The sequence below is a fragment of the Streptomyces sp. NPDC002730 genome (assembly GCF_042888805.1).
Lineage (GTDB): Bacteria > Actinomycetota > Actinomycetes > Streptomycetales > Streptomycetaceae > Streptomyces.
Map to the genome: position 1 here is coordinate 1 of NZ_JBIAQG010000028.1, position 44119 is coordinate 44119.

Consider the following 44119-nt stretch of genomic DNA (forward strand, 5'->3'; position numbering starts at 1 on the left):
CCGCCGAGGAGCGCACCGCGCAGCCACGCCCGGCGGGACGTGGACGGAGCGCTCGGGGCGCTGAGTCGGGGCGTATCCGTCATCGGTGTCCTCCTACAACTGCCTGTGATGCACGGGAGAGCGGGATGACCCGCAGGTCGGCGAAGGCAGGCCAGCTGCCGGCCCGGACACCTCGACTCACCGCCAGGCCGATGCCACCGCGACTGGACGACCCGGGGAGCTGCCCCGGAGCCGGACCATGCCATCGACCACAACGACACTCCGCGGGCCCCATAGCTAGGAACGGAACCACTCTCTGCTGCCAGGCACCGACATGATGACGTGAGATCGCGCGTGTCCTCAAAGATCACCCGAGGTAGCGAATCGTGATCTTGAATGAGGGCAGTGGCTTTCCGTTCGGGTGCGTCGGGTCTGAGATACGCGGGCAATCGGGCAGGCCGGGACGTGAAGAACCATCAACGGTGTTAACCAACCGCCTCGTGCGAGGAGTTGCCGCTGATGGTTCCGGGGACGGCGTTGCCGACGGTTGAGCCCGCTCCCGCCGTCGAACGGTCCGTGCGGGAGCACCCGCAGCCGTCGTCGCGGACGACGGGGCGGAGGAGCGTTCCACGTCGCCGGCGCGGCGGGCGTTCCAGGAAACCAGCGGGTCTGGTCGACGTGATCCACGAGGCGGTTCAGGGCGCGCCGGCGGAGTGCCAGGGCGATGTGGAGGCGGCCACGGCCGCCTTGTTGAAGCGGGCGAGGCGCCGGAGACGCGGACGAGGACGGCCAGGAGTTCGCCGGCGTCGGCGGCGCGCTGAGCCGCTTCTGGGCACTGTCATAAAACCGCCCATATGCGGATATCGCAGAAGGTCTATCCCGACGGCGGGCACGGGCAGGGGCGGTGTGGACGGAGCCGCCCCGAGTTCCGTATCAGCAGATTCAGGGGTACCGAGATGTTCATCGCTCAAGCCATCCGCTGATCCAAGAGGGAAGTGAGAAGCCGTTGTCTTTCCGGAGGTGATCGCTGAGTCTCTGCTGTTCAGGCATGGTTCTGGTCGTCGTGAGGGATGGTCTCGGCGTTCTGTTTCTGCTTGATCGTCGAGGGGTGCGCGGTGGCGTCGATGCTGGGGTTGCTGGAGGCGCGGGAAGCGGCTGCCTGTGAGCGGGTGGAGAACCTGCGAGAGGAGGCGGCCCGTGCGGCCGCGGCGCTGGAGGCCGCCGAGATCGAGTTGGACCGGCGGGTGATCGCCCGTGAGGAACTCGTCGATGCCCTGGCCGTGTCTGCCGAGGAGACCACCGTCGTGACGGAGGCCGAAGGCGGACAAGTGCCCGCTGCTGCGCCGGTGGCCGCGTCGGTGGCGGGAGCGGTCGTGCCGTGGCGGGAGGGGTTGTCGGTGTCGGCGCTCTCGCCGGATTACCAGCGGATCTTGAACGTGCTTGAGGACCGGCCGGACCGTGAGCCGGTGCGGGCCAAGGATCTCGCCAGGGCACTGGGCATCGACACCGCGGTGGCGGCGAAGGTCGAGGGGGTGCGCTCGAAGGCCAAGCGCCTCGGTGAGCGCGGGTGGTTGCTCCAGGAGGCGTCGGGGGCGTTCAGTGCCGGCCGTCGGCTCATGGCCTCGCCAGTCGGCGGCTCATCCGTGTGATCATCGAGAACTGGATCATCGCCTCGCTGGTCGCGGTCAGCGTCTCGTGGTCCCGGCACAACCGGCGCGAATGCACCACCCAGCGCCTCGGGAGCACCACGAACCCCTCCATGTCGTCGGTGCGCTTGACGACTTCGAGGACGAAGGCGAGCTTGTGACGGCACCAGTCGACAAGGTCGCCGGTGTAGCCGCCGTCGGCCCAGACGAGGCAGATGTCCCGGTGCAGCCGGCGTAGCCGTTGCAGCAGGCTCGTGGCCGCCTCACGGTCACCGACGTTCGCGGCGGTCACCGCGACGAGAAGCAGCAGACCGAGACAGCCTGTGATGATGTGGCGCTTGCGGCCGTTGACCTGTTTGCCGCCGTCGTAGCCACGTGAGACGGCGGGCACCGAAGCGGCGGCCTTCACCGACTGAGCGTCGATGATGGCGGCCGTCGGCTCCGCTTTGCGCCCCTCGCGCTCGCGGACCCGGCCGCGCAGCCGGTCGTGGAACTCGGTGATCAGCCCCGTGTGCAGCCAGCGGCGGAAGAACGCGTAAACACGGTCCCAGGCGGGGAAATCCGCAGGCATCGACCGCCAGGAGATCCCGCCCGCCACCAGGTAGCGGATCGCGTCCAGCATCTGCCGGTGGCAATACGCCTCCGGCTGCCCGCCACGGCCCTCCAGCCAGGCCGGCGTGGGCAGCAACGGCCGCACCGCCGCCCACTCCGCGTCGTTCATGTCCGAGGGATACCGGCGCACCCGGTCCGGGCGATCAGCCGCGTTCCCGTACACGTGCGCGAGACAATCGCACGACACGTCAGACGAGTTGAAGTTCACGGGCGCGGGCGCGTACACATACGACAACAGGGCCTCCCGGTGATGCTCGGTTCGATTCGCATCCCCGAGCTACCGGGAGGCCCTGCCCTCATGCGCGTACAGCCGGAAGACCACCCGATCAGGAACCCCGTTCGACCCGCTCGTTCCATGATCGATACGACAACGGCTTCTGAGGAACGGAACGTGGACGCCGCAGAGCGTCGGAGGCTGCTTGGCGATGAAGTGATTGCAGAGATCCATCGGCAGGTAGCTCAAGCTCCACCTCCGACGCCGGAATTGATCGAGCAGCTGCGTCGGATTCTCGCCCGCCCAGGGCAGGCCCGCAGAGACGGCGCTCCTCCTTCGGTCCAGGAAGCGACGAACCGACGCGGGTCCACTCACATCGTTCCCTGAGTGGGTTGCGGAAAGCGGTCGTCGGCACCAGACAGGCTTGGCGAGGACCTGCTGCGGCCGGGCGTCGCCCAGCTGTACGTGTCACGCCTCGTAGTTGATCGAAGGCGCCCGCGTCCGCGCAGCCGTGGGGGGCGAGGGCACGCAGGGGGAGTCGAGGGGGCTCACTCGTTCGTGTGACGGGGGCGCTGGAGGTGAGCGGGAGGCGATCAGGGGGTGGTGCGGGGCGCTCGATTTCGCCCAACTCTGTTGTGACATCTGTCACTTCAGATGCAGGTCCTCTTGGAGGGCCCACGACCCGGTGTTCGTTTGCCCTGTTCGGGAGGGCTTTGCGGACGCAAGTTCGACGACCGGAATTACGTAGCGTTCCGACTCGTGATCATCGGGTGATTTTTCTCGCCGGGCGTTGAGTGATCCGGCTTCGTTCTCGACATCGTGGTGTTCAGAGCCAACTGGCTCCTGGTGCGGGCTAGGGTCCGTCTTCAAACGGATCTTGCCCAGAGTAGGAACGACGCCAGGCTGACCGCTGCTTCGTAGGAGGTGGCGGTCTTGTCGTACCTGGTCGCGAGGCCGCGGAAGTGTTTGAGGGTGTTGAAGCACCGCTCGACTGTGTTGCGTCGGCGATAGGTTGCGCGGTTGAAGCCGGGTGGCCGGCCGCCGCGGCTGCCTCTGTTGCGGCGGTGCCGTTTCTGGTCGGTCTTCTCCGGAATGGTGTGGCCGATGCCGCGTCGTCGCAGATACGTGCGGAATCCGCGGGAGCTGTATGCCTTGTCGGCGATGACGTGTTCAGGTCTGCAGCGTGGGCGGCCAGGGCCGGTGCGGGGCACTCGGATGCGTTCCAGCAAGGATTGCGCACACACGCCGTTCTCGGCGGCCACATGCGCGACCGGCCGTCCGGAACAGACACGTTCAACCAGCAGCCGCCTCCCAAAAACGGTCAGCCGGGCATTACGGTGGGACACGAAGACCTCGTGTGGAGCCTAGACACCTCCACCACACCGGAGGTCTTCGCCATGATCAAGACCCGCAAGTGTTAACAACGCTCGTGATCAATATCGGCGGTTTGCCCGAGCAAGCGGTCTGCCATCCCCGGGCACTCCTTCATGTCCATGGGGAGGGCAGCAAGCTCGGTCTGCCCCCCAACCTGACCGCGTGGGCCCTTGCCTGCGCATGGCGAGGCCTCGACTACCTTCCTTACCTCCTCCATGGACCTGTGATCATCACTGGCCGGGACGCATCCGGTGGGGGAGTGGCCGCACTCGATGCGTACCTGGCTGCAGACGTTCACGCGACTGCGCAGGTCGTGAGCGAGACGCTCGCGAAGTGGCAGTAGCGCCCTCCTGTCTCGAACGCGGCCGCCGTGCGGGGGCTAATCGCCTACGTACGCCACGAAGTGCCCGCGGAGCGCACCGGGGGTTCTGCGCACTGCGGATGACCATGTATGCGCAGTCGTTGAAGTAGAAGGTCAGCGCGCTGCGCACTGTGCGAATCCGTGATCGAGCCATTGTCAGTCCGGCCAACGGCCGGATGCGCAGATCTGGCAGGGCCAGCCGGAGCGGGCGGGTGCGGCCGTTCGGACAGCACCAGGTCGATGGTCTCTTCGGTGAGTGGCTGCCTGGAGATGTCGCAGGAGCGGATGTCCTGCTGGACGTGGGCAGCCCGCCGCGGAGCCGAAGGACAGAGGCATGCGCCGATCCGATCAATCCGAAGCCGAGTTGATCACGGAGGCCGCCGGCACCCCTACTCGGCTGTGTCGGATCCGATCACCAGGCTCCCACCCACCTACTCGCCCAGCACCATCAACCTGAAGACCCACGTCCACACCAGGCCCGTCGACCAGTGGCCCTTCATCGAGTTGGAACCCACCGACCATCCCCTCGCCATCGAACAGCACACCGGCATCACATGGGGCCGCGTTCGCGAAATCACCGAAGCCGTTCTGCACCCCGCCAGCGACGACGCCTGATCCGGACGGAGAAGGGAGGGACCGATGAGGGTGTCCGTTCCCTTCTCAGCGGATGTGGCGGCGTCCGAGTTGTGCGGTCACGGCATGGTCGACGGGTTTAATACAGCTCTAGCGATGCCCGTCGGGAACCCGAGCCGGGGAGGGCCGCCTGCTCGGACGGCCGACCCGCCCGGACGGCAGCGGGCGCCGGAGAAACTCGCGGCGGAGCGGGGTACTTGCGCCGACGAGACAACAGGTGTCTGACCATCCTGCCCGCGCCCCTCGCGCGGTTTAAGGAGCTGCGCTTACTGGGAGTGGTGCTGCCGCAGGACCGCCAACCTTCGGTACAGCTCGACCGCCTCCGCACCCCGGCCGAGTTGTTCCAGGCAGTGGGCCTCGTCGTTGCGGCTGGCGAGGGTGTCGGGGTGGTCGGCGCCCAGGACGCGTTCGCGGGTGGCGGCCACGCTGCGGTACTCGGTCAAGGCGTCCGCCCAGCGGCCCAGCCAGCCGAGTCCGACGGCGACCTCGCGGCGGCTCACCAGGGTGTCCGGGTGGTCAGGGCCCAGCACCTGCTCGCGGATCGCCCACACGTCACGGGACTCGGCGAGGGCTTCCTCCCAGCGGCCGAGGCGGCCGAGGTTGACGCCGAGGCCGTGGCGGGCGCGGAGGGTGTCGGGGTCGGTGGGGCCCTGGACACGGGTGCGGTCGTCGATCAGGTCGCGGTACAGCGCCAGGGCCTCCGCGCTGTGGCCCAGGCGGCCCAGGCCGATGCCCAGCTCGTAGCGGGCGGCGAGGGTGTCGGGATGGTCGGGGCCCAAGGTGCGTTCTCTGGCTTCAGCCACCTCACGGTAGGCCTCGAGTGCCTCCGGCCAGCGGCCGAGCTGACCGAGGGCGTAGGCGACTTCGTAGCGGCTGACCAGGGTGTCGGGGTGGTCGGGGCCGAGGACGCGGGCGCGGGCGACGGCCACCTCGCCGGCCGTGCGGTAGGACTCCTCCAGGCGCCCGAGCCTGCTGAGGTTAAAGGCGAGGTTGTGGCGGCAGCGAAGCGTGTCGGGATGGTCGGGCCCCTGTACGCGCAGCCGGGCCGCGAGCACCGACGTATAGGTCTCGTGCGCGTCGACATGCCGGTCCAACTGGCCGAACGTGTAAGCCACTTCCTGGAGGGTGGCGAGCGTGTCGGGGTGGTCGGCGCCCAGCACCCGTTCTCTTGCCTGGGCTACGTCGGTGTACTCGGTGAGGGCGTCGGCGGGGCGTCCGACGCGGCTGAGGGAGAAAGCGACCTCGTAGCGGCTGGTGAGCGTGTCGGGGTGCTCAGAACCGAGCAGCTGTGCTCGCTCAGCTGCGTTCAGCTGGTGCAGCCCATTGGCCTCGGTCCAGCGTCCGGCTCGGCCGAGAGCGAGGCCCTCGCTGTGGCGGGCCTCCAGCCGGGTTCGTGTCTGCGGACTCAGGGCGGGCGGCGCAAGTCGTTCTCCGGAGCTGCCTGCCGCATTGGCCTGTGGCACCGGGGCCGGATGCCCGCTATCCGTCGTCTGGATGGCGCTGCTCCGGTCCGTGACCGGCGTGCTCCTTGGCCCTGACCCGCCGGTCGCACGTGCCGCTGAGGAGCGGGGAGTCAGTTGCCCGGCTCTGATGCGCTCCGCCAACACGGCCGCACTCTGCGGTCGGTCTTCCGGCCGTTTGGCCAACAGGTCCAGGATGATCTCCGCAAGGAACGCGGGCAGCTCGGCGCGCCGGCTGCGCGGTGACTGCGGCGGGGTGTCGCGGTGGCCGACGAGGATGGCCCAGGTGTCGTCGAGGTCGAACGGCGGTGCGCCGGTGGCGATCTCGTACAGCACGCAGCCGAGCGAGTACAGGTCGCTGCGCTGGTCGACCTCGGTGCCGCCGATCTGCTCGGGCGACATGTAGTGCGGGGTGCCCACCGCGATGCCGGCGCCGCTCAGCCGGGAGGTGAAGCCGATGTCGTGGCCCAGGCGCGCAATGCCGAAGTCGCAGATCTTCACCGTGCCGTCGCTCAGCCGCATGATGCTCGTCGGTTTCAGGTCGCAGTGCACGATGCCCTGCCGGTGCGTGTATGCGAGCGCGACGGCGACCTGGTCGGCGATCTCGACGACATCGGGGACGGGCAGCGGGCGGTGATTGTTTTCCGTCAGGAGCTGGCTGAGATTACGGCCCTCCAGGAGCTCCATGACCAGGTACAGGACGTCGTCGGACTCGCCGAAGTCGTGGACGACGGTCACCCCGCGGTGCTGGAGGGCGGCGGCCACGCGGGCCTCGCGCCGGAACCGCTCCCGCAAGGCCCGGTGGTAGTACGGGTCCTGCGCCGAGGCGAGCGGCTTGAGGCACTTCACGGCGACATGCCGGCCGAGGGACTCGTCGCGCGCACGCCACACCTCGCCCAGGCCACCGCGCCCGATCAGGTCGAGCAGCCGGTACCGGCCTTGGACCAGACTGCCAACCTCGGCCAAGGGGGAGGCGGCATCCTCGCGGCGAGTGAAGTGGCTGGCCAGGGTCTGCGTGACCTCTCCTTGCTGCGCGCGCTCCGCCGCGGACGCAAGCCTAGGGTCATCCAGATTCCTGAGCGCGAACAGGTCCTCGCGGTTGAATCGCTCCGGGACCAGAATTGCGCGCTCCCTGAGTAGCGCGGAGGCGCGCCGGAACGAGCTACCGGAGGTTTGGTCGGCTGTCAGCGTTTGCCACTGATCAGGCCGGAGCGTGCCCAGTACAAGCAGCGGTGCGCGGGCGGAGTCGTGAAGAAGCTCTTCCAGTGTGGCCGCGAACTCCTCGGCTGCCTGATCCCCGGTGAGCAGATATCGGTGGAGGTCGTCGAGCCAGACAACGGTGTGCGGACCTAGGCTGTCGAAGCCGCGTGGAACTCCATCGGGCCGGGCAGGCACACTCGGGTGCCACAGCCGCCATGGGTGGGGCAGTTCGCGTACGGCCTCCCAGCAGGCGCGTGTCTTGCCCGTCACGGCACTGCCGATCAGCACGGCCAGCTGGCTCTGTCCTTGGCCGGCGCGGTGGACCACTGCGCGCAGAGCATGGTCGTGCTCGCGGATCACATAGGGCGTGAGCGCCGGCAGAGTGTGGCCTTCCTTGGTGCCTACCTCGACGGCTCGGTGCACTCCCAGAGCGATCGGATCGAGCTCCGTGATTGGTTGGCCGAGCGAGGCAGACGATCCGTCGGTGTGTCGGGCAGGCATGTCAGGATCGGCGTCCTCCTGCGCGAGGAGACCGCTTGTGTCGGCAGTCGGCCGGTCGGCGGGATTCGGTAGGAGAGGGGGCTCGCCTAGCGTGCCGGCCAACGCCCAGGTGACCTGATACTCCTCGGCCACACCGGACATCGCGTTCATCTGGTCGACGATGCTGCCGACCCTGGACGCGATGCCCGCCGGGACGGCTGTGATTGCTTGGTCCAACAGAGTGGGGAAGGAACTGTCCACGGGTGGTTGACTCCCCGTGACGGAGCACATGACTGCCAGCTGGGAGCCGTTGGCCAATACCCACCGCCTGCCGATGTCCGTCAGGTCGGTCGCTGTCAACCGTGCTCCGCGCTCTCCCCCGTGAGCCGTGTCCAGCATCAACAGCACCCGCCTGCGCCGACTGCCTTCGAGTAGCGCTCTGATCAGGTCCTCAACGGGCAGTCCGATGGTCACCAGACGAGCGGGGTCCGTGTCGGCGGTGAACAGTGCGTGCGCACCGGTCGCGCTGACGGCACTGTGCCCGGTGATGTAGACGGCCAACAGGGATTCTGGGGATGAGCTGATTTCTGTGCCCAAGGCCGCAAGCTGCGCGAGGAGCCGCCTGCCGGTGAGGTCGCGTGGGGACACCGACGCATGCTCGTAGCCGAGCCGAGTGGTGAACGTGTGGGCGAGACGCCGGTGCGCGTCTTCGGCGGCTGCTTGAGCCGGTGTGATGCCCTGCGGATGGGGCAGAGCGAGGGACAGGAGCAGGCGACGCGGCTCGAGTGGCCGCGGTGCAGCGCTGGCCTCCGAGGCCGGCTCCGGCCGAACTCTGGCCGGTGCGGGGCGGCTCCCGTCCGTGTGGCGCCCGGCGCCTCGGATGCCGGGCGGGGCAGGGGCGCCTGACGGGGAAGTCAGCCGGTCGGCGAGGTCCTTGTAGCGTCCGCCGAGTTTGGCGAGCACGGTTGCGGCGACATAGGCCATGGGTGGTGCGCCGGCACTGCCGAGGGCCGGCAACGGCGTTCCCTCGGGGTCCGCGAGCAGGGCGGGGAAGTCGAAGGGCTGTCCGAAGCGCTCGCTGACGAAGCGGCTGGTCTCCCTCAGGACCGTCAGCAGGTCGTCCCGCAGAAGGTAGCCGTTCAACTCGTCCCGGATGCCCGGCACGAAGTCGTACGGTGTGGCCTCGGGGTCTGCTGCTTCGTCGGTAGAGGCCGCTGCCGTGAGCAGCCCGCCGAGGAAGACCTCGGCGAGGTGGGAGGTGTCGGATGCGGGCAGCATGGTGCGCTGCACCATGCGCATCACTGGGAGGTTGAGCCACGCCGCCGAGAGGTAGCAGGCGAGTTGGAAGGCGATGGGCGAAGCCGCGTCGCGGAAGCGGCGCACGATGGCCGCCGCTGAGGTGTCCGGTGGATGTGTTTCGGGAGCTGTGCCGGAGACAGGTGGTGTGGCGAGCAGGGCAGCGGCGTGCCAGCCCGGTGCGCCGGCCACCAGCCGTGCCCAGCCGCCGAGCCATCGGGCGGACAGCTCCATGACAGGGACCGGGACCACGTCCCTACCGGCAGGAACACGGCTTGTCATGGCCTTGTTGGCGGCGCCCGGTCGCGGGGTGCGGATACGAGCGGGAACGGCGAGCAGAGCGCTGCCGGCCCACATGCGCTGGGGGAGCACGGTGACCACCGCCGTGGGGGTGGCGCATCCCCACCGCCTGAGTACCTCCCCCACGCGACCGTCGTGCCAGGCCGCACCGACGCCGTCGGTCACCACGACGACCGCTGTACGGCCCGCCGGGTCGATCACCGTGGCCGGGCTGATCCCTGCTCCGACAACCGTGCCGGAACTCCGTTCCGGGCCCAGCATCACAGGCGCTGCCGGGGGCACGGACGCATCGAAGGTGAGGGTCCGTACAGTGCGGAAGGCGCCGAGCTGTTCGAACAGGGCGCGCAGCTCTGTCACTGTACGCCGCCACACGACCATGGATGGGGAGGCGTCGACGGCCAGTACCAGGTCTAGCCAACGGTCCGGGGCCGGGCGCAGGACCGGCAGCCAGATACCTTCCTCGACCGCCTGGGCGACAGTGGCGTCTTCGTCGACCGTGAAGGCGGTCTTCGAAGGCACACGCCGCTTGAGCGGGCGCAGAGCACGGGCGAGGCGCAGCCGGTGGCGCAGGGCTGGCACGGCTGGGCTGCGCGCGTGCATTGCCGGCAGCCCGGGCGCGCCCTGGGCGCGGCCACTACTGGTCTCCCCGGAGGCATGCAACGGAGCTTGTGCCTCGTCCTCGGCCGCTTCGGCCGCTTCTTCCTCCGCAGCGTGGGGAGCTTCCGGCTCGGGTGATTCCGGGGGCGGGCCGTCGGTTGTGGCAGCGGTTGCCAGCGCATCGACATTGAGGTGACCGGCCAGCCACAGGGCATCCCTCAGTTCTCGGGGATCCGCCTCCACCCCGGCCTCGGCGAGGACCGCCAGCAGTCGGTCAATCATTCCGGACCGGAGAGGGGGCGCAAAACGGCCTGGGCCACCTCGTCCAGGGAAGCGACTTCCTCGGGGGAGCGGCCGTCGTGTCGGCTGCCCGCAGTGGCGAGGTACACGGCGTTGAGCAGCTGGTCGGTGGTGACCTCGGAGATCTCCCGCTTGGCCAGGAAGGAATTGACCAGGTGTCCGGCCGTGGCGGTCGCCTCCGGGCCGAGGTGGGCAGTGACGATCTCCTCGACCTGCGTACGACCCGGAGGATCCAGGTCGAGGCGCAGGCAGCGCCGCAGGAAAGCCGGTGGGAACTCCCGTTCCCCATTACTGGTCAGCAGCACGAACGGGAACGCACGGCAGCACACATGGCCGCGGCTGATGTTCGCATGACCGTCGGGGTCGGCGATCATCACCGGTACCGGGCCGGTCTCCTCCGGCAGCCGTTGCAGCTCGTCGATGCTGTACTCGCCCTCCTCGAAGACGTTGAGCAGATCGTTGGGCAGATCCATGTCGCTCTTGTCGATCTCATCGATGAGCAGCATGCGCGGAGTGTTGTAGGGCAGCAGGGCCGTGCCGAGCGGTCCCAACCGCAGGTGTCGGCCGATATCGGTGCCGGCGGGGTCCGCCGATGAGGAAGACGGCTCACCGCCGGGCGGGGCCGGCTCCCCGGCGGGCGCTGCTGGCCGGTCGCGGAGACGGCGCAGGTTCTCCTCGCGCAGGCGGCCGATCGCGTCGTACCGGTAAAGGCCTTCGAGCAGGGTCGAGCGGCTGGTGATGGGCCAGCGCAGTACGGGGCCGAGCCCGAGCTCCTCGGCGATCAGATAGGCCAGCGTGGATTTGCCGGTGCCGGGTTTGCCGGTCACCAGGAGAGGGCGGCGCAGGAAGAGCGCCGCGTTGACCATCTGCACCTCCTTGGCGCTGGGTGTGCGGACCGAGGAATCCGGAGAGTCAAGCGTGCCGAGACGGCGCGCGCTGGTGGGCACCAACCGCTGAGGAGACGACAAAGGCGGCCCGCCGTCGAAGGACCGCCAGTTCGGCGCCTCGGGAAGCAGACGGACGCGGTCATGGGGCCGACGGGTACCGGTGTAGATGGGCCACACGGTCACAGGGCCGCTCCTTCCAGAGCCGGTGGGTGCCATTGCAGTTCCGCGGGCAGACGATCCGGATCGTCCCACAGCAAAACCAGATCGCGGCCGGGGTGATCGGCATTCGCGCTGGGATGGTGTGCGGCGATCCGCTGGCCCAGGACGACATCTGGCAGGTCGCGCAGCTGACGGTTGCGCAGCACCCGCTCCAGAGCTTCACGGCGATTCGCGTCCCCCCGGCTCGGCCGGTGCCACAGGGCCACGGGCATGCCTGCCGCCAGCGCCTCTTGCAGACCAGGATCCTCGTGGGGACCGTGGCTGCGGCTATAGGCCAAGGCGGCACACACCCGTGTCTGCCAGGTCTCCGCGTTGGCCGGCGTGCCCGGCAGAATGCACTCCACCCAGTGGATGGCACTGTCGTCGTAAGTGTCGCCGCGTTTGGTCAGCTCCCGCCACCGCGCCTGCAGAACCTGGACACGGGCGGGGTCGGTGAGCCGTTCCAACGGCCGCATGACAACCGGGCAGGCGGTACCGATAGCCTGGCGGCGACCGGCTATCGGCACCGAAAGCAGTTCCAATTGGTCATCCAGCATGGGCATGTGGACGAGGAACTCGATGACGGGCGGGACGGCATCGAGCCCGGGATCGAATCCCTCGAGCAGGCGGCCCACTTCGCTGGCCAGCCGACCCGCGGCCCAGGGTTCGTCCGCGCACACGACCTGCCGACTGTCGCAGCCCTCGAAACTCCAGCCGGTCACCAGCAGGCCCTCACCGAGCAGGTCGGGCTGCAGCCGTAGCACCATGTAGGTGCGGGACAACTCCGCGTCCAGCGCCCGCAGCTCCTCCAGGTCCACCTCCCACCGGGGCGCGGTCTCGTTGATCCATTCCCAGAGCCGGTGCTGGGTCACCGTGTCGGAGCTCGCCGCGAATCTGACCAGGAAGCGGAACAGCGGCGCCGGTCGCACCAGATTGCGCAGCGCCACCACGGTCGAGGTGAGGTCGTCCGGCTGGTGCAGCAGAGCACTCGCGCTGACTACGTCGCGGGTCGCCTCACGATAGAGGTCGCGCAACCGAGCTGGTGCCGACGCACCGTCGATGATCTTCTTGAGCCGCTGGAACTCGCCATGAGTGAGCAGCAAGGCGCCGATAGCCCGCGCTGAGGTACGGGCCGCGGGGGATCCAGCAGCGAAAATCAGCTCGTCCTGAGTGCTGCGCGAGCGGTACCACAGACGGCTGGGCACTTGCTCGGTACGCCCCTGTTCCCGCAGGAACTCGAATCGTCCACTGACTTCGCTCTGCAGGCGGCCGGCATCCGGCGGCCAGGTGCCGTCGCCGAGATTGCCGAGCACCTCGAGTACCGTGCGAGAGAACAACCCCGTCTTCGCGGCGTCGTCATTGACAGCCCGCTCTCCTGGACTCGCGGCCAGCAAGGCGTACTGATCGCGCCGAGGATCGGTGCGTCCCTCCGCGAAATCTTGACGGGGCATCACCCCTACCCAGCCGAGGTCCTCCACCAGGTTGGAGCAGGCATCTACGAGAACCAGCTGCCGGGGATGCCGGGCGTAGGTGCTCGTCCGCAGGCACCTGAGCAGCTGGGTCAGATTGAGGTTGCACTTGTCCTGCGTGGTGGCATCGGCGTAGATCAGACGCTGCTCGTCGTGTTCGATGACGCCGTGTCCACCCCAATGGATGATGAGCAGATCGCTGGCCGTGGCGGGCAGAGTCCTGGCAAACACGTCTCGGACCGTTACCTGATCAGCGACCCCGCTCCGATAGCCATGCCTCTGGGTATGTTCGCGGACGTGGTCGGCGTTCGACGCAAGAGGCGATACGAGCAGGGTGATGTTCTCGGCCAGCACACCACAGCTGGTGAGCCAGCCCGCGAAACGGCAGGCGTCCGCAGCCGGTCCGTCCAGCCCCCACCGGCTACCGATGTCATAGCGTTCCACACCCACGACAACGGCTCTCGTGCCACTGGGCAGCAAGGTCACGGCAACACCTCGCCAAGCAACGTGTAGAAGCGTCGGTTGGCGAAGTAGGCACTGTGCGAACGGGGAAAGGGCGACTTGCTGTCGATACGGCGGTCCTCGATCCGCCGAGCAAATATCCTCTCGCCGACAAAGGCGAGCAAGTCACGCTGGTCATACACGTTCACCCACCGTGGCACGCTGCTGGGCAGCGTGGCGCCGAAGGGCAGGGTCGGCAGAGCATTGAGCTCGTAGAGCAGCGGAGCCTGCGAACCAACCGTGACCAGGAGTTCGACCGCCGGCAGCTGCTGGCCGGCGAGGGCCTCCAGTGCGGCAACTCCGCCCAAGCTGTGTGCCACGATCGCCACGGGGCCATCAAGGGCGCTGATGGATTCGGTGATGAAGTCACGCAGGGCCTGGCCGCGCGCCAGATACAGAAGGACATCACCCCCGGCCGGGGCGGCCATCCCAGTGATCGCCGCCCGCCGCCGCTCCACCGGCTTGGTTGCGCCCAGACTCAGCGCCAGACGCAGCCCCGAACGCAGCACCATGCCGCCCAGCCCGCGATCCGATCCGCCGAGCGTGGCAGCGATCGCGTCGACCAGGGCATCCCGGTGCACCCCGTCCAGGGCGACTACGCCGCACGCGGCCTCGTCCGCGGCCCGCAACGCCTCCGCAGTGACAGCCCGGGCCAGCGCGCCCCGTAACTCACCCCCCATGCCGTCCGCCATCCGCATCGCAGCGGACACCGACGGATCGGACACGACAGCCTCTACCGCGTCGCCCAGCACCTCGCCCACACCGGCTTCCTCGGCCAGGGCAACGACGCACGCATCCAGCGGCAGTCGCCGTACCGCCTGCTCCAACTGCTGACCCATCGGAACGACGTGAGGAGGCAGTTCCTCCGCGGTGCCCTGACCAGGCGACAACAGCCGCAACTCGAAAAGGGGGTCACGCTCGAGCAGACCCCACAGGGCGACTTCCTCATCCTCATCCGCGTCCCCGGACGCACCCGGACCCGCCCCCGGGTCGGTCAGTGCCCGCGCCGAATGCCCTGCGGGCACGGACACACCCTTCGCCCCGAGCGACGAACCCGCCGTCCCGCCCCAGTAGCACTCGGCCACCTTGTCATCGGGCCGGACAAGGGCCAATTGAGTCCTGAACCTCGCCAGTGCGTGATCGTACGCCGGCTGGCGCACCCCAGTACCGTGCACGAATAGGACTGTCGCCACCGCAATCGCCCCCGTTCAACTCGCCCCATGACCGGCGGGATCCCCTTCGAACCGCCTCGTCATGCAACGGAATGCCGTGGCAAGCACCGTAGCCCTGTCTGCCGTAGAAAACACTCGGATCCCGGCTTGTCGCATGACCCCGACCGAGGAACTGGTAGGGACGCCGGCCTCGTGTTGTCGGTCTCCGCCGTACGAGCTGCGCTCGGTGAAGGGGGCTTCGGGATCAGCTCAGGCTCCTGGTGGATGAGGACCCCGGGGTCGGAAGTCTTCTTGACCTCGACCCCGGCCAGGGCGCTGCTGCCCGCGAGGCACATCGGAGTTACTCGTCTACCAGGCAGTGCGTGCCTTCAAATGATCTCGCATGGTGGATCACGGTCGGGTAATAGGTCGCCATGAACTGTCGAATTTCGAGTGGGAGTTCGTCGGGCCGCTGCTGCCCGAGTCATTGCGGGGCCGGAACGGTTGAACGACCGCACCGTGCGCGCCGACCTGCCCCCTTCACCGGAGAGGCTCGGCCGGGTCGCGCGTCAAGGCGGTCGTTCTGCAACCCTGCTGGCGGTATGTCGGCGGATCACTCCACAGTGGAGGCTACGCAGCGATACCAAGTGCAGCCGAGACTCGGGGGATTGTGGGTAACTCCGCTGTTCGCGCGGCTGAGGGCGTATCGGCGGAAGCGGGTGTAGACCGTTTTCCATGGGCCATAGCGTTCGGGCAGGTCACGCCAGCTGATCCCGGTGCGAATCTTGTAGACCATGCCGTTGACGACCAGCCGGTCGTCAACCCGAGGCCGTCCGGTCACGGCCCGGGGTATGAGGGGAGCAAGTAACTCCCATTCCTGATCGGTGAGTTCATGTCGTTGCACCGGACCATGATCCACCACCCGGATGATCTTTGAAGACGGACCCTGGTCGAGGATCGCGTCACCGCGGGCGACCAGCTGCGCTCGCTCCGGGGAGTCGCCCCACGGTGGCGGGTCGTTGTCCTGGAACTCCTCGGGGACCTCATCCGAGCGCAGCAGCGTCCCCGGGGCCGGGTGGTCCCAGCGGGCAATGCCCGCTGAGGCTGCTCCAGTTGAGGCTCGCGTTGACGCAGAGCTTGCCTGCGATCAGCGTCCAGAGTGTGCGGACAAGACTGGCGCGCCCCCGTGCCTGGGCAACGACAACCAGTAGAGCGGGCTTCTGCCTCTTCGTGAGGGACCATGCCACCGGCGCGTACTCCAGCGCGGACAATACGGGGACGCTGGAGGCCATGCCCGGGGTTGGCGGCTGCGTAGTCGCCCGGGGCTTCTGCTGTCGGCACGCGCACCGGCTGCGGGGGCATTGGTGTCAGTGGGGTGGTGGAGTGCCGGGGGCGGGGTTGGTCTGGGCGTGGTGGTTGCGGTGGTTCCAATAGCGGGTCCACCGGTGAGGCGGTCGGCGGAGTTCTGGGGGATGAGGGCGTACAGGGCGGATTGGATGAGGACGACGAGGAGGCCGGCGAGGGCGAGGGTGAGGATGAGGGGCCAGGGGGCGCCGGCGAAGGCTGCGCTGAGAGACCCGACGCTGCCGGGGCCTGCTCCGGCGAGAGCGGGTGTGCGCGAGCCGGGTGCGGGCGCGGGTGAGGACTGGCCGTTGGGCTGCGCCGGGGGCTGGGCATGGACCATGGTGGACTCCTGCATTTTTTGGGCCGGTTGGTTCGGGCGTTGTCCATCACGGTCTGGGGTGTCGGATTGATGCGTAAGGGGAGTCGTATTGACTCCTGGGGGGAATGAAATGGCACGTGCTGGACGGCCCATCGGGCCTGGGGGAGAAGACCTGTCACCGCAGGTGAAACAGTGGGTGGACCTCCTGCGTACGACGGTGGTCACCCCACTGCTGAGCGGCTTACCGGCCCCGACGACGCTGGCGCAGATCTCTGAGGAGCTACAGCGCCGCCGCCCGCAGCCGGATCTTCAGGGCAAGGAAGGCAAGGGGCGGCAGTCGAGCCGCGGCCCGTCCCCTGTCCAGCGGATCGTCGCGGGAACCCTGTTGCCCACCCGCGACATCGTCCATGACCTTCTCGACATCGCCGAGCAGCGCCTGCCGCCAGTACAGGCGCCCTCCGCCCGGCAGCAGGAAAACTTATGGGCGGCGTACTACGCAGCCCTCAAGGTGAAGAACCCGGATCTGCGGGCCCTGTATGAGGCGTTCGATACCCGCGATACGGCGATGCGCGACTACACGGCCGTCCAGCGTCAGGTCGCCGTCATCGAACGGCGGCTGGAGCAGGCGCGGCTGCACAACGCGCAGGCAGCGAGCGTCCTTGCGGCGGCGCGCCGCCGGCTGGACCGCACACACCGGGTGGCGATCGCAGGCCAGGACGAAATGCGTCAATGGCGCCAGCAGACGCGAAACCTTGCACAGCAGGCGGCACGGATGGACGCCGAGATCAGCACGCTGCGCGAACAGGTCGCCGTACGGGGAGCGGACGCGCGCGAAGCCCGCGAGCAGGCGGAGCACCTCGAGGCAGCAAAGAAGGCACTGGAAGAGCAGAGCACCCTCCTGCAGGAGCGCCTGGAAGAGGCCAAAGCCGCGGCCCGGGAAACACAGCGGCGTGCCACGGAAGCGGAAGCGCAGGCCGAGACCGCGCACAGCCGCGCCCGCACCGCCGAGTCCACCGTGCAGGACGCCGAACGGCGTGCCGAGGAAGCCGAACACACGGCACGCGAAGCCGAGGCAGCCGGTGACACGGCATCCCGCGAAGCCGCCGACGCGCAGACGACGGCACAGGAAGCACAGCACGCCGCGGCTGAAGCCCGACGGCGGGCCGAGCAGACCGAACGAGAAGCACAGCGCGATCAGGAACTGGCCGCCAGCGCCATCGCGCACCTGGAAAGCGAACTAAGCGAAGCCCACCGCGAGCTGCGCCGGGTACGGCAGGAAGCCGTGCGCCTGGACGCCGAGCTGACCGAGCTGGTGCAAGAGAAGGCGCTCAACGCGGAACTCGACGACATCCTCGCGCAGGCCCTGCGCCAGCAGACCCGCGACGACGCACCCCAGGACGTGGCCACCACCCGCCCTATTGCCGCGCCCCCCGAATCAAATCGTCTCCCCAGCTCACAGCCCTATCCCCGCCCGCGCTCCAGCATCAGCGCGGGCGGCCTGCAGCCACCCGCCGGGCACGCTTCAACCACCCCAAGCGGCATGCCCGGTCCGTCCACCGCAAAGTCGGACGGACGAGCAAGCCCGAATCGGGCAGCGTCAGGGGCCCGGCCGCCGCTGAAGCGATGGCCCCGAGGCCTCACTGTCATGGCCGAGCGGCCTCGCCGGCGCCGCAGAATCCGGGTCACGATCGTGCTCACCGCCCTCGCCGCACTGGGACTGGGCGGTGCTGCGGCAGCGTGGTGGGCCCGTGATCCGGGCCGCACGGTGACCGACAACAAGAAGGCCTCGACCGCTCCGACACCTGCTGGCTCCCGCCCCCCGGCCTCTTCGCTGCCGAAGCAGCCGGACAGGGACGAGGTCGTAGACATCGGCGGTCAGCCCGTCAACACCGCCGCCATCATGAAGCTGAACCCCTGCGCCTCCAGCGGCGTCTCAGCTGATCTGACCACAACCCGCAACACGTACACCGACGCCAGTCCGGACCTGAGACTCCGCCTGACCGCACCCAAGAGCCACGCGCCCTGCCGCATCGACGTTAGCCGCACGGCCACCCTGCTGATCATCAAAAATGACGCCGACAAGACCGTCTGGAATTCAGGCGACTGCGCCACGGGCCACACCGGGGTGCGCTGGGCCAAGCTCACATCTGCGCTTCCTGCCACCGTCTACTTTCACTGGAACCTCCGCCCCAGCACCCCTTGTACCGCCTCGGACACCGTTCCGGCCGGGACTTACCTAGCCACCGCCAGCGTGCTCCGCAACAGCGACCAAGTCAGCTTCGTCCTGGCCGACCCGGAGCCAGATCCCAGCACCTCTGTTCGCGTCACGCCTTCCGGCGACCTGATCGGCGGCAACAGCCAGCAGCCCTCACCTCGAACCAGCACGCCCTCCATCCCCAACAGCAACGGCGGCACCGGCGAACGCGCCGGCGGAGCCAACGGTTCGAACGGCGGGGGCGACTCGAACGGCGGACTGTTCGGAGGGGCGGGCCAGTAGCTTCGGCGAGCTGACTGGCGGAGCAATCAGCTTCTGGCCGGGGGGGGCGGTTCTGCGTTGGTATGCCTGCTGGACCGAAGGGTGGCGAGGCCGAAGGCCAGTCCTCCGGCGATGAACCAGGGGTTCCAGAGGGCCAGCGTCCAGGCCCGCTGCCCCACGCTCACGGAGGTGTCCAGGTGCGTCGTGTTGGTCAGCAGCAGCACCTCGATACCGATGCCCCGGACCAGTAGGAGGGCACTGACGCCCCACCCCAGCCACCTTGCCGGCAGAGCGGGAACACCCCGGAGCCTGGACCGGGCAAGCAGCCATGCCAGCAAGGCGCCGAGGAGGCAGAGCGCACCCACACCCCACAAACCGGCTACGACGAACCACAGCGGGCGCTCGGTGGCCAGCGGACCGGCGGAGATGCTCAGCCCCACATCACCGCCGACGGCCCAGTAGAAATGCAACCCGGCGAACGCGGCCGCCCACAAGCATGCGATACGCCCCCACAGCGTGGACGGTTTTGCGCCCGTTCCCTCCGGTTCGCGTTTCACCGCCGGCCCTCAAGGGCATCGTGCCTGTCAGCGCACCGGCCGTCCGCTTCCTGTGGCAACACGATGAACGCCGTGCCCTTGGTCAGGTCGATGCTGGAGCGGGGCGGCGCACCGTCGCTCTCGTCGTCCCGCCGCAGCAGCTCCACCCGCCGCTGCTCCAGCTCCACCGTCTTGTTTCCGTTCACGACCGCCGTGAATTCATCGAAGGCCGTGTTCGACAACGACTGCCCCGTGCGCCTGCGTAGCCACGGGATCAAGCCCAGCCCCGTGAACCATCGCCACGCGCTCTCCACCAGGGCGAACAAGACCAGCAGACACACGAACGCCGGAAACGACATGAGCCAAATCGTCACAGATGGTCCCTCATCGTCCTCAACACGGTTGACTGCCGGGAAACAGCGGACGGGTCGGCGTCGTTCTCATCGGACGTGCGAACTGGGAGAAGGGCTCCAGACATCGGTCCGCGCGTGGACCGCTCGCACAGACACTCCGGCACCCATCCCGGCAGCGTCGTATGTCACCCGATAGAGGTGGCTCCCAATCGCGCCGGGCAATGCGCTCTGCCCAGAGCGGCACAGGCCACTCGGTGCCCTCGACCGCCGTCGTTGGACTCGTCTCGCTGATTGCCACGGGATCACTGTTCTGGATCCGCAGCGCGCGGGGATCAGCCCGGCGCACGATCCGCTTCCCCCATGCGGCGGAGGCGCCGCCATGGAGATCCACCGCATGGCGGGCACCGCCACCGACAGCACCGCCGTGACCTGCGCGGATGCCGTCCTCTGTCCACAGGCCCGCCGGGTTCTCATGCCATATGACCGATCACGAGCAGCAGCAACCCGCCCCGAAGCGCGGCAAGATCCTGGACGCACTCACCCGGGCCGAGCGCGCCACCGTCACCAGGCCCGCGCCGAAATCTGCGCGAGCCCAGATGAAATTCCTCCTCACGCGTGCGAAGGGCTCCACCAAGGCCCTGCGCGGAGCGCCTGGGCGTCTCCCGTCGCACGGTGGAGCGCTACCGGTCCGGCGACATCACCACGCCGCAGAAGCGCCTGAAGGCGGCCCTGGTGGAAGAGACCGAATCGGAGTGGCAACCGCAGGTCAGGGCACAGGCACGGGAGCGCGCGGCCACCTCTGGCGGCATGCAGGTGGAGTGCACGGCGTACTTCGGATTCACCGCGAACGGCAGCTCGGACGACGGCCGCCAGCGGTTCGTCAGCACGGCGATCTCACCCACCTACGCAGCTCAGATCCTCGCCGCGCAGGAGTGCGGTGCGACGGAGGAGGAGCTGCATCCGATCGTCGCGGCCGCCATAACCGAGTCCTATTTCACGGACTGGGGTGGTCGCGCGCCTGGCCTGCGAGCCGATTTCACCGACGTGTTGTCCCTGGATATCCAATTCTGAACACGCCGAATTCACGGCCTGTTATGAACCGTGTTGTGACTGAGCGCCTCAGTTGGCCTGTGAGCGCGTCACTTGGCCTGCTGAGCGTCGCATTGGCGCACGCGCTGGTGAGCCGTGACACGTTAGTTGGAACTTGGCCACGCATCTTGGAACCGGGAGACGTCCGGTCGGGTGTCGATCTGTGCTGGTCAGCGCTGGGTGGCCAAGCGCATCACTATGTGGCCCGACTGATTCGGATCCTCCTGCGGTCGCGTGACAATCACCCATGCCGGCCGCGACGACTGGAGGTCAGCCGATCCGGCGGAAAATGATCGTTCCCGGAAACCGCCTTCCCGGAAGCGTCACTGTGATGATATGACCTTCCGTGTCCGAGTCCAGGGAGGCCGCAGTGTCCCGAACGCCGCAGGAGATCTTCGAGAGTTACCTCTACGCCGGTGCCATGACCCGGCATGCCGATGCCCTTGCCGAGAACTTCACCGCGGACGGCGTCTTCGAGGCGCCGCTCATGCCCGTCGGCGCCACCTTCCCCAAGAGGTTGGTGGGGCGCGAGGAGATCCGTAGCGCGATGGCGGCGTACTACGAGCAACAGGTGAAGGACGACCGCTCGCCGAGCCTTGAGAAGTCCGGATACGTGCTGCACACCACCTCCGATCCCGACGTGTTCATCGCCGAGATCGACACGGTCTTCGACGGGGACGGAGATGACGTGGCTGTCTCGCTGGTACAGATTTTTCGCATCCGCGACGGGAAGATCGCTCGACTGCGTGACTACTTCGCGCCCGAGGTGATGAGCTGAGGACGTCCGAGCAGTTCCCGCCGCAAGGATGCGCTGACCTTTCGGCCGCTCCTTGGCCGGCGGCGACCCGTTCCCGGGCTGCGGCCATCAACGGGCTCAGGGCGGAGCAAGCTCTCCCAGGAGATCAGGTGTGACCACAACGGAGCGGTCGCACTCGGACCGGCAGGATGAGTCTTGCTGCGTTGACCACCGCTCTCTTCCATGTCCCCCCCAGGAGCGCAGTCGTCTCCGCTGCCGCATCGGCATCTTCGGAACTGGTTCCAACAAGAATGACGAGTGACCACTTGGTTCCAAGAATCTTGGCAAATCAGTTCCAACAACCGTGTCACGCACAACGAGAACAGCCAGGCCAACACGTCTCGCCGGTTCCAACTATCGCGTCACGGCTCATCTGGCTGCCTGGTTTGGCCCTGACGGTTGATGTCGCGGGCTTCGGCCGGGCGCCCCGGCGTCACACGGCCGGCCCACTTCCGCCGGGACGCTCCGATTCGAAGGCCGCAGCTCCGAGAGATACCGCGGTGGCCAGAGCAAAGCCCAAAACGGCCGGGTTGACGTAACCCGGAACGGACTCGGCGGCATAGGTCCCGCCGTCCTTCGTCTCACAGACGAACCGGAGGGGCAGGTAGTCCACGGTGTAGTCGACGACGCTCAAGGCTCGCTCCCACTGCCCGGGGGTCCGACAGGGCCGAAGCGGGGACGAGCCAGTGCCACCGTCTTCCGCGTCCAAGACCGATCCGGCGACGTGGAGTAGGCCCCACGTATAGAGGGCCGCCGCGACGGCCCCCAGGAGAGCGGCGCTGCTTCGGAGCCATCTCTGACGGTCGGCACGACGGAGTCCCACCCGGCCGAGGGTGCCGAGGCCGTAGCCGACGAGGGTGCAGAAAGAGATCAGCCCGGCCGGGATGACGAGCACGAGGAGGAGCGCCACCTGCCGAGTCCATCAGCAGGAAATCGCAACGGCCGTGGCGGAGCCCACAGTTCCGGCAACAGGGGTGTCACGAACAGCTGCGACGCGTACCAGCGGAATGCCCACCGCGGCGCTCAGCGGGGCCAACTCGCCTGCTCATAGGCCAACTGAAGCACTCAGTCACACGTGTGACGGCCCGCCGCCGAAACGCTCTGGGCGGCGGGCCGGCCTCTTTCCCAACGTTGCATGCGAAGCCCTGATGAGCGCTCCCGCGACCCGGCGACCGCGCCGCCCTCTCACCGGCGGGGCCGCGCCCGAGTCGATCGACTGGGCCGAGGTGGGCCGCGGCTCGGTCCGCCGCCGGGCCCGGGGCATGACGCACGCGGAGGCCGCGGCCACCCTCGAGGACGCCCGCTTCCAGGACCAGCAGGACGCCCGGCGCGAGGACCTGGCGAACGATGAGCGCGGGCCGGCCGAGCTCGCGGAGTGGAAGCGCATCGCCCAGCTGCTCGCCGGAACCGCCGACGTGTACGACCTGGACGGCGACGTCGTCGTCCAGGCGGAGCGCGTCGCCGAAGCCCTGGAAGCCGAGCAGCGCCGACTCCAGCATCTGGCCGAGCGCGCGCACGAGATCGAGCGCCTGGTCCAGGAGGAGAAGCTCGCCGGCACCGAGCCGCGCGAAGGTGACGAAGCTGCCCGGAACGAGTGGCGCGCCGCAGCGGATGGCAGACGTCGGCTGCCGTGGACGGGTGGCTCGCGCACGCCCTGGCTGCGTACCTCGGCCACTGCGCCGACCCGGCCGCCCGCGCCAAGGCGCCCGACCTGCTGCCGGACAAGGTGACCGTGCACGCCGCGCTGTTGTCGGCGCTCGCGCACCTCGCGCCGACCGTCGGCGCGACCAGCTGCCGTTCGCCGCCCGGCTCGCCCAGGCCGACCCGCACACAACCGCCTACCTCGCCGACTTCCTCGCCCAGGCCGCCGCCACTGGAGCAAGCCGGGCGTCGTGACCTGTGAGCCGCGCCCGACGGTGCAACGCGCGGTCGCAACACGAAAGCCCGCAACTGCAACAGGCCCTGCAACGCGCCTCCGCGTTTCGCGCCTAACCTGAGGGAACGCCACGGTGAGCCGTTCCGTGCCGCGCGTTGCACCTGAGCGCCATGCTGACGGAACGTAACTGTCACGCGCCGTGTCACGCCCCCCGGCCCACAGTGTCACGCTGGCTTCAATGCGTCCGGTTATGTCCGGATTTCGAGTCCGTGGGCCCCTCCAGGGGAGCTTCGCCGGGCGGAGCGTGACACTTATGATCTTTCATCGCACGCGCTTGCGAGTAACCGAACTGGCCCGGGGCATCGTCAGTGAAGTCGAGTCGTCCTACGGAATGTGACCCGCCCCATCGCTCGCCTGAGCCCGGTTCGTCCGTACCGGGGCCTGGAACACCCGCCCCGGCGCTACCGTGAAGACACCACGCCAGATGACCGCCCAGGAGCACCTGATGAGCGAACAGCCGGCCCCCGAGCGCCAGCCGCTCGATCCCACCGCCGCCGATGCGGTCCGCGCGTACGCGGCCAGCGAGCGGGCCAAGACGGACACCCTCGCGAGCGTCCTGGAGGACATCGCGGCCAACGGCTACCCGTCGCCCGACAGCGGCGTGCCGTGGGAGACCGCCCGCGACAACCACCTCGCCGGCCTCGCCGATGAGCAGGCCCGTGTCGCCTGACCATGGACCCCGCCGCTCACGGGTGATCACGGTGGAGCCCGCGCTGACTCGGCTCACCAAACTGACCGCGAGCGAGACGCACCGCCTGGACCGCGCGATCGTCGCGATCTCCGTCAACCCCGAGCTGGCACACAGATCCCGGGAACCCTGCTGCGCGACTACGTCGACGAGATCGACGGCGTGCGCGTGATCTTCTATGTCACCGCTCTGAAGACGATCACCGTGGTCGCGTACATCGAGGCGTGACGGCGACGACCGCGGTCGTCCCGATCCCCGCATCTCGATGGCGCTCCACCTAGAACCCAGCAGCGCCCCGGCCCCCCGTCCGGGGCGCTGCTGCGTGCGGAGGGACAGACCTGCTGGGGGGACGGTCTCGGCGGGTCCGGAATCCGGGCCGGCTGCCGCTGGATGACCGTAGGTGCCTGCAGGGCATCTTGTTCGTGCTGCATACCGGCATCCAGTGGGAGTGGCTGCCGCAGGAACTCGGCTTCGGTTCCGGGATGACGTGCTGGCGCCGGTTGCGGGACTGGCACGAGGCCGATGTGTGGGACCGGCTGCATCAGATACTGCTGACCGAGCTGCACCAGGCCGGGAAGCTGGACTGGTCGAGGGCGGTGATCGACGGTTCGCACCGGCAGGCACGTCGGGGCGGCCCAAAACCGGGCCGAGCCCGGTTGACCGCGCCAGACCGGGCTCGAAGCACCATGTGATCACCGACTCGCGCGGTACTCCGCTGGCCATCACGCTGACCGGTGGCAACCGGCACGATGTCACCCAGCTCATGCCCCTGCTCGACGCGATACCGCATATCAAGGGCCGGACCGGTAGGCCCCGTCACCGGCCGCGACAGCTGTTCGCCGACCGTGGCTACGACTTCGACAAGTACCGCCGCCTGCTGTGGAAGCGCGGGATCAAGCCGGTCGTCGCCCGAAGCGGAGTGCCGCACGGTTCCGGGCTCGGCACCGTCCGCTGGGTGGTAGAGCGCACGAACGCCTGGATCCATGGCTTCCGCCGCCTGCGGATCCGCTGGGACATCCGCGACGACATCCACGAAGCATTCCTCAAACTGGCCTGCTGCGTGATCACCTACCGACGCGTCCAAGCATTGTGTTAGCTCCTCCAAGTCTCATGTGACTGAGCGCGCGACTTGGCTCGCTCGGCCAACTGAAGCGCTACTTTCAGTCTTGAGCGCCTCTGGGGCATCGGTCGGGTTTCCACAGCGCCGACACCCGCCACACCTGCGTCATCGAGGCCGCCGCCGATGCGTTCAACGCCCGCATTCGTGCCAACACCCAGGCCGAACATCGACGCGGCGACCATCCACACCCTGCCAAGGCCGGCTGACCGCAGCCTACGTTCCTCGATGGCCAGCCGTCCTGGCAGACGCCTGGCCATCCCGCGTTTGCGGTGTCCTTGGAAGGGTCTCAAGAATCGAGCACGGCGGCGACGGCCTCGATCTCGACGAGTTGGTTCTTGTAACCGAGGACGGTGACGCCCATCAACGTGCTGGGGACGTCATGGTCAGCGAACGAGTCCCGGACTACCTGCCAGGCGGCCACCAGGTCCTCCCGCCGGGCCGATGCGACGAGAACCCGTGTGCTAATGACGTCCTGGAGTGACGCGCCTGAGGCAGTAAGAGCGGCCTGCATGTTCTCGATGGCTTTCGCTGCTTGGCCCGCGTAGTCCCCGATCGCTGCTGTGGAGCCGTCATCGTTCAGCGGACACGCCCCTGCGAGGAAGATCAGGCGTGACTCGGCGGGCGCCGTGGCCGCGTAGGCGTACTCGGCGACGTCGGACAGGGCGGTGGAGCGGATCAAAGTGATGGCACGAGCCACGGTTGTGAGGTCCTTTCCCCTCGGGTGTTCAGCGCGGACATCCTGCCAAAGGCCAGTTGGCCGCCGCCTTCCCTTTTCTCGCCGCCCCGCGAAAACGCCGTCATTTCTGCTCGACATTCACGAACCGCCTGATCACCAACTGACTCCGGAATCAGTCGACAAACGCTGTTCCTAGACATCAACGAAGCCAGCTCGCCGACAGGGGAGGTCAAGTCGTATGCCGCCAGAGGGTTTTCACGTAGTACGCCGCCGTGTCCGGCGCAATCCGGGGCCGAGTGCCAAGAAGCTCAGTGGCTGGACGATCGCTGCTCTGATCGCCGTCGTCTGGCTGTGGGGGCGGGTTTTCGGCTTCGGCGAGGCCGACCCGGCGCAGCCGTCCTCCCCCCAGCCGTCGGTGTCCGCCACGGCGGCACGCGGATGACGGGCCTTCGGCTGCGGTGGCGCAGACTTCGGGGAACGGGCGAGTACGCGGCGGCCGGCATTGTTGCCATCGCCGCGATGGTGCTGCTGTTCCAGATGATTCTCGCCGCCTGGGACGAAGTGGCCCGAGCCTGGCCGGTGTTCGCCGCGGTGGTCGTCGCGAGCCTCGTCTATGGCGGGTGGCGGATGCTGCGCGCGGCCCGTGACCGGAGGGCACATGCCGCGCTGTGTGCGGTTTTGTGGATCACCCTCGCCGAGATCGACGCCCCGGGCGGGGATCAGCTGGCGGGCGCCTGGTAGAGGCCCCTGCCGGCGCGCTGGGCCCGCGATGTGGCGACGAGGCGGTCGAGTGTGCTGCGGACGGTGTTGATGCCGTTGAGTGTGTCGTCGCGGCCCAGGGCTTCGGCGACATCACGGGCCCGGACCGCCTTGCCGCCAGATTTTGAGAGAACGGCCACGACCTGCTCGGTCAGGCCTCCGCTCTCTGTAGGGGCCACGGCGCGCGCGGTGCTCTTCGCAGCCGTCGTCTTTGCCGGCTTCGCTGTCTTCGGCGCTTTCGCAGGCTTCGTGGACGCGGCCTTCCTCGCTGGACGCCTGCTCTGCTTCTGCGCTGCGGACTTCTTCGCCGGCGTCTTGCGGGCGGCTGACGCGCGAGTGCCCGCGCGTCCTGGCGCGGCAACGGTGTCGTCGGATGTGTTGTTCTCCTGCGTCGTCACCGGTGGTGCAGGAGAATCGCTGACGGTCTCGGTATCGGCCGAGGAGGCAGGCGGGGGCACCGTTTCCGCGTCAGAGGTGGGCGTCAGCAGTTGGGCGGTGGTGGACAGGGCCTGCAGTGCGGCGAGTGCGGTCCGCACCGAGCCCAGCCGGTCGGTGACCGAAGCGAGTTCCTTCTCGAGCATCTGCTGGTGTTCTTCCAGGCGAGGAAGTTCCTCTTCCAGCAACGCTGTTGTGGCGGTGATGCTCTCCGGTGTATTGGCTGTTGTGGTCATGGAGATTCCCTTCGATCCCGGTCACCGCCGCTATCTCGTGTCAGTGACTCATGTGGTGCAGGGTACGGCCGGTAGTTGGGAAAGAACATCCAGCACCCGGAAGAGACCCTGAGCACACAGTGGTGTTGACGGGCCACCGTTGGGTGGATCTCCGCGCCCGTCCGGGGGGCTCCTTCTGCGCCACACACTGCGCCCTGCCACGGGCCGGTCCGGCAGTACCGCACGGGGCGCCGGCGCTGAACTCCCAGAATCCTGCCACTTTTGCATCATGGCGACAAGAATTGCATAGCGTTGGTAGGGTGTGAGTGTGGCGATGACGGTGAGGCAGACATTGCAGTTGACGGTGGCGGCGCTGATGCAGGCAACGGGGGATTCGCAGCACGATGTTGCGCAGTCTTTGGGGCTGACACAGACGCAGGTCTCGCGTCGCCAGGCCGGCCGCACCGCCTGGACGCTGGACGACTGCGATGCCTTGGCCCTGCACTTTGGGCTCCCCGTGCTGGATTTGCTGGGCGGGCCCACCAGGGCATGTGAGGCGCTGTCTGCCGGGCGGCGCCGTGGGTGGCCGTAGCTGATCTGCGGGGTTCTGTATGCGGCAGCGCCCGCGGCTGCCTCCCCACCTGTTACTTGCCTGAACCCAACGCCGGAGAGACGTGATGGACGCCCAGACCTACACCACCGCTCTCGCCGAGCTGCGCACCCTGCGCGACGAGGTCAAGAAGGCACAAGCCGCGCTGGCCAGGCTCGAGACGCAGCGGGACAAGCAGATCTTCGCCCTGGCCGGCTACGAGAAGGCCAAAGCCGAACGCATCGCGCCCGCGGCCGGGCTCAGCCTCGCCGACATCGTCCGCATCGCCCCCCACCTCGCCCCGCAACCGCTCACCGCCACCTCCGGTCCGGCAGGCACAACTGTGCCTGCACCGGCCAGTGACAACCCCGCAGCCACCGACGTGCCCGCCCCCACTGCCGAGCCTGCCGCGACCGTCACGACACCGGGTGCGCTCGCCCCGGCCATCGACACGAGTTCCTCCACGCTCCCCCCCTCCGCGGCGCCTCCGCCAGAGCCCGCACCACCCGCCCACCCCGAATCGGCACCGGATGCCCTGACGGCACCAGCGCACGAGCCACGCGCCCTGCCCTCGATCCCCGAAGGCCCGGAGGGGGACGCCTGGTTCGCGCACACGCCGAGCCTGGCCTCCACCCATCCCAACTTCACTCAGCAGGCCCGCTCCACCGTCTTCCTCGACACCGAGACCGGTGTGCTGGTCCACCGGGACCAGACGATCCGGCTCGACCTGCACGCGGTCACCGCCGCGGCGATCCTGGAGGCCGTCTTTCACGTCATCCCGGATGGCGTGGAGCGGATCTACATCACCGCCGGGGATCCCTGGCACGCCCAGGCCGAGGCTCACCCGTTCCTTCGGGACGCTGTCGCCGCCTGGCTCAACGCGCCCATCCCGGGCTGGCGCACCGATACGGGCCGCGGCAAGGACCGCATGGCCGGCCACTTCGTCCACGCCCGCAACCCCGTCGGCCGCTACCAGCGCGAAAGGGGTGAAGAGCATGTCGAGATCCGGTCGGTGGGGGAGTGGTTCGACCCTGCCGGCGCCGACCCGGCGATCGTGAGGGATGCGTTCGTCCTGCTGTGGAAGGCGCTGCGCGCCCACTGGCCCGACGCCGTTCTGATGGGCTCACCGTCCCAGACCGGCCGTGACCTGTGGACCCGCACCATCCCCACCAAGGGCCAGTACGCGGACGGCTACCCGGTCCTCTCGGAAGAGCTGCGCGGTCTGCTGCATGCCACCGCGGGACAGGGCCGCACCGAACTGATCACCCCACCCGACGTGCCCGAGCAGCTGCCGGGCCTGGTCGAGTACGACCGTACCTTCGCCTACGCCAAGCACACCTGGAAGTCCGGCGTAGGCCTGCCTGAGCGGGTCACCGCCGCCCGTTTCGCCGCCTGGAGCGAGAAGGAACAGACCAAGGCCCTCTTCGGCTGCGGCCACTGGCACGTCCGCGTCACCGTCCCCGACACCTGGAACCACGTCGGCATCCTCCCCGCGCCCGCCCCCGGCGAACGGGCCTGGCACTATCCCCGCACCCCCGGAACCACCTTCACGACCTGGGCCGGCGGCCCTGAAATCCACACCGCCCTCGCCAACCCCGTCCAGCCGTGGAAGATCGAAATCCTCGACGGCCTGCTGTGGACCGACGGCAAACCGCTGGACGACTGGTCCAGGAAGCTCAAGGAATGCTGGGCCTCCCTCGCCGCCCAGGCCGAACTCCACGGCGATGCCGACCAGCGCACCGCCGCGCAGCTCGCCTCCCGCGCAGTACGCGCCCTGCTCCTGTACGGCATCGGCTCCTTCGCCCAACGCCCCCGCATGGTCACCGGCACCACCCCCCGCACCGCCGAACGGGACGTCCCACCCGACGCAGAAATCATCGGCTTCGACAACGACACCATCACCTGGCAGCGGCCCACCGGCTTCACCCGCGACCCCAACACCCACCCCGAATGGGCCGCCAGCATCTGGTCCGGAGCCCGCGCCGCCCTCCTCTCCCAGCGCATGCGCGAGGACAACACACACGTCGGCGCCCTGCACACCCCGCCCGGCACCGTCGTCGCCTTCCGCACCGACGCCGTCTACCTCACCCAGCCCCACAACTGGCCCTACCACGGCCAGCCCGGCGACTACCTCCGCAAAGGCCAGCTCACCGGGCCGATCCCCGCGCCCACCACCGAAGACGAGCTCCTCGCCCTGCGCGACAGAGGCCGTGCTGCCCTCCAGCACGCGCGCACTACCGGGCAGGCCTGATGCCGCCCCGCAACCGCCGCCCCGCAGCACGCCAGTTGAACGAGGCCGCACGCCTCGCCGACCAGCTCCAGGCCGCAGGCCTCACGAAGCGGGACATCGCCCGCATCATCAACCGCGACCCCTCCCTCGTCTCCCAGTTCTACACACGCGGCAAAGGCGCCGCCTTCGTCCCCGCCCTCACCCACGTCCTCGCCGCCGTCCAGACCGCAGGCATCACCGACCCCGCCGAACTCGCCGACATCGCAGCCCCCCGCATTACCCGCCGCACCACGGCCTCCGGCGCCCGCGCACGGGTCCGGACCAAAGCCGTCCTCATCACCCCCACCGGCACCGGAACCGGCCGCGCCGGCGCCCAAGCCATCGCCACCGGAGCCGCCCGCCTGCGCCCCTTGATCGCCGAAGCAGCCCGCCAGGGCCTCAGACTGGCGTTCACCGTCCGCATGCCGAAAACCAGCTACATCCTCGCCTCAGGCAGCCGCACCGACTCACCCGGCATCCGCCGCGACGTCATCCAACGCGCCGACCACACCGAGGAACGCTCCTACGGCTCCGCAGCCACCGGCGGATTCGACGCCGCAGACTTCGCCCGCCGAGTCGACGCCGCCGCCGGCGACGTCACCGCAGCCGTCCACCAATGGCTCGTGGAAACCGGCCGCATCCACGAGAGCGCCCACATCACTCACCTCGAGATCCGCACCTGGCGACCCCGCTGACAAGCCCGTTTCCGTCCCGGTCCTTGCTGCTGGGGCGTCCGGTGACGGGCATCGGGTCACTGGTCCGTGGTGGGCTGGTGGGCGATGAAAGATTCTTTGGGTTCGGCTGTACCCGAATCGCCTTCCTGAACGGATAGAGGGATGAACGTGTTGGGAAGCGAGATGGGCGGTGAGTGCGGGTGCTGGATTCGGCGGGGCCTGGAGAAGTGGCGGCCGGAGTGCTGGTCCTGCTGGCCGTGTGGGGACGTGTATGGGCGCGGGTGCGGCTCGCTCGCGAGCAGCGGTTGATGGTGGAGCGGGCGGTGAATGCTGCCGCGGCCGCCCGTGGTCCGGTGCGGGTGCGCCAGCAGGGTCAAGCCGGCGAGTGGTCTGTCGAAAGCGGTGGTGCGACGGGCGGCGCGTTGCCTGTGAGGCGCGAGGTGAAGGGGGCGGACAGGGCACGGCGCGGGACGCCGGGTCGGCGCCGATGAGTGTGGTCCACCCGGTGCCCGGCCAGGACGCGAACCGGGCCCCGGAGGATGAGGATGACCCACCATGTGTCGTTACCGAAGGCATGTTGCGGGACCTCTACTTCGGCGAGAGCGACCGGTTGTACAGGTTTCTTACTCGTCGCGTAGGAGAGACCGATGCCGGGGAGGTGAAGAGTCAGGCATTTGTAGATTTCTTCGTCTGGTGGCCCGCTCACCCCGATCATCCGGCGCCTACTGCGGCTCTGTACACGATCGCGCAGCGGCGGGCCGTGGACCTTATTCGGGCCCGGGGGCGCACGCTGTCGGTGGAGGGAGGCGCCATGGACCTCGGCGCCTGTGCGCTGGCGGTCCACCGGGACCCCTTCAGCGTCGTCCATTTGCGCCTGGACTTGCGCCGCGCCTTGGCAGACCTGAACGAACGGGAACGGAGGGCGCTGCAACTGCATCATCTCGACGGGCTGACTGTTGTTGTGTGTGCTGAGTTGATGGGCACCGGAGTCGACAACGTCAAAAGGATTCTGAAAACCGCTCTTGCGAAACTGCGTCTGTCGCCACGCATGACTGCCTATCAGCTGCCCGTCGCGACACCGCCCCAGGAGGTGCGGAAGTGAGCCACCACGAGCGCGACGCGCGTTTCACGGAGAGCTCGGAGCAGCTGTCGGCGGGCTTCGCCGCGGTGATGGACCGGCTGCACGACCTGAACGGTTCCGAACGTCGCGAACTACTGGAGCAGGCAGAGCGCACCCTGGACAATCAGCAGGTGTATCGCTGGGGCAGGGAGCAGCTCGAGGAAGGAAAGTACGAATCAGCTGCCTTCTGGCTGCGGGTCGCGGCGCATTGCAGGGTTGTCGGCGCCGAGCAGGACCTCGAGGGCCTGCCTGAGCGCACGGCCCTTCCCGCCGGATCGGCTGCAGACCGCGTCACCGACCACGCGCCCACACATCTGCACCTGCACCTGGTGACAAGTGCCTCCCAGCCGGCCGCGGAGGTCTTGCCGGCCATCGGAGAGCTCCCGCACACCGTGCGCGTAACGTCTGCCGACGAAACCGAACTCACACGTACCCCTGGTGTCGACGTCGTCCTCGTCGACGGCCGACGCGATCTTCCGCGGGTGCGGTCGCTGTGCCAGCTGCTGCGCTCCACCAGGCCCTGCTGTCCACTGGTCCTCGTGGTGACCGAGGGCGGCCTCGCGGCCGTCACCGCGGACTGGGGCATCGACGACGTGCTGCTCGACACCGCGGGCCCGGCCGAGGTCGAAGCGCGTCTGCGGCTGGCGAGGGTCCGCACCCCCCGCAGGCAACGCGCCGCCACGAAACCGGCCGGCGAACCGAGCACGGGCAATGAGCTCTCGATCGACGAAGCCACCTACAGCGCGAAGCTCAAGGGCCGGATCCTGGATCTCACCTTCAAGGAGTTCGAGCTGCTGAAGTACCTCGCGCAGCACCCCGGCCGGGTCTTCACCCGGGCGCAGCTGCTGCAGGAGATCTGGGGCTACGACCACTCCGGCGGAACGCGCAAGGTCGACATCCACGTGCGGCGACTGCGCGCCAAACTCGGCCCGGAGCACGAGTCGCTCATCGCAACCGTACGAAACGTGGGATACCGCCTCGTCCCTCAAGAGAGCAAGAGCAGCGGACAGGCTGTCGAGAGGGATGTGAGGAGTCCCCTCACCGAGCGCGAGGTTCGCCGGGATGCCAACGACCCCAAGGACGCTGAGGCGCGCCTGGATGCCGCCGTGCGGTGAACCCGAGTCCGAGATTCTCGGCCTGCTCGCCTGGCCTACGTCGCCGCGCTGCGCACGAACCCGCCGCTGCCCAAGAACGGCTGGCCAGGGAACTCGACGCGCTCGCGTTCTTCTTCTACGTCCGGATGCTCGCCGCCTCAGACTCCGTACCGTCGGTTGATTTGAGGAGATCCCAGGCCAATAGGCCTGCGCCCAGGCATCCGGCGCTGTCGCCCAGGGCCGCCGGGACGATCTCCGGCAGTTTCTGAAAGGTCACCCGCTGCCGGACGGCGTCCCGTAGCGGTGTGAACAAAACTTCCCCCGCCTCGGCGAGGCCGCCACCGATGACGAGCGTGCGCGGGTCCAGCAGGGTGAGCGCGGTGACCAGTCCGTTGGCGAGGGCGTCCACGGCCTGCTGCCAGACCCGGACAGCGTTCGGGGTCGCCGGATGCGACGGCCTTCCGCGCAGTCCGCGGCGTCCGCCGCCGGGTCCCCGGAGGCAGACGCCCACGCCTCGCTCACCGCAGCGGCGGACGCGAACCGCTCCAGGCAGCCGTACTGTCCGAACGGGCAAGGGCGCTGGTCACGGGGCCCCCGGGACTCGCTCCACGGTGAGAGTGACCTCGAAGGACGCCTCAGCCGACGCTGAAAAGAATGACTCCCGCTTCTGCCGCAAGGTCAGCCCGAACGTGACGTCCATACTGGGTACTTGCCAGCCGTCGCGGTGCGGCACTGGGAGAGGGACGGCTGAGCGATAGCAGAAGCTTGGACAATAGCCTCCTCCAGCTCCGCGGCACGGTCCCCGAGGGAAGAGCTGGACCGTGTGCGGCTGGAGGTCTGACGGCTGCCGGTCGCGTCCAGAGCCACGGGCTCAATCCGGACGTCGGCCATCGATCCCCCTGGGTGGTGAAGCACCACAGGCACCGGTACTTGGCCCTGCCGGAAGCGTAGCCAGCGCTAACGCGGGCGCGCGACCGGTTCGCTCACAAGGTCCGGCCAGGTGAAGTCGTGGGCCGGCCTCGCGCTGTCACAAGCGCTGCCGAACTGCCGCTGCGCGGCGGGGAGCGGTCCATCTCTCCAAGAGCAACAGGGGGATTTGCCACGAGGTGAAGAAGGTTCCGCGTACGGGCAGACATCGGCGAGCACGAGGGGCTCTCGACCAGTTCGATGGTGCCAGCCCATGTGGTCAGGTACTGGTGGGCGTTATCCACCGGGGCTCATCGTTCTTCCTGGTCAGATGCAGTCTAATTGCGTGCGTGACGCGGATGTGGTCCGCTGCGAGAGCGCGACCTTGGGGCACTCAACTCACCATGACCGTGAGGGCGAAACGTCTGCGTCGAGTCCGCAAGGCCAGCGATCTGCGGTGAACTGCAGGAACGAGGGCTGGTTGGCGGGTTGGCGGGCTGTGCGCAGGGCCCAGTCGGCCGCGCGGATGCGGTGGCGGCGGGCGGGGAGCGGGCCGGGGTGGTCGAGGAGTTGGACTGCGGTGTGGCCGGTTGAGGGTGCCGTGAACCGGGTGAGCCAGTGGGCGTCTTCGAGTTCGTGCCACGCAGGTGTGTGGGGCCCCAGGCGCAGGGCGCGGAGCAGCCCGGCCGGCAGGAGCATCCGGCCATGAGTGTTGGTGCGCAGGGCGCACTGCAGGGCCAGCAGACGTGCCTGCGTGCTGGTGTCGCCGGGCAGGGTAGAGGCGAGGTGGGCCAGCGTGCCGCGTACGAGGGCCTGCGGGGAAAGAGCCTGCTGGGGAAGGCTCTTGGGCGCGGTGTCGGGAACCACGGCGGCATAAGGCGTGGCTGCAGTGCAGGCGGCGCAGATGTCGGCCAGGCGCCAAAGGCGGCCGCTGCGTTCGAGGGTGAGGACGAGGAGGACGGGGCCGTCGCAGCCTCGGTGGCGACCGTGCCAGCGGCAGCCGCGTTCGTGGCACTGGCAGGTCCGCAGGTGCGCTGGGACCACGTCACGGCGGGCATGGCCAGCCAGATGGGCGAGCGCGGCCGGGGGCGCTGCCGTCGCCAGGACTCTCTGGCCAGACGGTGTGCAGCGAGGGCAGTGCAGCGTGGGGCCGCCCGGATGAGGGCGCAGCTCCACGGTCCAGGTGCGGGGCACCGGGTGGTGCGTGATGCACAGCCTCATGGGGTGCGCGTTCCTCCTGCATCTGTATGCACGGGCCGGGTTCGGCGGGCGGCTGCCGCGGGTGGGGAGCGGCGCGGCCGCATCGTAGTGCAGACCTCTGCCCTGCCGCTGGGGTGGTCACCTGCAGAAATAGGGCAGAGGTCTGCACTGACAGGGCAGGTGTCTGCACCGTCGGATGGTGGGGTGACGATCTTCCCGTCCGACCCGAACCTCACCGCGCTGCGCCTGGAGCTGGCGCGGTTGAGGAGCGAGCGCGGCTGGACCTTTGACGAACTGGCCCGCCGCAGCGGCCTGGCCAGGCGTACCCTCATCGAGATCGAGCAGGGCCGCACGATCGGATCCCTCAAGACCTGGCACGCCCTCGCCCACGCCCTGAACGTGCCCGTCGACCACCTCTTCGCCACCCTCTGCGACGGCCACACCCCTCCCGCCGAAGCCGCCGACTAGCCCCGGCTGCACCGCTGGCGAGGATCACCCGATCCGGTCACCAGCATCGCGCACACGTGCGACAGGTCGCGCGTCTGTTCCAGTCGATGGGGCCGTTCGCGCGACATGGGCGGCACGGACGTCGAGTTGGCGGCGCGTTGCCTGTCACCTTCACGGCCATGTGCTCCACCACTGACTCATCTCGCCGCCGCTGGGACGGCACCACCGCCGCTCCACGGCACCTGCGGGCGCTGCGGGTTGCCGCGGACAGCCCCAGCCGGCTCCTGCGTACCGCTCAGCCCGGCCGCTGCCGGGACTGCGGCAACCGCATCGACTGGTACACCCGCACCCAGGGGCGACGACCCGTCGGCCTGCACCCGCAGGAACTCGCCGCAGCCGCGGTACCTGCCTCCTGCCGCTGGCACGTCGACTCCGGCATCGCGCACGCCGCGGGCGACGGCACTCGCTGGTGCCGTATCCCGCACCCCGTCCTGTGCCCCGCACGCGAGCCCACCGAGCCGCTGACGCCGCACCTGGCCGAACTGCGCCGCCGCCTGCTCGACACCGGCGCCTTCACCCCGCCCTCGCCCAGTGACCCGCCCGCATCAAAACCCGTGTGCCGGCCGGCCCGGCCCGTCGTGCAGATCCTGTACGGCCGCTACCTCGCAGCCCGCCCCGTCGACGACATTCAATGCGTCGCCCAGGCCCGCCGGCGCCACCGCTGCCCCCACCCCGTCCTCGCCGCCGAGGGCCCCGCCGGTGTCTGGAGGCTCATGCCCGTTACCGCCGCCCGCGGACAACTCGCCCTGCCCGCAGCCGACATGGCCGTCTACGACCTCACCCACCTGCCCTACGCGGAGCAGCTGCGCTGGCGCACCCAACGCTGCCCCGCCCACGCCGCCGCCCCCGCAGCCGCGGACCTCGCGCTGGCGGACTGGGAGGTCTTCGACCCGCTGCTCCACCACCAGCACATCCACGCCCGCCTCCCCGCCACCGCCCCACGCCGCCGGGACCGGCCGTGAACACAGAGGCGCGGACAATCCGTACGCCACGGAGGCATGACCATGCCGCACCACGCTCTTGAGATCACCCTGACCCGGCCCGCCACCCAAGCTGAACTCGCCCGTGCCGCCCGCGTCATGCCGCTCGCCGCCAACTGTGACCGCACCCGCCTGATGACCGTGGCGAAGGCGAAGAATCCCGACCGGGCCCTGAGCCGCGCCCACCACCGCCTCAAGGAGCTGCTGCCCCTCGACGTCCTCGCCACCCACTACCCAGCCCCCGACGGACACGTCCTTCTCACCCCTGCCTTCAGCCCCACCGCAGACGCCGTCATCCGCCGCGCCGCCGAACAGATGGGCCAATCACCCCGCGTCTTCCTCCAGCAGACCATCCACCATGCCCTGGCCCACCACGCCCGTCAGGAAGGGCAGCACCTCGACCGTGCCCTGCAGTTCCTGCTGGACCGCACCACCCCGGACCAGCTCCTGGCGGCCGTCGGCCGCACCCTCACCCGCTCTGGAACGTGACAGTGCTCAATCCGACCGATGAACAGACCGCAGCCGCCGACGTCTTCCGCGGCGGCGACCACCTGGCGCTCCAGGCCGGCGCCGGAACGGGCAAAACGAGCACCCTCATCCTGCTCGCTTCTGCCACCGGGCGCCGCGGCCGCTACATCGCCTTCAACAAGGCCATCGCCCACGACGCCGCCACCCGATTTCCCACCACCGTGACCTGCAAGACCGCCCACGCTCTCGCCTTCGCCGCGATCGGTCACCGCTACGCCAGCCGCCTGAACGGCCCCCGCCAGGCCGGCTGGAAGACCGGCATGGCCCTCGGCATCACCAAAACCGTCCGCATCGGCGACCGCGACGTGACGCCCAAGGCTCTGTCCAACGCCGTGCTGCGCACGGTGACCCGCTACTGCCACTCCGCCGACCGCACCCTCGCCCGCCAGCACGTCCCGCGCCTGCGCGGCCTCGACGATAAAGATCTGCACACCCAACTCGCCCAGGTGGTCCTGCCGTTCGCCCAGAAGGCCTGGGCAGACCTCCAGCACCCCGACGGCGGCGTCGTGCGCTTCGATCACGACCACTACCTGAAAATCTGGGCCCTGTCGGACCCGAAGATCGACACAGACTTCCTCCTCCTCGACGAAGCACAAGACACCAACCCCGTCCTCGAACACGTCTTCACCGCCCAACGCGCCCACGCCCAGCTCGTGATGGTCGGCGACTCAGCCCAGGCCATCTACAGCTGGCGCGGCGCCCGCGACATCATGACCAACTTCGACGGCCACGCCCTGTCCCTGTCGCAGTCCTTCCGCTTCGGCCCCCGCCTCGCTGCCGAGGCCAACCGGTGGCTCACGATCGCCGACGCCCCCATCCGCCTGACCGGCGCCGACGCGGTTGCCACCGAACTCGCCCCGCCCGATCGTCCCGATGCGGTGCTGTGCCGGACCAACATCGGAGCCATGACCGAAGTGATGGAACACCTCAGCGCCGGTCATCGCGTCGGGCTGGCTGGCGAGGGGAGAGCCTGCGCTCCCTGGCAACTGCCGCCCGCGACCTCAAGGAAGGTCGCCGAACCTGGCACCCGGAACTCCTCCTCTTCCCCTCCTGGGGCGAACTGCAGGACTTCGCCGAACACGACCCCGCCGGAGGTGACCTGAAGCCGTTCGTCGACCTCATCGACCAGCACGGCCCGGACGCCATCCTCGCCGCGGTCGACCAGCTCGCCCCGGAAGCGGTTGCCGACGTCACCGTCTCCACCGCCCACCGAGCCAAGGGCCGTGAATGGGCGACCGTCAAAATCGCCGATGATTTCCTTCCGCCCAAGGACACCGATGAGCAGGACGCGAACGGCCGCCCGATTCCCGGCCCGATCGACGACAGCGAAGCACGTCTTGCCTACGTCGCCGTTACCCGTACCCGTGGGTGCATGGACCTCGGCGGCCTGTCCTGGATTCACAACCATCCCGAGGGGCGCCTCCCTACAGGCCCTCAGCCAGCAGCGGCATGATGCGTCCTAGAGCCCTGACCGGATTCGTCATCGCCCGAACTGACAGGCCCACGTTCGCACGCCATCTGTTGCTCCGCCTGTTCAGCCGCGGCCTGCTTGATCTGCAGTCGACCGCGGTGGGGCGCTGGCGGCATCGGGCCGGCCGGCGAGCGGACGAGGGCGGGCTACAGGCGCATGAGCAGCGGCAGTAGGGCCGCGATCAGGCTGCGACGTTGGTAGTGCTGTCACCAAGATGTTCGGCTTCGCATGTCACTCGCGGAGAGGCGCATGCATCCTGACCAGCGCTGGTTTGGCTAGTCGATCACGGTGTCAGGAATCTGCGCGGGCCAGCCGGCGGGGCATGAGGGTGATCGCGGCCAGTGATCAGCGTCTCGGAGGGTTGGATGAGCGGTTCGTAGTCGCGGGCATTCGCGGCGGGCGTTCGTCCTTAACCCTCGAAACGCGCGGCTGCCGCGCCTTGGCCCACGGTCTGTCCGACGACCCCATGCCGTCCCAGCTGCTTTCTGGCGGGGTCGGGACGACCTCCCGCCGCAGCAGTCCAGCGATCGCCTCGGGCCAGGGTCGCGGGGACTCAGCGTTTTCGTACGACTTCGGGTTCGTGGCGGCGCAGGAACCGGATGGTGAGCAGCGAGCAGACGATTGCCGCGCCGAGCAGCACTCCTGTGTCGGTCAGCCACTGGCTGAAGGTGTGACGCCACAGAGGGTCGGTGGCGGAGGGAGCCGTCTTGTCCTGGGGACCGAGCAGTTGCCCCAGATCGAGTGTTACGCCTTCTGCTGCGACGGCCCACCGTGATGGCATCAGCCTGGCCACGTGTTCAACACCGGGATTGTCGAAGAGTTTAAAGACGATGCCTGAGAACATGTACTGGGCAACAGAAAAGACAACCAGCAGAGGCATAGTTTTCTCGGCAGTCTTCACCAGTGCTGAGATGACCAGACCGCACATCATGGAGGTGAACCCGAGCAACGTGATGACGAATGTCATCTCTAAGACCGGGGTGCTTTTCACGACTACGCCTTCTGACGGCAGTTCGCGCGGTGCAAAGCTGAGTGCGCACAGGACGATCCCCTGCAAGCCCGTGATCAGTCCCAGCACCGTGATCTTCGACATCAGGTAGGCGGATCTGGACAGGCCCGCCGCCCGTTCCCTTTCGTAGATCACCCGTTCCTTGACCAGCTCCCGGACAGAGTTCGCGGTGCCGATGAAGGACATGCTGATGACCAGGGACAAGAGGACGGTGCCGGCCTCGACGTTCGCCTTGCCGTCGGGTGCTTTTCGAAGGCCGAAGTCAGCAGGTATCACGGTGTTGGCCAGGCCCAGGACGACCGGCAGGAGGGCCATCAGGCCGACGAACCCCTTGTCGGAGGCCACGACCGCCAGGTACCGGCGGACGAGTGTGAAGAGCTGAGCTGTCCAGCGAGGTGGCTTCGGCGGATGAACGTCCTCGTGGGCCGCATGCCCCGCCCGCGTGCCCGTCTGCTGCGGGGTGACCAAGGAGGCCAGGTGCTGCCTCGACTCGCGCCACCGTCCGGACCAGTCGGACTCGTGTTCCTTCTCGAAGGCGGAGAAGACGTCGGCCCACTGCTCGTACCCGAAGAATTCCAGTGCCGTCTGCGGCGGACCGTAATACGCCACTGATCCGCGCGGGGCCAGGACCAGCACCTTGTCGCACAACTCCAACTCCCGGACCGAGTGGGTCACCACGATGATGGTCCTGCCGTCGTCAGCGAGTCGTCGCAGCAGTTGCATGACGTCGCGGTCCATGCCGGGGTCCAGGCCGGAGGTCGGCTCGTCCAGGAACATGAGCGAGGGTCTGGTCAGCAGTTCCATGGCGACAGAGACGCGCTTTTGCTGCCCGCCGGAGAGCGCGGCGATGCGTTTGCCGGCGTGGGGGTCGAGTTTGAGCTCACTCAGCACCTCCTCGACGCGACGGTCGCGCTCCGCAGCGTCGGTGTCGCGGCCAAAGCGCAGTCTGGCGGCGTACCGGAGCGCGGTCCGTACAGGGAGCTGCAGATGGAGAATGTCGTGCTGTGGGACGATGCCGATGCGCTGACGCAGTTCAGCGAACCGCTCGTGGAGGTTCTGGTTCTCGTAGAGCACCTCGCCTCTGACGTCCCGCTGGTGACCGGTCAGGGCGCGCAGCAAGGTGGACTTCCCGGAACCGGACGGTCCGATCACCGCGATCAGAGCCTTCGGCGGCACCGCGAAGCTCACCTTGTTCAGCAACGTTCTCCTGCTCTTGCCGCACTTGACCTTGACGGTCAGCCGACGGGCGATCAGCGTGGCGCGGACGGCCTGCCCATGGGAGGAGGGGGCGGTGGGGTGACTGTCCCGGTGTGCCTGTGGTGGCGCGACGCCGCCCTTCATGTGACCGTTCTGCTGGTGCGTCGGCGCACTGAAGCGAAGCTGCGGACCATCGGCTTCACTGCCGAGGCTGGATACAGCACCGTGGGTGATGTCTGCCAGAGGCATGCACCGGCCGTTGGTGTATGTGCCGTTGGTGCTGCCCAGATCCTGCAGGACCCAGCTCTTTCCGTTCCAGTAGATTCGGGCGTGCCGCCACGAAACGACGGGCTCCCGGAATTCCATGTCCGACTGAGGATCACGGCCCAGCACGTACGTTCTGGCAGGATCGAGTCTCCTGGCGGTCCCGTTGAATTCCATCGAGAGCTCTGTTCCATGCTCCACGATTGTTGTCTCCTGACAGTCGTGTACTCCTGCTGAGCACGGCGGCGGCGATCGCGGCATCGGCCGGCACGGGCGGCTGCGGCCGGATCGCCGCCCAGTCCGCCTGCCCGAGGCGGCGCGGCAGGTGCTTGCTCGCGCCGCCGGTGCGGACGGGGGTCGGCAGCGCCGGAGTGCCGTCATCGACTGCGCCTGCCGCCGTCCGCTGGACTGCAGGGGCGGCTGTCACGCCCGGCGGTTATCCACCCGCTGCCCGCGGGCTGGTGCATCCGGCCGCTGTCTCCCAGCAAGGGACGCAGGCGAACACTCCAACCATCCGTGCCTGCCTCACTGGTCGCGGTATCAGTGATCCTTGACCGCCTGGATCTCCAGCTCCAGCAGGACGGTGTCACCGATCAGCGCGCGTCTTCCAGCCACGGGCACATGGCCCGTCACGCCGAACTCGGATCGGCTGATCCGGGTGTAGGCCCGGAATCCGGCCCTGGTCCTGCCCGACACGTCGGTGTCCACACCCAGCAGGAACAGGTCGAGGGTTACCCGCCGGACCTGGCCCCGGATGGCCAGCGCCCCTTCGACGAGGTATCGGCCGTCCTTGGTACGGATGCGAGCAGACGTGAAGCACGCCGTCGGGTGGTTGTCACTGTCGAGGAAATCGGTGGCGCGCAGGTGCTTGTCCCGCATGGAGTTGCGGGTGTCGACCGACGCGGTGTCGATCTCCGCCCGCACGCTGGACAGCGGAGGATCGTCCCCGACCGTGATGGTCCCGCAGAACCGCGTGAATGCTCCGCGCAGCCGGGTCATGAGGTGGCGTACGCAGAAGCCGACCTCGGAGTGGTCAGGGTCGATCTGCCAGACGCCGGTGAGCTGGTCAATCTCGACTGGGGTTGCGGGCATGGTGCTCTCCATGGGGGTGCGTTGGTCGAGGAGCGTGGCAGCAACGGGTTCTCGGCGGCCTGCCGGCAGCGGCGCAGGGTGGGCAGCACGGGTGGGACGCAGGTGCCGGGGACGCGGGGCCGGCGGCTGCCGTTTGCAGGCCCGCCTCGCTGCGGATCAGGTTTGCGACCGCCGCCGGGTCGTGCCCGATTCGGAGGGCGGTCGTGAACTCCTGGTCCATGAGCCGCCTGGCCAGCGCGGACAGAACCTTCAGGTGATCGTCGTCCGCGCCGAGCGGCGCGGCTATCAGGAAGACCAGGTCGGCGGGCCCGTCGTGAGCGCCGAAGTCGATGCCGTATTCGCTGCGGCCGAAGGCGAGGGTCGGGGCGGTTACGTGCTTGCTGCGGCAGTGCGGGATCCCGATGCCGCCTTCGAGACCGGTATGTGTCTTCGTCTCGCGGGTGGCCACGTCGGCGAGGAAGCCTTCGAGGTCGGTGACCCGGCCGGCCGCGACCATCCGCTCGGCGAGAAAGCGAGAGGCGGTCTGCCTGGTCTGGGCGGCCAGCTCGAGGTCAACCAGTTCCGAGGTGATCAACTCGTTCATCACGAGGCTCCTTGTCGCGAACGCCGCGGGGGCGGCGGTGGGCTGTGGTGGTGCGTTGTCCATCCGCGCAGAGGCAGTTCGAGCGGATGGACGGACGGGCCGGGGCCGTGAACACCTGCGACCGGTAGGCGGCCCGGGGCTGTGGACAGCTATGACCGGCGGGTCGGCCGGGACGGGGCGGATGGTCATGGCGCCGGCTCCCCGAGGACACGGTCCAGGGGTACGGACGCGGTCGTCGTGACCGCCGCCAGGTCCAGGTCGGCCGGTGATGGCATGACGCTGCCCGGCAGCTGGACGGCCGCGGACCCGTGGGCGACCGCCGCCGGTCAGGGCGGCGGGGCCACTGCCGCCGGCGGTCAGGAACCCCGCGAGAGAGGGGTCTCCCGCGCCGACGTTGCTGCGCACGGCGGCGGCGGTTGCGTGGCCGAACCAGGTGCCGGTGGCATCCGCCAGCAGCCGGCCGTCCGCCCCCAGACCGGCCAGGACCGCCCTGGGCGCCTCGTTCGCGCAGCTCCTCCGCCGCCTTGACCGCGTCGCCGATCGTGGCCGGCGGGCGGCAGTGTGCAAGAGGATACTTGGGACCATCGAGTTCCCTGTGCGTGTTGTTTACGGCGGTCACTAGGGAGGACTGTGTTCGGTGGCGACTATCCCGCTACTTTGTCTACGCTTTACCAAGTCGACTCACGCGGCGCCGAGTTGACGTGGTGCGTGTGGCGGGTCCGCCCTGCCGGTCCGAGAGGGGCGATGAGCAAGCGCGGCGGCCGGTTACGATGACCGGCTCTCCCCGGGGGCTGATGGAGTCGGGTTGCTGGACAATTGACGATCCAGCAGCCTCCGCAGGCCGTGATGCCCCGTCGCTATCCGCCCGAGTTCCGCCATGAGGTCCTCGATCTCCTCGCATCCGGAAGGAGGGTCGCCGAGGTCGCCCAGCTCCTGGCATCAGTGACCAGACGATCTATGCCTGGCGTCACCAGCACCTGGTCGATACTGGGTAGTTGCCCGGCGCGACCAGTAGCGACGGCTCCGAGCCGGCCGCGGCCGGCAGGCGCATCGCCAGCTGGAAGCCGAGTTGGCGCCATCCACCGCTGGGCTGCCGAGCTGCTGGGCAAGGTGACATCCCCGAAAGGCGCTTCGAAGCCATCCGCGTGGGTGGGCGTGTACGTCTGGATCATCCAGGCGTGCGCAGCAGCCTGCGGGTATGCCTTAGCGTTGAAGGCGTACGTCCGGCTACTACGC

The 44119-nt window shown here is 68.6% G+C and carries 31 protein-coding genes and 7 pseudogenes; 19 read left to right on the forward strand and 19 right to left on the reverse strand.

Translation table 11 applies throughout. The annotated features are described in order from the left end of the window. Nucleotides 1-1049 precede the first annotated feature (1049 nt). Complete coding sequence (locus ACFYXH_RS40655; RefSeq protein ID WP_389574406.1) at nt 1050-1628, forward strand: hypothetical protein; 579 nt, start codon at nt 1050-1052, stop codon at nt 1626-1628. Here ACFYXH_RS40655 and ACFYXH_RS40660 read toward each other — a convergent pair. Both ACFYXH_RS40660 and ACFYXH_RS40665 read right to left on the reverse strand, forming a co-directional pair. Further along, nucleotides 1594-2346 (reverse strand): IS5 family transposase, encoded by a 753-nt coding sequence (locus tag ACFYXH_RS40660; RefSeq protein WP_389574407.1) that lies wholly within the window; start codon nt 2344-2346, stop codon nt 1594-1596. The genes ACFYXH_RS40655 and ACFYXH_RS40660 overlap by 35 nt on opposite strands. Before the next feature lie 971 nt (nt 2347-3317). Then, nucleotides 3318-3797, reverse strand: a complete 480-nt coding sequence (locus tag ACFYXH_RS40665; RefSeq protein ID WP_389574410.1) for a transposase — start codon at nt 3795-3797, stop codon at nt 3318-3320. An 821-nt stretch (nt 3798-4618) separates the two neighbouring features. On the opposite strand from ACFYXH_RS40665, the pseudogene ACFYXH_RS40670 reads away from it, so the two are divergent. Beyond that, nucleotides 4619-4801: pseudogene (locus ACFYXH_RS40670) on the forward strand (DUF2199 domain-containing protein); the annotation flags it as partial. A 284-nt stretch (nt 4802-5085) separates the two neighbouring features. Here the strand turns inward: ACFYXH_RS40670 and ACFYXH_RS40675 are convergent. The 6 genes and pseudogenes from ACFYXH_RS40675 to ACFYXH_RS40700 all read right to left on the reverse strand — a co-directional run bounded on the left by ACFYXH_RS40675 (nt 5086) and on the right by ACFYXH_RS40700 (nt 15580). Then, entirely contained in the window at nt 5086-7227 is a 2142-nt protein-coding gene (locus ACFYXH_RS40675) for a tetratricopeptide repeat protein (protein WP_389574480.1), read from the reverse strand. A gap of 1809 nt (nt 7228-9036) precedes the next feature. After that, nucleotides 9037-10434, reverse strand: a pseudogene (locus ACFYXH_RS40680) (SAV_2336 N-terminal domain-related protein); the annotation flags it as partial. Then, nucleotides 10431-11522 carry an AAA family ATPase gene (locus tag ACFYXH_RS40685; RefSeq protein ID WP_389574413.1) on the reverse strand — a complete coding sequence of 364 codons (1092 nt, stop codon included), beginning with the start codon at nt 11520-11522 and terminating at the stop codon, nt 10431-10433. The gene ACFYXH_RS40685 and the pseudogene ACFYXH_RS40680, both read right to left, overlap by 4 nt. Further along, on the reverse strand, nt 11519-13492 hold the full coding sequence (locus tag ACFYXH_RS40690) for a hypothetical protein (protein ID WP_389574416.1): 1974 nt from the start codon (nt 13490-13492) through the stop codon (nt 11519-11521). Before ACFYXH_RS40690 ends, ACFYXH_RS40685 begins: the two co-directional genes overlap by 4 nt. Next, nucleotides 13489-14667 carry a hypothetical protein gene (locus ACFYXH_RS40695; RefSeq protein ID WP_389574419.1) on the reverse strand — a complete coding sequence of 393 codons (1179 nt, stop codon included), beginning with the start codon at nt 14665-14667 and terminating at the stop codon, nt 13489-13491. Before ACFYXH_RS40695 ends, ACFYXH_RS40690 begins: the two co-directional genes overlap by 4 nt. 604 nt (nt 14668-15271) lie before the next feature. Further along, on the reverse strand, nt 15272-15580 hold the full coding sequence (locus ACFYXH_RS40700; protein WP_389574422.1) for a transposase: 309 nt from the start codon (nt 15578-15580) through the stop codon (nt 15272-15274). Between the two features lie 937 nt (nt 15581-16517). Here ACFYXH_RS40700 and ACFYXH_RS40705 point away from each other — a divergent pair. Further along, nucleotides 16518-18818: a hypothetical protein gene (locus ACFYXH_RS40705; RefSeq protein WP_389574425.1), complete on the forward strand. Its 2301-nt coding sequence runs from the start codon at nt 16518-16520 to the stop codon at nt 18816-18818. Between the two features lie 26 nt (nt 18819-18844). Here the strand turns inward: ACFYXH_RS40705 and ACFYXH_RS40710 are convergent, their stop codons facing one another. Both ACFYXH_RS40710 and ACFYXH_RS40715 read right to left on the reverse strand, forming a co-directional pair. After that, entirely contained in the window at nt 18845-19354 is a 510-nt protein-coding gene (locus ACFYXH_RS40710; RefSeq protein ID WP_389574428.1) for a DUF3995 domain-containing protein, read from the reverse strand. Beyond that, nucleotides 19351-19692, reverse strand: coding sequence for a DUF6191 domain-containing protein (locus ACFYXH_RS40715; protein WP_389574430.1), 342 nt, complete (start codon nt 19690-19692; stop codon nt 19351-19353). The genes ACFYXH_RS40710 and ACFYXH_RS40715 overlap by 4 nt, the downstream gene beginning before the upstream one ends. Nucleotides 19693-20358: 666 nt before the next feature. Between ACFYXH_RS40715 and tpg the strand changes: the two genes are divergently transcribed. Beyond that, entirely contained in the window at nt 20359-20757 is a 399-nt protein-coding gene (gene tpg, locus ACFYXH_RS40720; protein WP_389574433.1) for a telomere-protecting terminal protein Tpg, read from the forward strand. Between the two features lie 388 nt (nt 20758-21145). Continuing rightward, entirely contained in the window at nt 21146-21553 is a 408-nt protein-coding gene (locus ACFYXH_RS40725) for a nuclear transport factor 2 family protein (protein WP_389574436.1), read from the forward strand. Nucleotides 21554-22004: 451 nt separating this feature from the next. Here ACFYXH_RS40725 and ACFYXH_RS40730 read toward each other — a convergent pair whose 3' ends face one another. Continuing rightward, complete coding sequence (locus tag ACFYXH_RS40730; RefSeq protein ID WP_389574438.1) at nt 22005-22481, reverse strand: hypothetical protein; 477 nt, start codon at nt 22479-22481, stop codon at nt 22005-22007. A gap of 238 nt (nt 22482-22719) precedes the next feature. On the opposite strand from ACFYXH_RS40730, the gene ACFYXH_RS40735 reads away from it, so the two are divergent. The 3 genes and pseudogenes from ACFYXH_RS40735 (at nt 22720) to ACFYXH_RS40745 (ending at nt 25291) form a co-directional block, all read left to right on the forward strand. Next, the gene (locus ACFYXH_RS40735) at nt 22720-23301 is read left to right on the forward strand and encodes a hypothetical protein (protein WP_389574441.1); all 582 of its coding nucleotides are present in this window, start codon (nt 22720-22722) and stop codon (nt 23299-23301) included. A gap of 651 nt (nt 23302-23952) precedes the next feature. Then, a complete protein-coding gene (locus ACFYXH_RS40740) occupies nt 23953-24177 on the forward strand; it encodes a hypothetical protein (RefSeq protein WP_389574442.1) in 225 nt (74 codons plus the stop codon). 356 nt (nt 24178-24533) lie between these two features. Continuing rightward, nucleotides 24534-25291: pseudogene (locus ACFYXH_RS40745) on the forward strand (IS5 family transposase). Nucleotides 25292-25601: 310 nt separating this feature from the next. Here ACFYXH_RS40745 and ACFYXH_RS40750 read toward each other — a convergent pair. Next, a complete protein-coding gene (locus ACFYXH_RS40750; RefSeq protein ID WP_224739111.1) occupies nt 25602-26012 on the reverse strand; it encodes a RidA family protein in 411 nt (136 codons plus the stop codon). A 217-nt stretch (nt 26013-26229) separates the two neighbouring features. Here ACFYXH_RS40750 and ACFYXH_RS40755 point away from each other — a divergent pair, with 217 nt between their 5' ends. Together ACFYXH_RS40755 and ACFYXH_RS40760 are read left to right on the forward strand one after the other, a co-directional pair. After that, nucleotides 26230-26433, forward strand: coding sequence for a hypothetical protein (locus ACFYXH_RS40755; RefSeq protein ID WP_389574446.1), 204 nt, complete (start codon nt 26230-26232; stop codon nt 26431-26433). Next, complete coding sequence (locus ACFYXH_RS40760) at nt 26430-26732, forward strand: hypothetical protein (RefSeq protein WP_389574449.1); 303 nt, start codon at nt 26430-26432, stop codon at nt 26730-26732. The genes ACFYXH_RS40755 and ACFYXH_RS40760 overlap by 4 nt, the downstream gene beginning before the upstream one ends. Here the strand turns inward: ACFYXH_RS40760 and ACFYXH_RS40765 are convergent. Further along, nucleotides 26711-27421, reverse strand: a complete 711-nt coding sequence (locus tag ACFYXH_RS40765) for a hypothetical protein (protein WP_389574451.1) — start codon at nt 27419-27421, stop codon at nt 26711-26713. The genes ACFYXH_RS40760 and ACFYXH_RS40765 overlap by 22 nt on opposite strands. A 355-nt stretch (nt 27422-27776) precedes the next feature. Between ACFYXH_RS40765 and ACFYXH_RS40770 the strand changes: the two genes are divergently transcribed. The 5 genes from ACFYXH_RS40770 (at nt 27777) to ACFYXH_RS40790 (ending at nt 33167) form a co-directional block, all read left to right on the forward strand. Next, on the forward strand, nt 27777-27992 hold the full coding sequence (locus tag ACFYXH_RS40770) for a helix-turn-helix domain-containing protein (protein ID WP_389574483.1): 216 nt from the start codon (nt 27777-27779) through the stop codon (nt 27990-27992). Nucleotides 27993-28077: 85 nt separating this feature from the next. Continuing rightward, complete coding sequence (locus ACFYXH_RS40775) at nt 28078-30240, forward strand: hypothetical protein (RefSeq protein WP_389574454.1); 2163 nt, start codon at nt 28078-28080, stop codon at nt 30238-30240. Continuing rightward, nucleotides 30240-30953, forward strand: a complete 714-nt coding sequence (locus ACFYXH_RS40780) for a helix-turn-helix domain containing protein (protein WP_389574457.1) — start codon at nt 30240-30242, stop codon at nt 30951-30953. The genes ACFYXH_RS40775 and ACFYXH_RS40780 overlap by 1 nt, the downstream gene beginning before the upstream one ends. A 484-nt stretch (nt 30954-31437) precedes the next feature. Then, nucleotides 31438-32034, forward strand: a complete 597-nt coding sequence (locus ACFYXH_RS40785) for an RNA polymerase sigma factor (RefSeq protein ID WP_389574460.1) — start codon at nt 31438-31440, stop codon at nt 32032-32034. 332 nt (nt 32035-32366) lie between these two features. Then, nucleotides 32367-33167: a winged-helix domain-containing protein gene (locus tag ACFYXH_RS40790; protein ID WP_389574485.1), complete on the forward strand. Its 801-nt coding sequence runs from the start codon at nt 32367-32369 to the stop codon at nt 33165-33167. Between the two features lie 115 nt (nt 33168-33282). On the opposite strand, the pseudogene ACFYXH_RS40795 reads toward ACFYXH_RS40790, so the two are convergent. Both ACFYXH_RS40795 and ACFYXH_RS40800 read right to left on the reverse strand, forming a co-directional pair. Then, nucleotides 33283-33722: pseudogene (locus ACFYXH_RS40795) on the reverse strand (ROK family protein); the annotation flags it as partial. Between the two features lie 729 nt (nt 33723-34451). Continuing rightward, the gene (locus tag ACFYXH_RS40800) at nt 34452-35273 is read right to left on the reverse strand and encodes a hypothetical protein (RefSeq protein WP_389574463.1); all 822 of its coding nucleotides are present in this window, start codon (nt 35271-35273) and stop codon (nt 34452-34454) included. Nucleotides 35274-35456: 183 nt separating this feature from the next. Between ACFYXH_RS40800 and ACFYXH_RS40805 the strand changes: the two genes are divergently transcribed. From ACFYXH_RS40805 to ACFYXH_RS40820, 4 genes and pseudogenes are all read left to right on the forward strand, one after another. Next, nucleotides 35457-35720, forward strand: a complete 264-nt coding sequence (locus tag ACFYXH_RS40805; protein ID WP_389574466.1) for a helix-turn-helix transcriptional regulator — start codon at nt 35457-35459, stop codon at nt 35718-35720. Nucleotides 35721-35878: 158 nt separating this feature from the next. Further along, on the forward strand, nt 35879-36721 hold the full coding sequence (locus ACFYXH_RS40810; protein WP_389574469.1) for a DUF6083 domain-containing protein: 843 nt from the start codon (nt 35879-35881) through the stop codon (nt 36719-36721). Nucleotides 36722-36757: 36 nt separating this feature from the next. Beyond that, entirely contained in the window at nt 36758-37228 is a 471-nt protein-coding gene (locus ACFYXH_RS40815) for a hypothetical protein (protein ID WP_389574473.1), read from the forward strand. A 2-nt stretch (nt 37229-37230) separates the two neighbouring features. Next, nucleotides 37231-38720, forward strand: a pseudogene (locus ACFYXH_RS40820) (UvrD-helicase domain-containing protein). A 571-nt stretch (nt 38721-39291) separates the two neighbouring features. On the opposite strand, the gene ACFYXH_RS40825 reads toward ACFYXH_RS40820, so the two are convergent. The 4 genes and pseudogenes from ACFYXH_RS40825 to ACFYXH_RS40840 all read right to left on the reverse strand — a co-directional run. Next, nucleotides 39292-41385, reverse strand: a complete 2094-nt coding sequence (locus tag ACFYXH_RS40825) for an ATP-binding cassette domain-containing protein (RefSeq protein ID WP_389574488.1) — start codon at nt 41383-41385, stop codon at nt 39292-39294. A 363-nt stretch (nt 41386-41748) separates the two neighbouring features. Beyond that, a complete protein-coding gene (locus ACFYXH_RS40830; protein WP_389574477.1) occupies nt 41749-42300 on the reverse strand; it encodes a YceI family protein in 552 nt (183 codons plus the stop codon). 100 nt (nt 42301-42400) lie between these two features. Then, nucleotides 42401-42883, reverse strand: a pseudogene (locus tag ACFYXH_RS40835) (PTS sugar transporter subunit IIA); the annotation flags it as partial. Between the two features lie 185 nt (nt 42884-43068). Beyond that, nucleotides 43069-43439 (reverse strand): annotated as a pseudogene (locus ACFYXH_RS40840) (PfkB family carbohydrate kinase); the annotation flags it as partial. Nucleotides 43440-44119 lie beyond the last annotated feature (680 nt).

Bases quoted from the DNA above. Each gene is read 5' to 3' on its own strand.
- ACFYXH_RS40655 (WP_389574406.1), top strand. From the start codon at position 1,050: ATGGTCTCGGCGTTCTGTTTCTGCTTGATCGTCGAGGGGTGCGCGGTG.
- ACFYXH_RS40660 (WP_389574407.1), bottom strand. From the start codon at position 2,346: ATGAACGACGCGGAGTGGGCGGCGGTGCGGCCGTTGCTGCCCACGCCG.
- ACFYXH_RS40715 (WP_389574430.1), bottom strand. From the start codon at position 19,692: ATGTCGTTTCCGGCGTTCGTGTGTCTGCTGGTCTTGTTCGCCCTGGTG.
- ACFYXH_RS40735 (WP_389574441.1), top strand. From the start codon at position 22,720: ATGAGCGCTCCCGCGACCCGGCGACCGCGCCGCCCTCTCACCGGCGGG.
- ACFYXH_RS40740 (WP_389574442.1), top strand. From the start codon at position 23,953: ATGAGCGAACAGCCGGCCCCCGAGCGCCAGCCGCTCGATCCCACCGCC.
- ACFYXH_RS40755 (WP_389574446.1), top strand. From the start codon at position 26,230: ATGCCGCCAGAGGGTTTTCACGTAGTACGCCGCCGTGTCCGGCGCAAT.
- ACFYXH_RS40760 (WP_389574449.1), top strand. From the start codon at position 26,430: ATGACGGGCCTTCGGCTGCGGTGGCGCAGACTTCGGGGAACGGGCGAG.
- ACFYXH_RS40765 (WP_389574451.1), bottom strand. From the start codon at position 27,421: ATGACCACAACAGCCAATACACCGGAGAGCATCACCGCCACAACAGCG.
- ACFYXH_RS40770 (WP_389574483.1), top strand. From the start codon at position 27,777: ATGCAGGCAACGGGGGATTCGCAGCACGATGTTGCGCAGTCTTTGGGG.
- ACFYXH_RS40775 (WP_389574454.1), top strand. From the start codon at position 28,078: ATGGACGCCCAGACCTACACCACCGCTCTCGCCGAGCTGCGCACCCTG.
- ACFYXH_RS40780 (WP_389574457.1), top strand. From the start codon at position 30,240: ATGCCGCCCCGCAACCGCCGCCCCGCAGCACGCCAGTTGAACGAGGCC.
- ACFYXH_RS40800 (WP_389574463.1), bottom strand. From the start codon at position 35,273: ATGAGGCTGTGCATCACGCACCACCCGGTGCCCCGCACCTGGACCGTG.
- ACFYXH_RS40810 (WP_389574469.1), top strand. From the start codon at position 35,879: ATGTGCTCCACCACTGACTCATCTCGCCGCCGCTGGGACGGCACCACC.
- ACFYXH_RS40815 (WP_389574473.1), top strand. From the start codon at position 36,758: ATGACCATGCCGCACCACGCTCTTGAGATCACCCTGACCCGGCCCGCC.
- ACFYXH_RS40825 (WP_389574488.1), bottom strand. From the start codon at position 41,385: ATGGAATTCAACGGGACCGCCAGGAGACTCGATCCTGCCAGAACGTAC.
- ACFYXH_RS40830 (WP_389574477.1), bottom strand. From the start codon at position 42,300: ATGCCCGCAACCCCAGTCGAGATTGACCAGCTCACCGGCGTCTGGCAG.